Origin of the sequence: Pseudomonas rhizozeae, from assembly GCF_031583775.1 — a bacterium.
Taxonomy (GTDB): Bacteria; Pseudomonadota; Gammaproteobacteria; order Pseudomonadales; family Pseudomonadaceae; genus Aquipseudomonas.
This window is the reverse complement of record NZ_JAVLSB010000001.1, coordinates 1-52,775: the sequence shown is the minus strand read 5'-3', so window position 1 is coordinate 52,775 and position 52,775 is coordinate 1. Positions and strand designations below refer to the sequence as shown.

The window sequence follows — 52,775 nt, the reverse complement described above, 5'->3', positions numbered from 1 at the left end:
GGCGTCACCGTGAGAGGCTCGAAGAGATGGTAGGCCCGGGCTGTAATCGCTGATTCCGCGTAGAACTGAGACGATTGGTTGCCCGCGCCCGGTGCCGTCCTCGCTGCCATCGAATCCATCGGCCTTTAGCGTGTGGGTGATATCGCCAGTTATGCACACGGCGACCTGGCCGCCGGCGTTGGCGTGGCTTCCTGCATGGTTCATGGCGCGCAGCGTCGGCGCGATTGCACCAGCGTCCGCTCCGTGATCCTTGCAGGAGAAGGCGAGAACCGCATTCTCCTGGCCGTTGTTACGGCCAAGTGCGAAAGCAGTGGTGCTGCTGACGCCCGGGTCCTGCGTGCCGTGAACCACCAGCAAGCCTGACTCCGCGTCCTGCTGAGTGGCGCTGCCGGCCGCCTTACCATTCGCGTTGAGCGTACCGGCCACGACGAAGGCTTCCGAGTCGGCGCGATGACTGCTCTGTGATTGAGCGCGAAGCGACGGCGCAACCGCAAGGAAGTGTCCAGCCGCTGCGCCGTCAGGTCGACCGCCAGCGCCACCGCTGTAAGCGTGGCTGGTAAGTGCGCCGATCACGTCCGGCTGAACAAAAAACGTCTCGCTTTCCATATCAAGCCGGCTGTCTTTGGCGGTCAACGTCGCCGAGCGCTCAACCGATCCTTCAAGGCTGTGGCCACCGAAAGCCGGTATGCCGCCGAACATCGACACCGCCGGCCCTTCGTCGCCCTCGCAGTTCATGCAGCCGTACGGTCCGAGTTCTTCCGCGAAGACGTGCCCACATCCACACTGGAGCGCAGGGCCGAAAGGAGCTGTTCCGGTAACGTCTTGCCCCTCGCCTCGGCGCGGCGCAGTATCCCGGCGCACGCCTTCTCGCTCAAAAAGTACCTCGGTGGGATCGAATCCGTCTCGAGCACTTGCGACAACGAACACACGGCGGCGTCGTTGGGCCAGGCCGAAATATTGGGCGTCCAGGACCCGCCACGCGATTGTTCTTTTGGGTCCATACACACAACCAGCGTCTGGCCACCTTTTCCCTGAAGGCTGCAGCTCGCAGTCTTCCCCAGCAAGCGCGCCAAGAAAGCATCCGAAGGCGTTCCCTTTGTCGCTGAGGACACCGGGGACGTTTTCCCAGACGACGACACAGGCAGGCTCTCGGCGGCTGGCGCGAACATAGTCAGTTGCATCTGCGAGCTCCACGTATTTAATGGTGAGGGCGCCACGCGGGTCGAGCAGACCCTGGCGCATGCCGGCAACGCTGAATGCCTGGCACGGGGTTCCGCCGACAAGCACGTCCGGCGCGGCGATCTTTCCGGCAAGGACCAGGGCCCCGAGCTTCGTCATGTCGCCGAGGTTCGGCGTGTTCGGGTAATGATGGGCGAGCACCGCGCTGGGAAAGGTTTCAATCTCGGCGAACCAGGTCGCGCGCATCCCTAGCGGCTTCCATGCAAGCGTTGCCGCCTCGATGCCAGAGCAGACCGAGCCGTAAGTGATTTCCATAGGGGATCCTCGCCGGCTGGCGTGATTCGTAGAAGTGGGTTATTTCTTCGGGTAAGTCTTGGTCAGCGCCGCGTTGACGCTGTTGCCGCGCAGCAGCACCACTCTGGCGAGCGCTGCTCGGTCGGTCTCGCTGTGGCTGGCTTGACTGAGCAGGCCGAAGTAGCTGTTGGCGGTTTCTCGCAGATCCTCGGCGGGCGCCACGGCTGTTCGCTTCAGCGCCTGGGCCAGTGACCGCTTGCGAGTGGTGCGGCGCCAAGGCTTGATGACGTGGCCAACGAAGTCGATGCCGCGATCCACCGGCTGCAGGATGGTCTTCGACGGGTTCAGCTTGGCGCCCAGGCGCGGCAGGAATGCTTCGACCTTGGCCAGCCAGGCGTTCAACTGCTGCGGCGATTCATGCAGGAAGAGGAAGTCATCGACGTAGCGGACGTAGTGCTTGGCGCCGAGCTGGTGTTTGGCGAACTGGTCCAGGGCGTCTAGGTAGACGTTGGCGAAGAACTGCGACGACAGGTTGCCGATCGGCAACCCGAGGTGAGCCGGTTGCGCGGTGAGGCGTTTGTGCTGTGGCACCCGGTTGAACAGATGTGCCGGGCTGCGCACCTCGTAATCTTCGCGCGGGTCGTGCATCAGGATCTGCTCGGCAAGGGCCAACCACCAGGGTTCGGCGATCTTCTTGGCCAACTGCTGGCGCAGCACCTGCTTGTCGATCGCGACGAAGAAATTCGCCAGGTCGCATTTCAGGTAGAACACAGGCTTCGACCAGTTCTGGCTGGCGCTGCGGATCTTCGCTTCGAGGCGGGTTGCGGCGTACAGCGTGCCTCGCCCTGGGATACAGGCGCAACTGTCCGCTATGAAGCTCGCGTAGAAGCGCGGTGCCACACGGTTGTAAAGCAGGTGGTGGACGACGCGATCCCGGAATGCTGCTGCCCACACCTCGCGGGCTTTGGGGCGGGTAACCACGAAACATATGGATCGGCCTGGCCGGTAGGTGCCGGCAAGCAGGTCGTCGTGAAGCGCTACCAGGTTGCGCTCCAGGTCCATTTCGAAGGCCAGCGCGCTGGCGCTGTTGCGCTTCGTGCGACGGCAGTCGTAATAGGCCTGAACAATGTCGCTGAACGGGTAGGGGCCAACAGTCGAATCTGCGGACGGGGCGGACGCGGAGCTCGTTGTTCTTGTCGTTGTTGTTCTGATTGCCATCATCGAAGTTCATGTTGAATGCGTTGTTGGCGGAGCGCTGCGACCTGTCGTGCTATCTACGTCGCCGAGCCGAAGGCAAAGCCGATCAGCAAGGAAACTGCGCGAGACCTGCCCGGACGCTTTAGACCGGCGGTATCTCTGATGCGCATGGCGGTGGCCCAGGGGGCCAGCGGCACGACCAGATTCAATTCGCACAGACCAGAAAGCCTTGGCTCTCAGGTAGCGGGCGCGGTTGGGGTGGAGCGTTTCCAGGCTGACGCCTGTTTTCCGATTGAGGTGGTGACCTCTATCGCGCCGGCGTGCTGCCCGACGCTGATGAACCGGCTTTCCTTGAAAAGACGCATCAGGAACTCAATGACCTGGACCTTCTCGACAAGCTGGGTCAGGTGCGGACGCTTGTCCGTGGTCGAGTTTGCCCGAGCAATCAGCAACAGCACGTCGATGCACTCATCGATGACGCGCTTGCCGAGCGACTGTTTTAAGTCCCGCGGGATGTTCCGGGTCAGGTTCGTGGCGATCTGGAGCAGGCCAAGCGAAGCCTTGTAAATCTGCAAGTCCGTGTGCATTGCCATTCGGCGCGCTCTCCAAGAGCAACCGGCCCGAGAGCCGGATCAAGAACGAATAATTGAAGGATCAAATGAAGAATCTGCGGACGGGGCGGACGCGGAGCTCGCTGTACTTGCCGAGGCTGTTCTGACCGCCATCAACGAAGTCCATGTAGAATGCGTGGTCGGCGGAGCGCTGCGAACTCGACCAGTAAGCTCCCTCGGTAATCAGGTCATGCGCCCATGCCTGGTAGAGTTGCGCGGCCGCTGGCAGGTCGAAGTCTTCATGGCCGTCAGCGGTGTATTCCCGCGCCTTCTCGGCAGCAGGGTGGCCACCTTCGGCAATCAACGCATCCGTGTTCGCTTTGCCATCCCACTTGCTGGTGGCGTTCGACTCTTCTTTGTAGCGGCCCCACTTGTGCTCGCCCAGGTCTTTGTCGGCGAAGATCAGGTAGTGCCCCGGGATATCACCGCGGGCCGGGACGAAGCCACCATTGATGCCGCCTTGCCCCGGCCAGTATTCGCCTATCGCCGGAGTGCTAACCGGGACGATCGAGTGAACGGTTGCAAAGCCTGCAGGCGCCGGGGATGGCTCAGGGCCGAAGAAATTAACTGTCAGGTTGTTGATGGTGACGGGTGATGCCTTCATGGGAAGTCCTCAGGGTTATGCTTCTGTGCCGGTCTTGGCGAACTGCTCAAGCTGTCGCGACTGCTTTTCGGTGATTACGATTTCGGGTCGCGACATGGACGCGAACCGTGCGGAGTCTTCGGCGGGTGCGGCCGCGAGGTTTAGCAGGAAGGTCGATACAGTCTCCTGCCATTCCTCGAAGTCGTGGCGCTCGCCCAGCACCTGAAGCGCATCAGCGAGCGCTTTCGACACAATCAGAGTGCGCTTCTCGGCGCCGATCCGATCCAGCAGGGCTCGCTCCTTGGCGCGCTTGTCCTTCTGAATATCCGCATTGCTCTTGGCCATGACCTGCCTCTTCGATGCCGTGGGCTGGCAGATCCAGCCATGTCTGTCGGCGGCGCTGACGCCCCCGGTTGTTGAGCCGCTTCACGCCGGGCCCGGGAACTTGATGTTGTTCTCGCGAGCAATAAGCCTGGCGCGCTTCGATTCCATGCCCATTTCCTTGGCTGCCTGGATCACCGTCATGCCGTCGGCGGCCAACTCCTTGAGTCTCGGGGCCTGCTTGTTGCGTTCGATTCGCAGCTTATTGCTGTGTGATGTGCCGAACGCGCCGTCCTTCTCACCGCTGACGCCGGCGGCGACTTCCTCAACCTCGCGGCCGGAGCTGAAGTACTGCTCCAGCTTTTGGTTAAGTTCTGAGAGGATCGAGTCCCGCGGGTTGGGCATTGGCACGCCGATCACTGCGCACCTCCAGGGAGGCGGTTGGCCTTGTCTTCGAACTGCATGGCGATGTCCATCGCCGCCTTGTAGTTCCAGCGGAAGGCTTTGGTCTTTCCGCTGGACAGGTCGACGACGTGATACGCCTCGCCTACTGCCTTCACTTGGTAGCGAACCTTCTTCGGTGGCATGACCTGGTCAACGCGACTGAAGAACTCGATCCGCGCGGCGTGGGTTTTTTGAAGCAACACACCGAGTTCGTCGATGCGCTCTTGAAATGATGGATGCATGGCAGATGCCTCGGTGTGGGTTGCGTTTATTCGTCAGCGCTCGTCCGATCTGCTGGTTGCCGTTGGGCGCAGGGGAGAGTGCTGACGAATAAAAACAGGAAAAAAGAAAGGCCCACTGGACAGGAGGGCCTTTCACAGATGCAGCAGTCTGATTTGAGATTTTTGGCGGGACGATCAGCGCCAGAACGCTGTTGCCCCGATGGTCGTTCGCCAAGGCCCGCGGATGTAGCGCAGTGGATCGCCTGACACGCTCGAAAGCCCTGAAGTTTCTGGCCTCTCAAAGCTCAGCGCGGCACCGATCAGAATGATCTGGAGCATGTTGCTCTCCGGTGGATTTATGCAGGCGGCCGGCACTGCCCGGCGCGTGTCTGGTTTGGCCGCTCGTACCTGAGAAGCCCCGGGACTCGCCTAATGAAAAGCAATAAACGAAGGATTAAATAGGCAATCTGCGGACGGGGCGGACGCGGAGCTCGCCGTCCTTGACGCCGTAGCTCTGAGTGCCATCACCGAAGTGCATGTGGAATGCGTAGTTGGCGGAGCGCTGCGAACTCGACCAGACCCACCCATCATTCTTGCCGTTCAGGTTCAGCCAGATTTCGTACAGCTCGGCGACGGCCGGCAGATAAAAGTCGTTGTGACCATCTGCCTCGTGTTCGTAGGCCGCTTTCGCTGCCGGGTACTCATCATCTGATTCGATCAGCACCAAAGTGTTGGTGAAGCCGTCGATAAGGCCGGTGACCGGCGCCTCTTCGGCATACGGCCCCCACTCGAAGCGGCCCAACTCGGCGCCGAGAATCATGCGGTAGGCCGGGGCATCGCCGCGGGCCGGCATCACGCCGGCGTAGATACCACCTTCGCCAGGCCAAACTTCGCCCAGGGCCGGCACTTGAAATTTTTCTGCAGTATTCATGGTGTGTCCTTGTCGGTTGTCATCCCACTGCACCCTGTCTCCAAGGTGCAGCAGTGATGCTGTCCGTCAACGGCGTGGAGGCATGTCGCGTTGAGGGCCGCCAGGTGCAGGACCTGCGACCTCTGCCGGGGTTACCCCTGGACCGAGAATCTTGATTCGCCCTTCGTCGAACCATTCCGATTTCTGGACTTCGTTAAGGTCTTTCCGGATTGGCGGCGAGAGGCAGTACTGATCACAGCCCGTGATGTATTGCGTCCGGCCTACGATCGTCCCGTAGAACCCGGTGATCTTGTCTTCTGCTTTCTGTCCAAGTTCGATCATGATTTTTCCTTTGTAGTTATGCCGCTTCGAGCGTTTCGGAGCGGCGGGTGATCCGGACCTGGGCGATCCGCACCGAAGGTGGTCGGCGGTCGCGGCGAGCGGGTTCGACTGACTGAACGTTGGCCACTGCGTTCATGGTCAGCAGCGCGACCAAGGCGAAGCACAGCGGCGAGATGATCTGCCTGCGCATCGCTTCGGCTACCAGCGCAGCCCGGCGGGTTACGCCGAGTTTGTACATGGCGTTGGTGAGGCGCTTGGCGACGGTCGCCGGCGAGATGCCGGCCTCTCTGGCGATTTCCTTCGCCGTCAGCCCTACGGCAACGAACAAAAGAAATTGAAGTTCTCGCGGTGCCAGGCCACGCCCGAGGTAGCCCTTCCATGTGCCGTTGACGATTTCGGATTGCATCGTGGTGACTCCCGGTAGTTTTCCCAATGCACCCGGCCAACCAGGTGCATCAGTGAAAATTTCCGTCCTATTGCCGCCGGAGGGGCGGGGCGCACTGCTTGCCGGGTCATTCACACGGTTCTGGCGTTTCACCATCGGGCAGCCGTACAAGGTTTTCCCTGTCGTTGGCAGGCTTTCGGGCCTGTCTGCTCGCCGGTCGCCGGTAGAGGCAATGCGGTCTGTTGGTTATTGCGCTGACTGTTAAAGAGCGGAGCCGGTTATGTGTCGGCATGGGCAAAATATAGGCGTACACATATTCTCTGTCAATGGGTAAACCCATAAGTTTTTCTCCAGGCGATAAAAAGCCCGCACAATGCGGGCTCTCTTCACATGTCGATGTACTTTTTCCAGCCAATCCTCACGCTACCTTCCTCAAGTCGCTCAACCGTGATCCCATCGGTTTCATCGAATTCTTGTAATACCCGTTCCCAGGCTTCGGGTGACTCGGTTTCTCGCCTGAGAATGGTGACTGCTTGGAGCTTTTGTACGCTTGGGTCGGAAACCATATGCTGGATCCTACGGCCTACCTGCTCGTAGGAATTTGGGACAAAAGTGATGCTACTGGTGCTGGTGCTCATACTGTTCCTCCTTGTTATTGCTGTATGGATAGACAGTATTTGATACTGGGCAAAACGGCAATGCCGAAGGAGTACATTTGTACTCTTTCGAATGCCAGCCCAAAAAAAACCCGCTAAATGCGGGCTTTCAAAGTGAGCTGACGGTCGCGGTGGGCGCTAGAGTTTCCCTGACATCCGCACGGCCACACCAATGATTCGGCAGTGCTCATCGCACTCGACCATTTTGTAAGCAGGGTTCAACGGCTTCAGATATCGGATGCCACCGTCTTCTACCAACTTCTTGAATGTTGCCTCATTGCTTGCTGGAAGCTTAGCAATTACAAGCTTTCCTGGCTGTACGTCCGCTTCTGTGTCCACCAGGATCATCATTCCTTCCGGCACGCTGGTGCCGTTCGGAGCTGTCATCGAATCGCCTTTCACTTCAAGCCAGAAGGCCGGCCCCTTTGAGTCGTAATCAGAAATTTCGTACTTGTCAGAGAAACCATCCGGATAGGGTTGAACTGCCTCCTCCCACGAGCCTGCGGACACCCAGCTGATAACCGGATAGCGGTAGAGCATCTCTAGCTGGACCACGTCCTTGATGTTCGATTGCTCAGCGTCTGACGTAACCATTGGTCCCGTCCCGCTTTCAATCCAGATAGCCGAAACACCACACGCCTTCGCGATGGAGGCGTTATAGGAAGATCGCTGTGAGCGGCCTCTCTCGAGATCCGAGATCGATGCCTGGTCAATGCCAACAGCCTTCGCCAATTGAGCCTGAGTTAGGCCTGCGTGGCGACGCGCTGCTTTGATTCGTTCTTTATATTCCATCACTCGATTATTACTGGTGCGCCCATACCGTTGCAAAGTGGTATGCCCATGAACTACGATATGGGTATTCACATACGAAGGGGCAGCATGATGACCATCTTTAAAGACCTCGTTGCCTTCTTCGGGACGCAAGAGGTCACCGCCGAGAAGCTCAGGGTCGATCAAAGCACGGTTTCTGGCTGGGTCCGGGGTAAGCACGGGATGTCTCCTGTCATTGCCAAGCGGGCCGAAGATCTGACCGGTGGGGCGTTCAAGAAAGAAGATCTTTGCCCCGCATTTCCATGGGCCGAAATGGTGGCCTGAAGCGATTTCGCTTCTGTTTCGTTGGGCCAATTATCCGGGGCCGAGCGAACAAAGAGCAGAACACCGGATTGGCTGTGAATTTAACCAGTGCTTGAGAGGTGAGCGATGGATCAGCAAAACGAAGGGAAGGTGGTGGTCGGCGGGATCGACGTCCGGGCAGACGGTTACGTGCTCGCCATCTACGAAGCTGAGCGTCTGGAGGCGCAGGCGAAGGCGCTGTATGCGAAGGCTGAAACCTTGCGCGGACAGCGCCGGGTAACCGTTTTGATCTCGTCAGACCTCGGCGGGCCTGGTGGGTATGGTTTTCTCGCGCGCCTCGACGGACGAGTTGTTTCTACGGGCCCGGCTCAATCCGCAGAGGAGGCATGCCAGATCGCTTATCACTTCATTCAGGGTTATCAACCACCACTTCGCCTTCCGCCGTTCGGTGCACGTGTGGATCAAACACTGCCTGGAATCGTGGAGGGTTTTGAAGAGATTGTCGGAAATGAACAAAGCGCAGCCCCGAGAAACTGATTTCTGCGCCTTCCGGTAGATCGCTCAGTTCCTTCAGCAGCTTCTCTCGACTGATCGTTGGAATTCGTTCGTTTGTCATGTCCGGCCTCCAAGGCCTTTTCTTTGGGAAGCAAAAAGCTACCACGGATGCGCCGGACACCTACAACGCCTGAATCGCAGGCACAAAAAAGCCGGTGGCTAGACCGGCTTCTTCAACAACTTGTAAAGCAATGTGGGGCCATTATGAACACCAACACCGCTCCAGGCAATACCCACCATATCGCGACACTTTTTCGCGAATCTCATAACGTGTCGCAACACACCATGTCATCGCGCGAGATTGCCGACCTGACCGGCAGTACGCACGACAACGTGCTGAAAACCATTCGATCCTTGGTTGCCAAGGGTGTCGTTTCTTCAAACGACACCCCCTACGTCCACCCGCAGAACGGTCAGGTCTACCGCGAGTTCCTGCTTTCCCAGCGCGACACCCTGGTGGTGGTCTCCGGCTACAGCGTCGAACTGCGCGCCCGGATCATTGATCGGTGGCAAGAACTGGAGGCGAGGGCGGATCAGTTCCAGATCCCGGCCACCTACGCCGAGGCACTGCAAGCGGCTGCTGATCAGGCGAAGGAAAACCAGTCCCTACGCCTGGTGATCCTGGACCAGGCGCCCAAGGTTGCCGCCATCAAACGTCTCGCATCAGCCGGCGGCGCAATCTGCATCAGCGATGCCGCCAAACAGTTGCAGGTCCCCCCATCCAGGCTTTTCCAGTGGATGGAGAAGAACCGGTGGATATTTCACCGCGGCGGGTCCAAGCGCTGGACCGCCTACCAACCCCGAATCACCTCCGGCTATCTCGTCCACAAGGTCACGGCGCTGAACAGCGATCCGGAGACCGGTGCAGACCGTGCCGCCTTCCAGCCTCTCGTAACGCCGAAAGGCCTTGCCTATCTGGCCGAAAAGAATATCGGAGCCTCGCTGTGAGCGTTCAAGCAATGTCCTGGGCGCTCTCCTTGCCCACCCAATCGCTCAAAGATTCAAGCGCGCGCCATGTGCTGCTGTGCCTTGCCAACTACGCCGGCTCGAACGGTGCTGGCGCATTTCCATCGGCTTCAACCCTTGCCCAAGACACCGGCCTGTCTGAGCGCACCGTTCGTTACAAGCTGGACGACCTGGAGAAGTCCGGACTGATCCAGAAAGGCAATCAGGCGATCGCCGCCGTGCACATCGACCGTCATGACCGCCGCCCAGTGGTTTACGACCTCCAACTATCGCGGGGTGCAAATCCTGCACCCCGTACAAAACGGGGTGCAGATGACGTAACGGGGTGCAACTCACAACAGAACGGGGTGCAGCCTGGAACAGAACGGGGTGCAGAGGCTGCACCCAATCCATCACTTAACCATCAGGGAACCGAAGAGCAGCAGCGCGAGATTGATGACTTGATCGCTCGGCAAGACCAGACCGCCATCGAGGAATTGGATCACCGCCAGCGCTTCGCCATGTTTGCCGAGTGGGAGTTCCCGGAAAGCTACATGAATACCCAGCTGAAGATTGCCGGCCTACCTGCTGAGTCCATCACCGATGAGTTGCTGGCTGGCTTTAAAGGTTTCTTCGTCGCCAAGTCTTCGACTGTCGACACTGCGGCGGGCTGGTGTTTTCGGCTGGCCAACTGGATCAAGCGTGATCGCGTGAAGTCTGCTGGCGCAGCTTCTGCTGACGCCTCAGACGAGTTCGATGATGACTGCACCGCGTGGATGAAGGAGGGCTCCAAATGAAAACGGTATCCATGGTAGCGGCCCAGGCCATGACCAAGGTTCGCCACGGCGATTTCATCGAGTCTGACTCCGAGGTCACCGCTCAGGAACAGAAGGACCTGGCTCACGAGACGGGCAAGGTGATCAACCAGTTGTTCCGTCAACTGCGTTCAATCCGGACGGCCTGGCACCAAGCGTGGCCCGACGCCAAGGCCTACAAGGAGTCGAAAGCCATGTGGCTCAAGGCGTTCATCGAGAACGGCATCTGCACCCAGGAGCAGATCGATATCGGCCTCATGCGTTGCCGCGCCGAGCCATCCGACTTCATTCCGAGCGTCGGCAAATTCATCAAGGGCTGCGTGCCTTCGCCCGAAATGCTCAAGCCACCACTGCCGAGTGTTGAGGCTGCCTACAAGCAGGCGCTGCGCAATTGTCACCCCACCATGCACGGCGTGGCCAAGTGGTTCCACCCGGCTGTCTACCACGCCACCGCTGCGGCGGGTTTCAACAGCCTGCCGCTGCTCAGTCGTGAGCTGGGGTTGATCAGTTTCGAAAAACGCTACTTGGAGCAGGTACGCAAGGTTTGGATGGGTGAGCAGCTTGGCCCTGTGCCTGTTGCCGAGCTCGCCGCGCCTTCGGCGCGCACACCGGAAGTTGGCAATCAGGCGCTGGCCGAGTTACGGGCCATGCGTGCGCGAGGTGGCGCCCGTGGCTAATCCGCACCTTGCCCCGACTGACCCGGCCGCCTATCGCTTCGCGGTGCACTGCTGCGGCTACAAGTGGGAGCTGACCGACAAGCCTGATCGCGCGGTAGCACTGTTCGAGCACTCATCGGCCGCCCTGAAGTTCGGCCAGGCAATGTGGCCGTCGACCTTCGAAGTCATCAACGTCACCACGGGGGAGCGGGTATGCGCGTGACGTCGAAGAAACTCCGGGCCTCGGCCAACGGCCAGGACTGCACCGTGCGCCTGCCGGACGTCTGCAACTTCAACTCGGCCACCACCGTGCTTGCGCATCTGCCGTGCGGCCAGAAAGGCATCGGCATGAAGGGCTTCGACACCGTCGCGGTTTACGCCTGCAGCGCCTGCCACGACGTGATCGACGGCCGCGGCGCCGGCGACGTGGACTGGCAGGACATGCCGCGTGCGATCGCCGAAACACATGAGGCCCTGATCCGGGCCGGAATACTTACCGTAAAGGGGGCTGCATGATCGACCCAATGACTTTGCTAGTCCTGATGATCCTGGCTTGCTGGGTGCTGCGCGAGGTCTGCGGCCTGGTGGACCGCCGCCACCGGCGGGCGCGGGGTGAGCGCCCATGATTCCGGCCGAAATGAAACTGTTCAAGGCAAAGCCCGTCCGCGCCAAGCGCGTCGACCGCGAGGGCCTCGAACAGGCCGCGCTGATCACCGAGATCCGGATCCGACTGCCTGAGGTTGCCGAACTGATCTACCACGTCCCGAACGGTGGGCACCGGCTGAAGAAGGTCGCGGCCGAGCTCAAGGGGCAGGGCGTCTCCGCCGGCGTTCCCGACCTGGTGCTGGCCATGGCCCGCGGCGGGTATTTCGGTCTGTACATCGAGTTCAAGGCGACCCCACCGAATGCCGCCGCGGTCTCGGACAGCCAGCAGAAGTGGATGCGCAAGCTGAATGAGCAGGGCTATCTCGCCGTCGTGTGCCGTGGGCACTTCGATGCGATGGAGCAGATCCGCGCCTACCTGCGCCTCAAGCCTACCTTGGTGGCCGTATGACAACCGCTGCGGTGAAAATCACCGAGGCCGAAATCAAGCGCCAGGCCGCAGGGACCGTCCAGGACGTGCGCGACCTCGAAAACAAGGGCCTATACCTGCGCTTCAATAAGGCCCGCACCGGTGGTTCGTGGTACCTGGTGTTGAAAGGCGAGTGGAACCATATCGGTACCTTCCCCGAGCTGACGCACAAGCAGGTGGTCACGGCGCTTCCGTCGATTCGACTGCGGCTGGCAGCGGGCGAGGGCGCGAGCCTGTCGAAATGGGACGCCGTCGGGGAGCTGTTGGACTGGTTCGCTGATCGCATGTCGCGCGATCGCAATCTGTCATCCAAGCGCAAGAACACCGGCGCCTCGATCATCAAGTGCCACCTGAAGCCACGTCTCGGCGAACTGCCGCTGATCGGCATCGACAAGGCAGCGCTCGACACCATGCTGATGTGGCCGCTGCAGGAGACGGTTTCCATCGACTACGTGCGTTCGGCGTTCCAACTGCTGGCCCTGGCATTCCGGCAAGCGGCCAAGCTGGGGATGATCACGTCCAACCCGATGGCGGCGATCCGGTTCAACGACTTCTCCAAGGCAAAGGTCGGCATCAAGCCGTCCAGGTTGCGGGGCGTTCAGTTGGAAGGCCTGCTCGGGCAACTGGCGCAGGCAATGACCACCGCGCCGCTGGATTCGATGCTCGCGCTGATGATGCTTTGCCACGGCACGCGGATCGGGGAAACCCGCATGGCCCGCTGGTCGCACATCAGCCTGGCCGAACGGGAATGGTTCATCCCGGCCGAGCACACGAAAACCGGTGTCGAGCATCACCTGCCCCTGACCGAGCAGGTGTGCACGCTGCTGACCCAATACCGCGAAGGCCAGTACGCCCGAGGGTATGACGGCCAGTGCCTGTTCCCGGCGCGCAATGGCAAGGCGCTGGGCGAGGCTCAGGGCTGCGCCGTGTTCCGGAGGCTGGGGCAGGGCGAGTGGACCAGTCACGACCTGCGCAAGGTGGCCCGCACTGGCTGGGCAGACCTCGGCATCGATCACCTGATTGGTGAGCTGCTGATCAATCACGCGATGGGCCACAACGTGAAGGTGTACATCCAGTCGGACGTGATGAGCCGCAAGCGCGATGCCCTCGAACAGTGGCACGCGCACCTAGATCAGAAAGGCCTTGCAGTGATTCACGGATTGACCGGCTTTAGATTTGAAGATTCTGGTAATTCGCTGCAAGCCGCACAGAACAAGGCCTGCGAGGCCAATCAATATTCAACCATAGGCGAGGTTTAAAAATGATGAAAAAGCAGCATGGCCCCGCCTTTGTGCGCTGCCTGATCCCGATGGCGGACTGCCCATCCTGCGCCGGCGCCGGTTTGGTCAAGGGCGTTTTCCATCAAATGGATTGCATCGGTTGCCACGGCGCCGGCCTGGTCCATGCCGAGACGCTAGAGGCGATTCCGGTCGATGACCTGGTGGTGCAACTCGGCATGAAGGTGCGCAACCTCGCCGCCCAGCTCAAGACGCTCGACTGCTCGACGCCCAGCGCCGAAGCCAGGCACTACCAGCAAGACAACACGCGCGGCGCCGGCCGCTCTACTTTTCGGGGAGATTGACCAATGGCCAGGGCATTGAAGTTCACGGATCGCACTGTTGAGGACCTGCTCGAGCATTGGGGCCGCTGGGTGGTGTTGGGCTCCGGTGTGTCGTGCTGCGCTTCCAGGGAGAACGATCTTCACACGCCGATGATCACTGATGACGACGCGCTTCTGATCGATGGGCTCATGGGTCGCCTGCTCCAGCGGTATACCGAATGCGGAAACGTGCTGATGAAGTACTACACCTCGCGCGACAAGGCGCTGGTCGATGTGGGGCGGAAATTGGGCTTTGGCGAGGAGAAGACCCGGCAGCTTTGGAAGGCCGGAATCGCGTGGATCGATGGGGCTTTAGATATTCGTCGCGAGGCTGCTTGACAGGACCGGGGCCAATATATAGATTTCAGCTACTTTGCGGTTTTTCCGCGAGCAAAGCCCAACTCTGAAGTTGGGCTTTTTGCTTTCTGTAATGCAGATGACTGCGCAGGCTGATGCGCTACAGGCTGGAAGAGATCGCAGAGCGGTGCCGGCCACTCATTACGCTACGGTTCCCCTCGAAGCCGGAGATCAGCACCGGCCATCTGCACCAATTATTCGAAGCCTCGGCATTTGCCGGGGCTTTTTCGTTTTCGGCTCCACCACACCCATTGCTCCGAGCTGGGAGTGCTGCTGGAGCCGGATCTACTTACTCCCCTAAAGGGAGGACAGTCGGATGTCCAAAATGCCAGAAAAATCTCCTGACTTCTGGGCGCAGGTCTGGCTCGTCCTCAGCAACCCGCTTTGGCAGGGCGCGATCATGGCCTCCACCGTCTCTCTATTGCGCGTCCTGTACGAAGGCAAGGAGGCGAACAAGTGGCGTGTGGTGCTTGAGGCGCTGATCTGCGGCTCACTGAGCCTGTCTGCCAGCAGCGTTATTGAATGGATGGCTTGGCCCTCCAGTCTGTCGGTCGCGGCGGGTGGCACGATTGGGTTTATCGGCGTCACCGCGATCCGAGAGTTGATTATCAAGTTCCTCGGTCGCAAGGCGGACTCAGCATGAAGGCGATCGCTACTGCTTTGATCATTGCCCTGGTCGGCATTCTGCTCGTTGGCATCCAGCAGTACCGCGTGACCATCCTGCGCGCCGAGGTGGCTGTCGAGACCAAGAGTAAGAACGACGCGATCACGGCCAACACCGAAAGTCAGGCCACCATCACCACGCTCCGCGCCGAGGCTCAGCGCAATGCGGACTATTTGAAAGACCTGAACAGCCGGCTCAAGGCCAGCCAGGACAAAGCCAGAAAGGCGGAGAAGAACTTTGAAGATCTCAAGCGCAACAGCAAGCCTGTTCGTGATTGGGCTGCTCAGCCTTTGCCTGACGGCCTGCGCGGGAAAGCAGCCAGTGGTAACAAAGACAACAGCATTAAGGCTCGAACCCCCTGAACTGGTCCCATGCGAGCGCGTCGACGAAGCCCAGGCTGATCTCCGCGACAACGGCGACGTGTGGCAGTTGAAGGACCAGGCAATCAACCTGCTCGACACTTGCGCCGACCAGGTCGACGCCCAGATCAAGCGCAGCCAGAGCAAATAATCCGAGGTGAGTTGTGCTCAGAATCGATGCGCACACGAATGTGGAAGAGCTTTCCAAAGCATTCCGCATCCTGGAGAAGAAGCAGCTCCCGTTTGCTTTCGCTCTTATGGCCACTCGATTGGCAATGCTGGTAAAGAAGGGCGAATTGTCAGTGATGCGTGCACGCCTCGACAGGCCGACCGCCACGACGATGAACAGCCTCTACGTTAAGGCCGCCAAGAAGGGGAACTTAGAGGCGCGCACATTCTTCAAGGATGCTTGGACCTCGGGTGTCCCGGCTGACACTTACTTGCAGCAGCCAGTAAAGGGTGGTCGCCGGCCGCATAAGCGCTTCGAGAAAGCGCTGATCGGCAAAGGCATCATGAAGCCAGGCCAGTACGCAATCCCAGCAGCATCAGCGCTCAATCAATTCGGCAACGTACCGCGAGGCACGATCATGAAGATCCTGTCGGGCCTGGGTGCGGCCGAGACGGTAAGCGGCGTGCAGGCCAACGCCACTGGTAGCAAGAAGAGCAAGCGTAAGGGCAATGCGCAGAAGTATTTCGCCGGTGACGTCGATGGAACACAAGGCATCTGGGAGCGGAAGAAGACTGCCTTCGGCGATGCTGTTCGGCCTGTATTTGTCTTCAGTGATAGTGAGCCTGGCTATAAGGTCATCGTTCCGTTCTACAAGATCGCAGACAACATCGTGAGCGCGAACCGAGCGAAAGAATTCGCGAGCGCGATGGATCAGGCACTTTCTACAGCCCGGGGCTGATGGGCAGGGCAAGAGGGTGCCCCCCCTTTGGGTCCTTCCCGGGCCCCCAACCCCTTGCGGGTAATTCGGGCCCCGCGCGCCAAACATGTATGACCTTTTTTCCACGGTTGGTTGTTGTGTAGTCATGGCCAAAAACGAAACAACCAAACAGCGCGGCTGGTTGAACAAATCCGAGATGGCTTCGAGCCTCGGGATTTCGCCGCAAGCCTTTGACAAATGGGGAGTTACGCCTGTCGCCCGCATAGGCCGAGAGGCGTTCTATACCGTGCAGAACGTGGTCGAAAACCGCGTTGATCACGCACAGCGGAAACAACAACCTGGGGGTGATGGACCGGAAGGTCTTGATCCGTGGGCCGAACAAAAACTCGTGCAAGAGCGCTTGCGGTTGACCATTGCCCAAGCGGACGCGCAGGAGAAGAAAAACCAAGTCGCCGACAAGCTGTTGGTGCCGGTGTCCTTTTCTACATTCGCCTTGGAAAAAATCTCATCCAAGATTGGTTCAAAGCTCGAGACAGTTGGCAAGACGGTGAGTCGCCGTCATCCGGAAATTGATCCTCGGATACTAGAAACCATGGAGCGGGAGATCGCCCTGGCTCGCAATATCGCCGCGCAGTTCGGCGACGAACTACCGGGATTCCTTGATGAGTATCTTGCAACCATGGATTCATGACCTCGGCAAAGCCGTACGGTTAGGGTTGCAAGGTCTATACAAAGAGCCGCCCATGACGGCGGTCCAATGGGCCGACGAACACTTCTACATGTCCTCGGAATCGTCGTATCACGAGGGCAAGTGGACGACAGACGCGTTTCAAATCGCCATCCTAAATGCCATGGGAAACGACTTGATCGCAGTCGTTAACTTCGTGAAATCTGCGCGGATCGGCTACACCAAGCTGCTCATGGCGAATATTGGTTACAAGTTGCAGCACAAGCGCCGCAACATCGTTATGTGGAGCCCGACTGACCCTGATGCTCAGGGCATTAGTAAGCGGCACGTCGACGGCCTGGTTCGTGATGTGCCTGTGATAAAGGAGCTTGCGCCCTGGTTCGACAAGAAGCATCGCGACAACACACTCGACCAGAAAGTTTTTTCCAACCGAAAGAGCCTATGGATACGCGGCGGTAAAGCCTCGCGCAACTATCGGGAGTTGTCCGCCGACGAAGCGATCTATGACGAGCTTTCAAATTTCGACCAGGATATCGATGGTGAAGGTGACGCCGTTACCCTCGGTGACAAGCGTCTGGACGGAGCCACCTATCCAAAGTCAATTCGTGGGTCGACACCCAAAAAGGTCGATAGCTGCCAGGTCAACAAGGCAGCAAATGAATCGCCAGTAAGACTTCGGTTCCACATTGCATGCCCTCACTGTCAACAGGAGCAGACGCTCAAGTTCGGCGGGAAAGACTGCGCGTTCGGCCTGAAATGGGACAAGGACAAACTCGGCCAGGCGATCAAAGCTTGGTATGTATGCGAGCACTGCGCCGCATGCTTCTTTCACCCGGACATGGTTGCCGCCTCGCCACATGGTCGATGGATCTGCGAAGAGACTGGTATCTGGACGAGAGACGCAATGGACTGGTTCGACGCTGATGACCAGCCGGTGCGAACTCCTAAGTCTGTGGCGTTCTTCTGCTGGGCTATCTACAGCACATGGTCTGCATGGCTGAAAATTGCCGAAGAGTTTCTCAAGATCAAAGGCGATCGCGAGAAGCTGATAACTTTCACCAATACAACGCTCGGCGAAATGTGGGATGACGATCAGGGAGAAAAGCTTGATCACGAAGTCCTTTACGGCCGCCGCGAAGTTTATCCGCAGGTCCCGGCGCTTGGTCTAATCCTCGTGGGTGGCATCGATACGCAAGATGACCGTTTCGAGGGGCGCGTCTGGGCCTTCGGTCCAGGTGAGGAAGCTTGGCTGGTTCACCGCTTCATTTTGATGGGCGACCCTGCGAGCGAAGAGCTTCGCCGCAAGGTGGGCCTTGAGCTGCACCGGCAGTTCACCCGCGTGGACGGCACCGTCATGAAGGTTGAGCGCTGGACGTGGGACGCCGGCGGCCACTATGCGGACGAGGTTTATGCCGAGAGCCGCAAGCATGGCGTGCACTGGGTTGTGCCAATCCGCGGAGCAACCATCTACGGAAAGCCGATCGCGAACTTTCCGCGCACGAAGAACAAGGTGCACAAGGTCTTCCTCACCGAGGTCGGTACCGACAACGCCAAGGAATTGCTCTACAGCCGGATGGGCCTGCCGGTCGATACGGCTGCCTCCCAGGCGGGCGTGTCTCAGCCTGGTGTCGTTCACCTTCCGGCCAACGACGTGATCTGCGACGAGTCGGAGGTCAAGCAACTCACCTCTGAAAAGAAAAAAGCAGCCATCTCCAAAGGCAAGCGCGTGATGCGCTGGGACAGCGGCGGCCGTCGAAACGAGGCGCTCGATTGCTTCGTGTACGCGCTCGCCGCTCTACGCATCTGCCAGCAGCGGTTCGGGCTTGATCTCGATCTGCTGGTTGCTGCTGTCACCGGCGGCAACGAACCGGACGCGGAAGAACGACCGCGGAAGAAGTCCTCTCACTGGAATAAAAACTGATGGCCTACACGATCGAGCAATACAGCGCCCTGCAGGCGGCCATCGCCGAAGGGGCGTTGTCGGTCCGCTATGCCGACAAGAGCGTCTCCTATCGATCACTCGACGAGATGATGCGAATCCTCAAGCTGATGGCTACTGAACTTGGGCTGAATGCCTGCAACGACGGCGGTCGCCGTTTCGCTTCGTTCTCCAAGGGGTACTGACATGGGGATGATTGACGATCTGTTCCCCGGGTTCGCGGCCAAACGTTCAGAAATGCGATTGAAGAAAGCGCGCACTGACATGGCGCTGAAAATGATTGAACGCCGGTTTGAAGGTGCAGCAGGCGGCCGCCGCAATGATGGTTGGCGGGCGACGGGGGCCGACGCCAACGTGGAGAATGCTCCGGCCTTGGCCAAGCTTCGCAACCGCGCCCGCGATCAACGTCGTAACAATCCGTTCGGTGAGCGCGGCATCACCGGCATCGCCGACAACGCTGTCGGTGCAGGGATCGTTCCTCTGCCCTTGGCGAAACGCGATCGCGATGGCTTGCGGCTGATGGATTTGTGGAAGGCCTGGGCAGAGACAACCGTTTGCGATGCCGACGGCCTGGATAATTTCTACGGCCTGCAGCACATGATCATGGAGGCGGTCGCTGAAAGCGGTGAGTGTTTGCTGCGCCGCCGCCGGCGCTTCAGCTCCGACGGACTGCCCGTCCCCGTACAGCTTCAGGTGCTTGAGGCCGACTTTCTCGACGAGTCAAAGGCCGACATCGCAGGGCTCAACCGAATCATTCAGGGCGTTGAGTTCGACGCTCTTGGCCGTCGGGTCGCCTATTGGTTGTTCGATGAGCACCCTGGCGCGAACGCCGTTTGGGGTTCTCTGCAATCGCGCAGGGTGCCGGCAGAAGATGTGATTCATGTCTTTCTGCGCAAGCGTCCAGGACAGGCCCGCGGTTACAGCTGGCTGGCACCTGTCATCCAGCGCATGCGCAACTTCGACGAGATGGAAGATGCCGTGATGGAGCAGGCGAAAATCGCCTCTTGCTTCGCGGCCTTTGTCACCAAGGATGAAAACACAGCGGCGCCGGGTGGAAAAAAGCCGGCGCTTATTGATCGTGTTGAGCCTGGAATTGTTCAGGAGCTGGGCTTTGGAGAAAGCGTCAGCTTCGGTACACCGCCAACATTCAACGGCTACACGACCTATTCCTGGCAGCAACTGCATGCCATGGCTGTTGGGTTGGGTGTGCCTTACGAGCTACTCACCGGCGACCTCAAGGGTGTCAATTTTTCGAGCGGGCGAATGGGTTGGCTGAACTTTGCTCGCCGGGTGGACGTTTGGCAGTGGCGGATGTTGATTCCGCAACTGTGTGACCAGGTCTGGCGCTGGTTCATGGAAGCTCAGGTGCTGCTGCCTGGCGGGGTGACCGATGACGTCAAGGCTTATTGGGTGCCGCCGCGCCGAGACATGGTCGACCCCAAGGCAGAAACGGAAAACGTCATCACTCGTGTGCGCAACGGTCTGACCACTTGGCCTGATGCCTTGCGCGAACTCGGGATCACAGACCCCAAACGGCATGCCGAGCAGATCAAGAAAGCCAACGAAATGATCGACGAATACGGCCTGGTCCTGGATTGCGACCCGCGCCGAGTTGCGGCTGCTGGTTCTCCGAGCCTGCCACCAATCACAGAAGAGAAGCCAGACGATGCCGACTCCAAACCAGGCGACGACGAACAAGACCCATGACACTCCAATGTTGAGCCTTCGCGCCGCCGTGCGCGAAGGCTCAGTCGACGTTGAAGCGCGCACCGTAGAGCTGGTCTGGACAACTGGCGCGAAGGGCCACCGCTGGTCGTGGGATGTTGGCAGCTACATGGAAGAGCTGGAAGTGAGCGATGAGGCTATCCGGCTCGATAGGTTGAACAACGGAGCCCCTCTGCTCAATTCCCACAAGTCAGAAGATCTGAATGACGTTATTGGCGTAGTTGAAAGAGCGTGGCTCGAAGGCGATCAAGGTCACGCACTGGTGCGATTCAGCAAGCGAGACGACGCCGAAAAGATCTTCCTTGATGTCCAGGACGGGATCTTGAGGAAGATCAGCGTCAAGTACGTCGTTCACCGCTACCAAATTACCGAAGACAGTGAAGAGAAGCTTCCTACGTATCGGGCCGTTGATTGGGAGCCATTGGAACTATCTGTCGTTCCGATTGCTTTCGATGACGGCGCCAACTTTCGTAGCGCCAAAACCCCGGCCGAATACCAAGGCCAGAAATTCCCCACCATTTTTGAAGTTCGGGAGGCAGATAAGCCCTCCGAAACACCGGCCGCCGTGCCTACGACCCAAGAGGAAGATGCAATGACCGAAGAAGAGAAGCGCGCGGCCGAGGACAAGCTTCGCCGTGAAGCCGCCGATGCCGAGCGCCTGCGCAGCCTCACCATCCGCACCATGGCGCGCAAAGTGCAGATCGACGACGATGTTTTCGTCGAAGACCTGATTGCTCGCGGTGTTCCTGTAGCGGAGGCGAGTTCAGCTCTGATCGACAAGCTGGCCGAGCGTCAAAACAAGGATCAGCCGCAAACCCGCAATAGTCAGCCAACTGTGGTCACCGGCGGTCTGGACGTGTCGGTGCTCAACGCAAAGCGCTCTGCCATGCAGAATGCGCTGCTTCATCGCTGTGACGCCAACATCGCGCTGGAAGAATCCGGTCGTGAATTCCGCGGGATGCGCCTGGTTGACATGGCTCGGGAATTTGTCGAGATGGCCGGTGGTACCGCTCGCGGCATGACGCCGCAGGAGTTGGCCCGTGCAGCTTTGGGTTGTGATCGCCAAGCTGTCCGTGCCGCCGGCATGCACAGCACCAGCGATTTCCCGTTGCTGCTGGGCAGCACCGTCAATCGCACGCTGCGTGATGCGTACACCAACGCGCCGCAAACTTGGCGCCCGCTCGGCCGTCAGACCACTGTGCCAGACTTCCGTGCAGTAACCCGCGCCGCGTTGGGCGACATCGCTGCGCTGGAGCAGGTTAAGGAACATGGCGAGTACAAATACGGCACGCTGTCCGAGGACGGTGCACCGATCAAGGTCGCCAAGTTCGGTAAGATCATCGCCATCACTTGGGAAACCATTGTGAACGATGACCTTGGCGCGCTCACCCGTATCCCTGCAGCGCTGGGCAATGCTGCCGCCGCGACCGAATCCAACGTGGTCTGGGCGCTCTTGCTGGGTAACCCGAACTTCACCGATGGCGTTCCGTTCTACGACGCGAGCCACGGCAACGTTGCGGCGGGCGGTGGCGCGATCAATACCACCACCTTGGCGGCAGCCCGCGCAGCGATGCGCAAGCAGAAGTCGAAAGCTGGTGAGTTCCTCAACCTGGCTCCAGAGTTCCTGGTTGTCGGTCCAGATAAGGAACTGGAGGCATACCAGTTCACCAGCTCCAACTACGTGCCGGCCAAGAATGCCGACATCAATGATGTTCGCAACGCATCGCTGACGGTTATCGTGGACGCCCGAATCACGGGCAACCAGTGGTACTTGTTTGCCGCGCCGGGCGGTGTCGACACGTTTGAATACGCCTACCTCGAAGGAGAGCAAGGTGTATTCACTGAGACCCGCGAAGGTTTCGAAGTCGACGGCATGGAAATCAAAGCGCGGCTGGTGTTCGGTGCTGGCTGGATCGATTACCGCGGCGCGTACAAAAACTCAGGCGCGTAATTCGCCATGTCGATCTGAACCCAAAAGGGCGCCGCGTGGCGCCCGTTTTGATTTCCAGTTTCTATCTCTAAAGGGGACCTTGCATGAAGACTTTCATCCAGCACGGCGACTGCCTGACCGTTATTGCACCGGCCGGCGGCACCAACTCGGGCGAGCTTTACAAAGTCGGCGGGATCATCGGTGTCGCAGCCACCACCGAAGCGGCAGGCGCTCAAGTGGTGCTGAAGCTTGACGGTGTGTTCGGTCTCACCAAAGTCAGCGCCCAAGCGTGGGCCGTCGGCGATCTGATCTACATGAACACCACCAGCCGCTCTTTGACCAACGTCTCCGCGACTGGTCTGGTGCTCGTTGGCGTGGCCACCGAAGTGGCTGCGAACCCATCGGCAACTGGCGCCTGTCGCCTCAACGGCGTATCCGCTCCGGCAGCGGTGTAATGGGCTGGGCCACCATGGCCCAGCGCATGCTCGGCGTTTCGATCCGCACCTTTAGCGAACCTACGGCGGCCCTTGATCCATTGGGGGCCGTGTACTGGCTGACCGATGGAATCGAACCCGGTGTGCCGCTAGCCCAAGCCGTGTTCGATACCGCTCACGTTTCCGTTGATCCAGAGACGGGCGCGCCGGTGTCGAGCCAAAACCCAGTGCTCGGCGTTCGATTGATCGACTTGCCGAACGAGCCCACCAACCGCGATCGCGTCCTAGCTCGCGGGGTCTTGTACAAAATTAGCGATCTGCAGCCCGACGGCGTGGCCGGCGTAACGCTCATCCTCCGCAAGGTCTGAACATGGCTCACCCACGAGAACTGATTCGCAAGCAGGCTGTTGCGGTGCTGAAGGGCGCCACCAATGCAGGGGCCAGCGTCTACGCCAGCCGCGTGGCGCCGCTCATTTCCAATGGATGGCAGAGCGAACTCCCCGCGATCATCGTTTACACCATGGACGAATCAGCCGAGATATTTAACCAGGCGCCGCGCGAATACCGGCGCCGGGTTGAGTTGGTCGTCGAGATCCACGCCGAGGGCAACGAGGCGCTGGACGACACACTCGACACCCTGGCGCGGCAAGTCGAAAGGCTGCTGCTCATGGATGACACGCTCGGCGATACCGCCAACGACTTGCAATACCAGCGCTCGCGGATGGTGCTTCTTGATCAATCTGAGCACCTGACCGGCGCTTGTCGGCTCATCTTCGAGGCCGAGTACTTCGACCGTCACCCCGACGATCTTTTCAATCAGAGCCTGCCGGACCTGAACACGGTCCGGACCGAATACAGCCTGAGCAACAACCAACCCAATCCGGCGGATCGTGCCGAATCGATCATTGAGGACTTGAACCCATGACCACCCGAGTGCTGGTTAAACCCGTCGAGGGGCGCCTGGTGCGCATCCCTGGCACCTATGCGGCGATTGACCCCGCCGGGACACCGGTGGAAATGGACAGTTACTGGGTCCGCAAAGTTGCCGCCGGCGACGTGGAGTTTTCAACTCAAGAGCCTGCTGTCCAGGCCCCAATCAAAGGTGAGAAACAATGAGCATCGGATTCGACACCATCCCTGGGCCCGGTTCGCTTCGCAAGCCAGGCGTTTATAGCGAAATCGACAACAGCCAGGCAGTCCGCGGGCCTCAGTCGGTCACCTATCGCCGGCTGCTTATCGGCCAAAAGCTGGTCGCAGGCGTGGCTGTGGCTAACACCCTGGTCCGCGTGACCAGCGCTGCGCAGGCGGACGCTCTTTTCGGTGCCGGCTCCATGCTGTCCGGGATGGTTCGGGCTGCGCTGGCGATCGATACCTACACCGAACTCCAGGTAATGCCGTTGATTGATAACGTGGCGGGGGTTGCTGCTACCGGTACCCTGGTCTTCACCGGCCCGGCCACTGCTTCGGGAACGATCGAATTAATGATCGCCGGCCGACGTGTTTCGGTAGGCGTGATCAGTGGCGATTCGGCAACGGCCATCGCCACAGCGGCAGTTACGGCGATTACGGCAGCGCCCGATATGCCGGTAACCGCAGCCGCCGCCGTCGGCACAGTGACATTGACCAGCCGCCACAAAGGTGAGGCCGGTAACAGCTTGAATGCCAGGGTCAACTATTACACCGGGCAGGTGCTCCCTACCGGCGTTGGCGTGGCCGTGACGGCCTTCACCAATGGCGCTGGTAATCCGGCGCTGGCGGCCGCGCTTGCTGCACTGGGTGATGAATGGCTTCACACCTGGGCGATTCCGTACACGGACGCCGCCAGCCTTGCCAGCGTTAAAACTGAAATGGACAGTCGCTTCGCGTGGGCCCGTGAGATTGAAGCGCATGCCTTCGCGGCCGCGCGCGGCAGCCAAGGGACGCTCGGCGCGATCGGCGACAGCCACAACAACCAACATCTGACAATCATGATGGCCAACGATGAGCCGATGCCGGCTTATGAGAAGGCCGCTGAAACCATGGCTATTGCTGCTTATTACGCGGCCATCGACCCGGCTCGGCCTATCCAGAACTTGCCTTACGTCTGGTGCCTGGCGCCGGCGGCCGCGAATCGATTCACCAACCAAGAGCGCAACCTGCTCCTGTTCGATGGTATCGCCACCAGCAAAGTTGCTACCGACGGCACCATGCTGGTTGAGCGGCTGATCACCACATATAAAACCAATACCGCCGGCGCGCCGGATATCAGTTACCTGGACAGCGAGACGCTGTTCACCCTGATGAAAATCCGCCACGACTGGCGCGACTACATCCTGCGTAAGTATCCGCGGCACAAGCTCGCCGACAACGGCACGCGCTATGGCATCGGTCAGGCCGTGGTCACACCGAACGTGATGAAAGCGGAAGCGATCGCCAAGTTCCGCGAGTGGGAGGAGTTGGGGCTGGTCGAAAACATCGACGACTTCAAGGCCAACCTCATCGCAGAGCGCAATGTCAGCGACCCGAACCGGCTCGACATGCTGTTGCCGCCGGACCTGGTCAATCAACTGCGCATCGTCGCCAACAAAATTCAGTTCCGCCTGTAAGGCGGACTTCAGGAGAACGATCAAATGGCTGGCAAACGCGTTGGCGGCATCATCAGCTTGAAGATCAACGGCGATATGTACTTCGCCAAGGGCGACTTCACCTACAACATCGGCATGCCCAAGAAGGAAGGCGTGGTCGGCAGCGACCGCGTCCACGGCTACAAAGAAACGCCGCAGATCCCATTCATCGAAGGCGAAATCACCGACCGCCAGGAGATGAGCCTCGAAGACTTGCTCAACACCACCGACGCCACCATCACCCTTGAACTGGCCAACAGCAAGGTGATCGTTCTGCGTGAAGCTTGGTACGCCAGTGAAGGCACGGGCAACACCGGTGAAGGCAACATCGCGGTGCGCTTCGAAGGCATGTCGGCCGAGGAGGTCAAGTAATGGCGACGGAAAAAAAGATCACACTCAAGGCTCCAGTGCAATTCGGCAGTGAGTCGGTCAGCGAACTGGTAATGACTCGGAAGCTCAAGTACCTGCGCGGCTACTCGCTGCGGGTGACCTCGGACGGCAAGGGTAGCGGGGCGATCGATCTGGACTTTTCAACGCTGATTGATCTCAGCGCGAAGATGATCGGTCGCTCGCCGGCATTTATTGATGAGGTCGACGAAGACGATCAGGCCGTGCTGCTCCAGGAAGCCCGAGATTTTTTGCTCAAGCACCTGGGGGGTGGCAGTCAGGAGTGACTGTCGTCGTCAAGGTAATGGGCGTGCAGCCCTCGGAGGTCATGGAGATGGACTTCGAAGAGTTGAACTGGTGGCTTGAACGGGCTGAGGAGTGGACGGGATGGCAGACAAGGGATACGGATTAAGCGTAATCATTGGTGCTGTTGACCGACTGACCGCGCCGCTGCGCGGGATGCTGGGCAAGGTGCAGGCGCTGAGTGCCGGAATCAGCCGTTCGCTGGATCGTGCCGGGTTGCCGGTGTTCACCAACAGCCTCAAGAACGTCGGCAGTGCCTTGGGCGGCGTGGGCACCGCGGTCGGACGAAGCCGTGACAGGCTTCTTGGGCTGGGCGCCACGCTCGGCATCACCTCGGCGGCCATCGGCCTGTTCGTGAACGGGTACGCAGATGCGACTGGGGCAATCGGCGACACCGCCGAGAGAACCGGCATCAGCCGCGAGCGGTTCCAGGAGCTTGGGTTTGCGGCCAAGCTGACCGGGTCGTCGTCGGAGGTGCTCGCTGGCGCTTTGCAAAAAATGAACATCAACGTGGGTGCAGCTACCAAGGGTTCGAAGGAACTGACGCAAATGTTCGCCGGCTTGGGCATCAAGCTCAAGAACACCGACGGTAGCCTGAAGAGCACCGACGAGCAGTTCGCCATGTTCGTCGATCGGATTTCCAAGATCAAAAATCCATCACTGCAGGCGCAGGCAGCGGTGAAAATTTTCGGCAAGAGTGCCACCGAGCTTTTGCCGTTGATAAGGGGAGGCAGTGCAGGGCTAAAAGAAATGTCGGACGAGGCTCGCCGGCTTGGGATTGTTCTATCCGACGACGCTGTGCGTGATGGCGAAGCGTTCGGCGACATCCTGGACACACTGAAAGCCTCCGTCACCGGGGTGGGTAACATCATCGGCACAGCGCTCGTCCCTGAGCTCAGCAAAATGTCCGTGTGGCTCACCGAAACCATCGTCAAGTACCGGCCTCAGATCGAAGCTTTTGCAACGGCCTTCGCGCGCGATCTGCCGGGCAACATCACAAAGATCGTTGGTTTTCTTGGTGATCTTTACGACGGGATTCAGCCAGTGATCAGCGCCGTCGGTTGGCTGTCCGATACCTTCGGTGGAGCCAATGTGATTTTCGCAGCCCTGGGGGCTTACATCGGCGGCGGGCTGGTGTTGAGCATCCTGAACTTGGCGGTGGCCTTCAAAGGCTTGGGCTTCGCCATCTCGGCCACGCCGGTCGGGTGGTTCCTCGCCGCAGTGTTCGCCATCGGCTTTGCTGCGACTGTCATCTATAAAAACTGGGGCTCGATCGTCGAGTTCTTTCAGGAGAAATGGGCAGGGGTCAAAGCCGCGTTCAGCGATGGGATCATCAACGGGATCGTGAAGGTTTGGCAGGAGTACAACCCGGCGACGCTTATCATGGAGGCGCTCAACGGTCTGGTGAAATACATGACTGGCTGGGACCTGAGCGCGATCTTGGGTGAAAAAATTAAAGACGCCGTCAGTGCAATGAAAAGCGCAATCCCTGACTGGGCGGCAAAGCTGCTGGGCATTGAGGTGACCGAAGGTGCGTCTGAAGGTGATCAGAGTTCGGATCCTCCGCAGACATCCATTTCAGAAACTGCGGCGTCAGCGTTTGCCCCGGAATCTGGCGCAGCGACGCCAGGGTCGGAAAAGGATCTTGCTGATATCGGCCGCCGCGCAGCTCAGGTAGGAAGTGATTCCGCTCAGCTTATTGCCCCGGCCCCGCAACCTGCCGAGGTCCGCGTAAAGGTCGACTTCACCAACGTGCCAAGAGGTGTCCAGGTGAAAACCGAAGGCAGCCAAGGCGCCAAGTTCGACACGGACATTGGCTACTCAATGGCAGCGCCGGCCTAAATCATTTCTTCATTGCATCTATAAACGATGTGGAGTTTGAAGCCGCCTTGGTGGCTTCAGCGGATTTCTTCTTCAGGTCAGCCAGTTGGCTGTTGACCTCTGAAAGATCTGCCGGGTTAAGAGTAGTCAGTGACCGATGTATTTTGAAAGTCGCGGGTATTCCCTCTTTGAAGTACTCCCGCGAGTTACCAGCACCGCTTTTTAACCAGCCGTCGGCCAGTAGCGCGTTCTCGAAAACCTCCCGTTCCGTCAAAGGAAATTCGAGACGAACTGATCTATAGCTCAGCTTCTCCGGCGGAACCTCCGCAACTTTTGGGCCGTCACTCGAGTTGACCTTTGTCGAGAAGTTGTCTTTACCGTCGAAGAAAATCGACGCCGAATCAGCTTTTGCGCCATAGACGATGGTTTGCTTGCTGCGCTTGCATTCGTAGTAGCTGTATTTATCTACGCACTCGGTGAACCCCATTGCTCTACCAATATCGGGAGTTCCGGGAACGGAGAGGCCCGCAACCTCGACGGGCTGAAGGCGTCCGCCGGCGGTAATACTCGTTGCTGCCAAAAGCAAAAAAATCGGTCCAATCCTTTTCATTGTTTTATCCATTCGAGCACGTGATTTTCTTGATCATAAATTGCTTATTGCAGTTTGTGTGGGAAACCTTGCACGCACTAAACCCCGCCTGCAGCTTCATGCCGGCGGAATTGCTGGAGCGGGCCCATGACGTGGAGAGACAACTACCGCGCCGCGACTTTTCGCGGCGTTCCTTTTTTTGTGGAATCCGCCGACAGCACTCATGGGCGCCGCCAGGCGGTTCACGAACATGCTCAGCGTGACGTTCCATACACCGAAGACCTTGGCCGCAAAGCCCGTGAATTTTCGGTGTCCGGTTATTTGATCGGTCTGGAGTATCAGACCGCGCGCGACGATTTGATCAAAGCCTGCGAAACCGCAGGGCCCGGTGTCTTAGTTCATCCGTACCGCGGTGAAATGACTGTTGTCTGTCGCGGCCTGGGCTTGAGCGAAAGCACCAGTGACGGCGGCATGTGCGTCGTTAAGCTGACCTTTCTGGAAGCAGGGGAGGCGTCTTATCCATCTGCGAAGGTCGACACCGTTAATGCGATCAGTGCCAAGGGCAACACGGTTACTGATGTGGCGGAGAAGGGATTCGTTTCCGATTTCCTGACCACGGGTTTTCCTGCTCATGTGGCGGAAGCTGCCGCCGGCAACCTTTCGAAACTGGCTGAATTCATGGCCGCACCCGGCCTCGCGTTTTCCGATGACCTACAGGCTGCGTCAGATTTTTATGCCCAAGCCAAGGGGATTTCCTCGGACGCTTTCGACCTGGTGCAGAAGCCATTCGAAATGGCCAACCGCCTGATCGGCGTCTTCGGATCGATCCGTACAGCCTTTGGCAGCAACGCGTTCAGCATGCTCACCAGTCTTTTCGACCGGTCGTCGACCAAATATGAGGGCAGCACCGCCACCCCGAGCCGGCGGCAACAGGCGCTGAACCAGACATCAATGAACTCACTTGTTCGTCAGGTCGCTGTGGCTGAGGCCGCGAAGGCTGCCGTGGTCACGCAGACAACCGCCGTCACACCCGGCGGGATCCGTCAGCCTGAAAGTCAACCTACGGTTTACGACAGCTACCCGGAAGCAATCAAAGTTCGGGATGACCTGGTTGATCGCATCGACACTGAAAGCGAAGCGACCGCCAGTGACGAGATGTATGTCGCATTGACTGATCTTCGAACTGCCGTGGTCCAGGCCGTGCCAAGCCCCGAACAGGACCTCGCAATGATCGTGACTTACATACCGCGCGAGACCCTGCCGTCGCTTCTGGTCGCCTACAAGATTTACGGCGACGCCGCTCGGGCGGTGGATATCTCCAAACGCAACAGTCCTCGGCATCCTGGTTTCTTGATGGGTGGCCAGGAGTTAGAGGTATTGGCGGATGGATGACCTTGAGCTGCTGATCAACGGCATGAAGTACTCCGGCTGGACCTCGCTCGGGGTCACCCGCGCCGTGGACGCTGCCACCACAGCATTCACTGCAACGCTCACGGAGCGCTGGGAGGGCGGGGAAAACCAGTCTTCCCAGATTGAGCCGTGGCCGATTCTCCCGGGCGACACGTGCGAAGTCAGGCTGGCGGGTTTCCGGATGGTCGTCGGGTACGTCGACATCTTCAAGCCATCGTTCAGCGCGAATGACCACTCAATCAACATTCAGGGCCGGGACAAGGTCGCTGATCTGGTTGATTGCAGCGCCGTGCATTCGCCGGACGAATGGAAAAACATCGATCTGTTGCGGTTCGCCAAGGCGTTGGCCGCTCCATTTGGCGTCACGGTCTCGGCAGACGTCGACGTGGGGGCGCCTTTCCCTGTCTGCAAGTTGCAGCAGGGGGAGACGGCCTTCAAGGCGATCGAGCGATATGCCCGGCAGCGCAAGGTTTTGCTGATGCCTGACGGCGCTGGGGGTCTTTTAATCACGCGCGCCGGCGTTCGCCGCGCGGTGACATCGTTGATTCAGGGCGAAAACATCCTGGACGCCAGCGGCACCATCGACCACAGCCAGCGGTTCAGCAGCTACCTGGTAAAAGGCCAGGCCGCATACAGCCCGGACAGCACGGGGGAAACTGAAGCCCACATCGAGGGCGGTGTCAGCGACAGCGGAATCAAGCGCTACAGGCCAATGCTCTTGGTGGCTGAGACCGGCGGCACGGCGTCGAGCCTCAAGGATCGCGCCACATGGGAGGCTAACAGCCGGATCGGCAAGTCGGCGGCCGCGAGCATTACCGTTCAAGGATGGCGGCAAAGCCCGGGCGGTGACCTGTGGGAGCCGGGAATGCTGGTGTACGTCCGGTCTTCCTGGTTGCGGATGGACGGGATGATGCTGATCAGGCAAGTCACTTACGAACGGGGCGAAGACGGAACCACGTCGAAGCTGGAGATCGTAAGTCCTCAGGCGTTCGACCCCGAGCCTCCCGATGGCAAGGATGCCAAAAAAGGCAAGAAGGGCTCCAGGAACATCTGGGCCGAAGCAATTCCGGAAGAGGACAGGATTAAATGAATGACGGATTCCGCGAGCTCCGCGATCGGATGATGATGGTGTTCGGCCGCGGCGTTCTGCGTGGCGTAACGGATACCGGCCCGCGACAGCAGGTCCAAGTCGAGTTGTTGAAGGACGAATTACGCGACGGCCTGGAGCACATGCAGAACTACGGCTTCACCAGCCATCCATTGGGCGGCGATGTCGCCGTAGCGTTCACCGGCGGCAATCGGGAGCAAGGGATTGTGCTGGTCATCGATGATCGCCGGTACCGCATCCCGTTGCTCGCAGGCGAGGTGGCCATCTACGACGACCTCGGCAACAAGATTGAGTTGTTGCGCGAGATGGTGAAGGTGACGGCCGTGCAGCACGCAGAGGTTGTCGCACCAACTATCAAGTTGGTGGGGGAGGTGGAAATCATCGGCAACATCACCACCACCGGCACCATCACCAATAACGGCAAACGAATCGACAGCACTCACACCCATACAAGTGGTGGCGCAGGAGTACCCGTCTGATGGCTGACGCCGCAATGGTAATGACCGAAAACGGGGGAGAGTTGCTTCTGTCGGGACTCGATCTGGAGCGCGACGACGGCCTGCAGACGGCGGTGATCATCAGCCTGTTCACCGACCGCCGTGCCAGCGCCGAACAAATTCCCGCCGAACTCCCTCAGGACGACCTGCGTGGTTATTGGGGCGACATCAGCAACGCCACACCATCCGACCAAACAGGCTCTCTGCTTTGGTTGCTGGCGCGAGAGAAGCAACTTCCGCAGATCCTGGGCCGCGCCCAGCAGTATTGCCGTGAGGCGCTGGCCTGGATGGTCGATGACCTGATCGCCACGCGCGTCGAAGTGAGCGCTGAGTTCGTCGCGCGCGGCTGGATGCTGATCCTGGTAGATATTTTTCGGCCGACTGGCTCCCCGGTGCGTTACCGGTTCAACTATGAATGGGCGGCCCAAGCCGCGAAGAGGTCTGCCTGATGCCATTTGCGAGACCCACACTAACTGAACTGATCAACCGGGTAGTCACTGACATCAGTAGCCGGGTGACCGGCGTCGGGAGCGCAGTGTTGCGCCGGTCCCTGCTCGGTGTGCTCGGGCAATCCGAAGCCGGCGCCGTCCACATGCTTTACGGATATCTCGACTGGATCGCCAAGCAATCAATCATCGATACCGCCGAGAAGGAATATCTCGAACGTTGGGCTGCGATCTGGAAAGTCACTCGGAAAACCGCCGGTTTCGCTAGCGGGCAGGTGGCGCTATCCGGTTCCGCAGGCAACGTGGTGGAGGGCGGAACGGTAGTGCAGAGACAGGACGGCGTTCAGTACAAAACGCTCGGTGATGCTGTTTTCAGTTCCGGCCCTCTCATCATCCCGGTGTTGGCCATCGAGGCGGGAGAAGCTGGCAACTTTGATGCTGGCCTGCCGATTTTCCTGCTTTCACCGATTGCGGGCGTTCAGTCCACTGGCACTACGGCGACCAAGCTTGAAAACGGGGTTGACGTCGAGACCGATGATCGTCTGCTCGCGCGCCTTCTGGCCAGAATCCAACAGCCTCCCCATGGCGGTGCCTCTTTTGACTACGAGCAGTGGGCGCTTGAGGTTGCTGGCGTAACACGGGTTTGGGTCTATCCGATCCAGCTGGGACCGGGCACCGTTACGGTTCTGTTCGTCTGCGACGAAGAGGTAAGCATCATTCCAAGCCCCGCGAAGGTCGCCGAGGTGCAGGCCTACATTGATGTCAGGGCTCCAGTGACCGCTGAAGTGTTCGTCGCCGCACCAGTTGCTGATCCGCTGAACATGAACATAAAGCTCACACCTAACACCGCTGCGGTGCAAAACGCCGTCCGCGCGGAGTTGGCGGACTTGATTGATCGGGATTCCGCACCTGGTGGCACGATCCTTATTAGCCGGCTGCGCGAAGCCGTGTCCCTCGCCGCGGGCGAAAGCAACAACCAGATTGTGTCGCCAACCGCCGACGTCACGCACGCTACTGGGCACATGGCCACGGTTGGGACTCTCACCTTTTCCAGCCTGTAGGAGGCGCAATGCCAACAGCTGCTGAATACAGGGAGCAGCTGAAAGCGCTGCTTCCACCAGGCCAGGCCTTTCCACGCGATCCGGGCACGACGCTACACGATCTTTTGGATGGGATGTCCATCGAGCTCGCGAGAGTCGATGCGCGAGGCAGCGTTCTGCCGCAAGAAGCAAACCCCAGCACATCGGCCGAGATGCTCACGGACTGGGAGCGAGTGGCGGGGCTTCCAGACAAGTGCTCGGGCGTCCTTGAGGAAACGCTACAGGGGCGACGTAACGCATTGCTGACCAAGCTCACCAGCACTGGCGGGCAGTCGGCTGCGTACTTCATCGAACTGGCTGCATCGCTTGGGTACGTGGTGACAATCGAGATATTCCGGCCGTTCAGGGTGGGTCGATCGCGTGTCGGCGATGCACTCACCAACGGCCCCTGGGCTTTCACCTGGTTGGTAAGGGCACCGGAAGTATCAGTAACCACTTTCCGCGTTGGCCGGTCGGCCGTGGGGGAGCGCCTGCGCACATGGGGCAACGACACCCTCGAATGCAAACTAAATCAACTGAAGCCCGCGCACACGCTCGCGATCTTCGCTTACGGAGAATGACGCATGCACAGAATTGATGGGCCAGGCGCCACCGTCGACCACAGATTCACCGATGGAGATCCGGTGGGTGGTGTGGAGGCCACGGTTGTAACGGACGACTGGGCGAACGATGTTCAAGAGGAGTTGATGACTCTCTTGACGGCTGGCGGTGTCACGCCAGTCAAAGGTGTGCAGGATCAAGTTCTCAAAGCGATAGCTGCAATCCTTCGTGCCCAGTTGCTGACGGCAGAAGTCACGGCGGGTACAGCCCCGGCTTTCACGCTCACACCTTCAACCCCTATTACCGCTTACGCGGCAAATCAGCGTTTCCGGGTGAAGTTCAACGCGGCTGCGACGAGTGGGACCCTGAACATTTCGGGATTGGGTGCTAAGAACCTCAAGCGGTACGACTATACCGGCGTCAAAATCGCCGCGGTCATTGCTGCTGGCCAGCTTGCTGACGTCGAATACGACGGGACGGATATGGTCGTGCTTAATGGATTAACGGACCGGGATGGATTTGCGGTTTCCCTAGGCGCAAGCGGTTACATCAGATTCCCGAAATCGCTCGGAGGCTTTTTGGTTCAGTGGGGTTTCGCTACCAGCAACATCGCGGGGATCGACGGTATCGTTCTACCGACATCCCACGCCAATACAAACTACGTGGTTTTTTGCCAGTCCAGGGATTTCACCCAAAACGTGACATTTGGCGCTCAATCAACGAGCAACGGCACGTTCAACGTAACCGCTCGCACATCGTCCGGCCTTACCGGCTCAACCTTTCACTTCATGACGCTGGGGTTCTAGGCCAATGACAATCTTATTTTATGCCGCGGTTACGTCATTCGACGATGTTCCGGACGGTGGTGATATTCCAGTAGGCGCAGTTGAGATTTCATGGGCTTTGCGTCAAGACCTCCTGGATGGTCAGTCTGCTGGAAAAAGCATTAAGGCAGACGAAAACGGTTACCCCATTCTCGTTGATCGACCAATACCACCGCGTGATTACCTATCTGAGGCAGTCACCGAGGCGGCAAAGCTTCGATCAATCGCTGATTATGCGATCACGCCACTGCAGGACGCCGTGGATATCGATGATGCGACCGATGTTGAGGTGGCACTTTTGAAAGCCTGGAAGAAATACAGGATCGCGCTCAACAGGCTACCCGAGCAACCCGGCTATCCAGCGTCGATCCTTTGGCCTGCCACCCCGGTATGACCTGAGCAGTAAAGCAGCCCGCCATTGAGCGGGTATTTTTTTGTCTGGAGAAAAGTTATGGCTGTTACCGAGAAAGACCGCGAGATCCTCGCTCGAACGCTGTGGGGCGAGGCACGCGGTGAGGATCTGATCGGTCTAATCGCTGTGGCGTGGACCATCCGCAACCGCGTGTTCGATGGCAAGGCAAAGTCCTGGTGGGGGGAGGGTTACGCAGGCGTCTGCCAGAAGCCGTATCAGTTCAGCTGCTGGAACAAGAACGATCCGAACTTCGCCTACCTCAGCGGCGCTAAGCCGATCCCGTTCCGCGAACTTGCCCAGGCCCGGATCGCTGCTGACCACGTCATCGCCGGCACCGCGCCAGATCCGACCGGCGGCGCCACTCATTACTACTCGACCACGATGCCCAAAGCCCCCTCCTGGACGAAGGGCGCCACGCAGACGCTGAAGCTCGGGCATCACATATTCTTCAAAGATGTGCCGTAGAAGGTGCGGCTTCCTGCAGCACTTGTCTGCCTGGCCGGCGCGGATCATCATTACCGCTCAACCAGGATGAACGGACGACATGGACAAGCTACAAGCCGCCCTCATGATGCTGATGACAGTCGTCTGGATATCGGCGGTGCTTCTGGTCTTTTACTGGATGGCGAATTGAGAGGTGCGGCAGTGGAAGGTGTAGTGATGGGTGACAAGATGATGCGGGAGGCCGACCGACTGCTGGCTCAGATCGGCCGGGCCGACTCCATGATCGTCGCTGTGAAGGCTGGCGCGCGCGCCGACGGCTTCGTGCTCGGGCTTGAGACGGCCGGCGCGCTGCGGGTAGGCGATGCCGAGCGTTTATACATCATCTTCGAAGCTGCGCTCGATGAACGATTGAAATCCCTGGCTCCGTTGTAATCAGTTCATCACCTAGAAGATTGTCTTGGTCTGCGGGGTGAGGTTATCCAGTATCCCGCGCAACCGCTCGACCTCGCGCTTTGCGCCCCTCGCCGCTACCTCCATGTGGTAAAGCTCTTTCCGAACGGCCGCCAGTTCGCCAGCCCGCTCCCTGAGCAGGCGTTGCGCTTCCTCGCGCTGCGCGACTGCTTCCGCGTGCATCTCAACCAGACCATGGATATTTTCTCGGGCCCTGCGTAGCTGCAGATTCAGTTCGAGCACCTCGTTTTCCAGCAGATCTGCGTAGTGCTTGACGGTTTCCAGATGCGTCGGGCAGCCGAGCCAGTCGCTGGTGTCTTCGATTTCGTAGGGATCCACGGTGACGCCTTATCAAAATACTGTTTGGATATACAGTAATCGATGAAGGGTTGCCGGGCGAGAGCGGGGCGACGAATTGCAGCTTCACTCCGGCGCCATGAGCACGGCCAGGGTCAGCTTGATGAACTCCTCGTTTTTGTCGATGGTGTCCATTGCGCCTCGGATGTTGTCGGCCACGTCGGCGGACCCGCGGGCTTCCACCCAGTTGGAAAGCTCCATGATGGCAGCCTCAAGCGCGAGCTGGTTCTCGTTGATTTTGTAAAGCAGGGACGGGAGCAGGTCAGAATGTGGCATCGCGAATCCTCGGTTATGAGGTCAGCGTAGCACCGTGGCAAATGAAGTTTTATTAACTGTCGGCAGGACGCCGGAAGAGGGGAGTTCGAGGCTTAGTTATGGAACACTTCCATAATAGTTATGGAACGCCTGCCATGTGTGGAGAAATTCCCCGTAGGCCAGAAACGACAAAGCCCTGAATAATCAGGGCTTTGTCGTATAAAGATGGCGGAGGCGATGGGATTCGAACTCATGGACCTGTTACAGTCGACGGTTTTCAAGACCGTTGCCTTAAACCACTCGGCCACACCTCCGTTTTGCGTTGCGGGCGCCATAATACCGGAATGAAACACACTGTCAAACTCTCCACGTAGCTTGTTACAGAGCGTCTGTTATGATCTTTGCATCCGAACGTTTCAAACCAACAGGAGAGTCGCCATGCGCGAACAGGATTACGCAGTTAACAACAGCGTGCAGGCTGGGCAGCTAGAAGTTAGCCGCGTCCTGCGCAACACTTACGGCTTGCTAGCTCTCACCCTCGCGTTCAGCGGCGTGATGGCGTTCGTGGCGCAGCAGATGCGCGTCGGCTACCCGAACATCTTCGTGGTGCTGATCGGTTTCTACGGGCTGTTTTTCCTCACCAACAAACTCCGTGATTCCGCTTGGGGCTTGGTGTCGGCGTTTGCCCTGACCGGTTTCATGGGCTTCCTGCTCGGCCCGATCCTCAACCGCTACTTGGGCATGCAGGGCGGCGCTGAAGTGGTCAGCTCGGCATTCGCCATGACTGCGCTGGTATTCGGTGGTCTGTCGGCCTACGTGCTGATCACCCGCAAAGACATGAGCTTCCTCGGCGGCTTCATCACCGCGGGTTTCTTCGTCTTGATGGGTGCGGTACTGGCCAGCCTGTTCTTCCAGATCAGCGGCCTGCAACTGGCGATCAGCGCAGGTTTCGTGCTGTTCTCCTCGGTCTGCATTCTGTTCCAGACCAGCGCCATCATCCATGGCGGTGAGCGTAACTACATCATGGCGACCATCAGCCTGTATGTATCGATCTACAACCTGTTCATCAGCTTGTTGCAGATCTTCGGCATCATGAGTCGCGACGACTGATCAATCGGCATCAACGAAAAAACCCGCTTCGGCGGGTTTTTTCTTGCCTGCGATTTGTGCCGCGGCTACTCGGTGATGACGATACTGCCGTCGGCATTTTGCCGATAAATCGTGTACGGCAGCAGCAGGGTGTCGAATACTCCGGAGACCACGGCATCAATCAGCACGATGGGCGTGGCGTTGCGAAAGTCATCATCCTTGATGCCTTCGCGCAATGGCGCATGCAGGGCGCAGAAGTCGTACGTAATGCCGCTGTAGATACGCGGCACCGCGCCGCAATACGTCTTCAATTCCCGAAGGCTGTTGGCCGCTGCTTCGTCACTGCGGACCACGGTCTGCACCGTGCCGCAACCACCGAGCAGCAATGCCGCCAGCATCATTACCTTTATTTTCATACCGCCGATCCTTAGCTGGAAAACCGCAGCTTAGCAGCCCTTGGCGACACTAGGCCATGGGCGGCAAGCGGCGTTTGACCGGAGTCTTCTTGACGATAGCGGTATTGGTTTCCGCGACGGTATTAAGGCGGTCGAGCAGGGTGTCGAGTTGTTCCATCGAGCGGACATGCAGGCGCGCGATAAAGCAGTCGTCGCCGGTCACCTTGTCACATTCGGTGAACTCGGGAATGTCCTGGATTTGCCGTTCTACTTCCTGCAACCGCCCCGGCAACGGGCGGATGCGCACGATGGCCTGCAATTGATAGCCAAAGCATTTTGGGTCGACCTCGACGGTGTAACCCTTGAGCACGCCGCGTTCCTCCAGCCGGCGCAAACGCTCGGCAACGCTGGGGGACGACAAACCGCTGATGTTGGCCAGCGCTTTCAACGAGCGACGCGAGTCTTCCATCAGCGCGGCAATCAGCAATTGATCGATGTCATCGGTCATGGCGAATCTCGATTAGGCAAACAGGACGATTGGCCTTCGTAAAAAAGGCACAACGTCAGTTTAGCCTGATTTAGTCGCTGGAGAAGCCCCGCACGGGATCGTGATAATGGCCGCACTTGCAGAGGAGTTAAATGATGGACAACACACTTCGTCGCGGCTCGATCGAGATGACCGCGGCCATGCTGATTTCCGGAACCATTGGCTGGTTTGTGCTGGTGTCCGGGCAACCGGTGCTGGACGTGGTGTTCTGGCGATGCCTGTTCGGTGCCGGCACCTTGTTGCTGATTTGCGCGGCGTTTGGCTTCCTGAAACCAGGCCTGCTGACCCGCGCCACCTTTCTGCTGGCGGTGCTCAGTGGAGTGGCAATTGTCGGCAATTGGCTGCTGTTGTTCGCCTCATACTCCCGCGCGTCGATTGCCGTCGGCACGGCGGTCTACAACGTACAGCCGTTCATGCTGGTTGGGCTGGCGGCGCTGTTTCTCGGCGAAAAAATCACCCTGCAAAAGCTGTTCTGGCTGGGGATTTCCTTTCTCGGCATGCTGGCGATCGTCAGCGCTCATGGCGAGGAGGGCGCCGGCGGCGGTGATTACCTGCTGGGCATCGCCCTGGCCTTGGGGGCGGCGTTGCTGTACGCCATCGCGGCGCTGATCATCAAGCGATTGAGCGGCACACCGCCACATCTGATCGCGCTGATTCAGGTGTGCACCGGGGTGTTGCTGCTGGCGCCGTTCGCCACGTTTTCGACGTTGCCGCAACAACCCGGCGCCTGGGCCAGCCTGCTGACGTTAGGGGTGGTGCATACCGGCGTGATGTACGTTTTGCTGTACGGCGCGATCCAGAAACTGCCGACCGCATTGACCGGCGCCTTGTCCTTCATCTACCCGATTGCGGCGATTTTCGTCGACTGGCTGGCCTTCGGTCATCGTCTGGAGCCTGTGCAATGGCTCGGGGTGAGCGCGATCTTGCTGGCCGCCGCCGGGATGCAGCAGGGCTGGGGCATCAAATGGCGGCGCGCAGCGATGCAGTGAGCGGTGCTCAGATTTTCCAGCGCGGCGCGGTTTTCGCCAGGCGCTGGCGCATGTCGGCGATGTTGGTCGCCATTTGCCGGGTCAACAATCGGTAGCCGTCGAGTCGTGAATGAACCGGCGCCTCCAGGCCCGATTCAGTAGTCACGATGGCCCGCCCCAAACGCCCGGAAGCACCCGATTGCAGGGCCCGGGCCATGCCCACCAGTTGTACGCGAATCTGCCGGTGTTGCGCCTTCAATGCAGTTTGCAGGTGCGCCATCGCCTCGGCGTCGTTGGTATCCGGCCGGGTGTTGCCGAGGATTTCCAGGGTGCTGATGCACATCCGCAAGTTGCGCTGTACGGCATCCAGTTCGGTCATGGAAATTCGCACTTCCTTGGACACCGACGGCATCAGCGAGCGCAATTGCACCATCGCCACGTTCAAGCGGCCCATGAGTTTGAGGTGTTCGTCATCGGTCACCGATTGGCCGCCGACGATCCGCCCATACACCGTGGCGCAGTCGCGCAAAGCGCTGGCCAGGGTGTAGCGCCACGAGTACACCGCGTACAGCGGCAGGGCGAAGGAAAACGCCAGGGCCAGGGCAATGCCGATCAGAATATCCACCGCGCGCCACAGGCCGTCGGTTACCGGGTTGTCGCCATGGCCGGCGACGATGAACACAGTAATCGCCGACAGCAGTGCGGTGTAACCGCCCTTGCCGATGGCGTGGTAGGAGAAGAAGCCACAAATCACCGACATCGCAAAATAGGTCAGCCACGGCAGACCGAGCCAGGCTTGTTGCACCACCAGCAGCAACCCGATACCGGCGCCGATCAAGGTGCCGGTGGCGCGTTCAGCGGCTTTTTTGCCGATGTTGCCGTGGTGCTGCAAGCCGCCGATGACCACCAGCATGGTCACCGAAGCCCACTCGCCGTGGGGGAGGTTGATGCCGGAGGTCAGCAGGATGGTTGCCAGCAAACCCAGCGCCACCCGCACCGCATGGATGACCCGGGCATGGCGGTAGCGCTGGAACGGGTCGAACACCGGCCGCAGCCAGCGGCGGGTCCGGGCAGAGGTGAACAGGCTCAGATCGGGTCCCTCAGAAAATGTAATCGGTGGTCAGGAAGCTCGAATCGCGGCCACGAATGATCTCGCTGATCAGCTCTTTATTGCTGTCCTGGAACTTGGTCGCGACCAGGGTACGGATCGAGAACACCCGCAACGCATCATGCACCGACAGCGTACCTTCGGCGGAATTCTTACGCCCGTTGAACGGGTACGTGTCCGGGCCGCGCTGGCACTGGGCGTTGAGGTTGATCCGGCCGACCTGGTTGGCGAAGGTGTCGACCAGCCGGCCGATCTCCACCGGGTTAGTGCCGAACAGGCTCAGTTGTTGGCCGAAGTCCGACTCCAGCACATAGTCGATCACCGTTTGCAGGTCGCGGTACGGCACGATCGGCACCACCGGGCCGAACTGTTCTTCCTGGTACACACGCATGTCGGTGGTCACCGGGTACAACACCGCCGGGTAGAAAAACGACGCGCGCGCCTCACCGCCATGCGGGTTGACCACTTTCGCGCCTTTGCTTTCCGCGTCGGCCACCAGGCCGTGCAGATAGTCGACCTTGCTCGACTCCGGCAGCGGTGTCAGCGCCACGCCGTTGTCCCACGGCATGCCGGGTTTGAGCTGGGCGAGCTTGGCGTTGAATTTCTCGATGAAGGCCTCGACCACGTCTTCGTGGACGAAGAGGATTTTCAACGCGGTGCAGCGCTGGCCATTGAACGACAGCGAGCCGGTGAGGGATTCGCTGACTGCGTTGTCCAGATCCACCTCGGGCAGGACGATGCCGGGGTTCTTCGCGTCCAGGCCCAATGCCGCGCGTAAGCGATGCGGCTTGGGGTGCAATTTCTTCAGGTCGCTGGCGGCTTTGTTGGTGCCAATGAAGGCGAAAATGTCGATCTTGCCGCTGGCCATCAAGGCGCTGACGGTCTCCCGGCCGCTGCCGTAGATCACATTGATTACCCCGGCCGGGAAGCTGTCGCGGAACGCCTCGATCAATGGCCGGATCAGCAATACGCCGAGCTTGGCCGGTTTGAATACCACGGTGTTGCCCATGATCAGCGCCGGAATCAGCGTGGTGAACGTCTCGTTCAGCGGGTAGTTGTAAGGGCCCATGCACAGGGCGACGCCCATGGGTACGCGGCGGATCTGGCCGAGGGTGTCCTGTTCCAGTTCGAAGCGGCTGGAGCGGCGATCGAGTTCCTTGAGGGCGTTGATGGTGTCGACGATGTAGTCGCAGGTGCGGTCGAATTCTTTCTGCGAGTCCTTGAGGTTCTTGCCGATTTCCCACATCAGCAACTTGACCACGGCCTCGCGCTGTTCACGCATCCGCGCGAGGAAAGCTTCGACGTGCTGGATGCGTTCGGCCACGCGCATCATCGGCCACTGTCCTTGGCCACGGTCATAGGCCCGCACGGCGGCATCGAGGGCGGTGAGCGCGGTGTCGGCATCCAGCAGCGGCGTGCTGCCGAGGATCACTTGCTCGTCGCCATTGCCATCAGCCAGGTACACCGGGCTGCGCACCACGGCGAGCGGGCCGGTCCAGGTCTTCAGTTCACCGTCCACCAAGTAGTCGCGCTGTTCGATTTGCCCGGCGAGGCGGTAGGCCTCGGGGATCTCGGCGCTGCTCGGGAACAGGTCGGCAAGGATGTTGGCTGTGGTCATGTGGCTACCCCCCATCAAAGGTGACCGCGCAGTGGCGGCTATCTATTCGCAATTGGCTTTAAAGGGTTATACGCCTGTCCGGGGTGGTTTTTTAAGAGGGTGGTGCGATAAGCCCACGCGATACGCTGAATTTGATCGTGGGTGAACGTCCACAAGCGTGGGTGCGGCGGGTAAACTGCGCTCCTTTTTTAGGAGTTCTCATGAGTCATTACCAGCCCGGCATCCTCGCCACCCCCGTTCCGGCCCAGGCCCGCCATCTGTTTTTCGCCCTCGAATCCGTCACCGACCTGCCGGCGGCACTCGATCGGCTGACGCAGTGGCTGGCCGGGCACGCGGCGGTGGTGGGACTGGGGGAGTCGCTGGTGAAGGCGATGGGCGCTTCGATCAATGGCTTGCGGCCGTTCCCGGCGCTGGCCGGCGTCGGCGTCGACAACCCCTCGACCCAGCACGCGCTGTGGTGCTGGCTGCACAGCGGCGAAGGCGATGATCGCGGCGATTTGCTCAACCGCAGCCAGGCGCTGCAAGCGCTCCTGGCCCCGGCCTTGCGTCTGGTGATGATGAACGAAACCTTCCGCCACAAGACGGGCCATGACCTGACCGGCTATGAAGACGGCACCGAAAATCCCCACGACGACGCGGCGATCGCCGCCGCCCTGGTAAGTCATGGTGCGGACGGCACAGTGGGCGGCAGCTTCGCCGCGATCCAGCAGTGGCAGCACGACTTGCAGCGCTTTCATGGACTGTCGGCGGGGGCCAAGGACGACATCATGGGGCGGCGCCTGAGCGATAACGTCGAGCTTGAAGACGCGCCGATCTCGGCCCACGTCAAACGCACTGCCCAGGAAAGCTTCGCCCCAGAAGCCTTCGTCGTGCGCCGCTCGATGCCGTGGATCGACGGCGACCGCGCCGGCCTGATGTTCCTCGCTTTTGGCTTCTCCCTTGACGCCTTCGAAGTGCAACTGCGGCGCATGAGCGGCCTGGAAGACGGCATTGTCGATGGCCTCTACCAGATCAGCCAACCGCTTACCGGCGGTTACTACTGGTGCCCGCCCTTGCAGGATGGACATCTGGATTTGCGGGCGTTGCGCAGCGCCTGACCCCAGCGCGCTCTGGCTTTCTGTGGCGAGGGGGCTTGCCCCCGTTGGGCTGCGTAGCGGCCCGAAAATCCCACAGCCACTGCAAATGTTGGGGGAGTGCTTCGCCCTCCAGCGCGAGCAAGCTCGCTCGCCACAGGATCAAAAGCTTCCATCTCAAGCCTGCTCTAAGGTTATGCCCAAACAGTATTTCTCAAGCTTGTTATAACAACTCTAAGATCCGGCCATAACTCGTCATAACAAGTGGCCTTTGATGACCGATCATGTCTTGTCCCTCAGCAGTGTTCCGCTGCACACCCAACTGCGCGACGTGCTGCGTTCGCGGATTCTTGACGGCCAATACCCGCAAGACAGCCAGATGCCGTCCGAAAGCGAACTCGGTGCGCTGTTCAAAGTCAGTCGCATCACCGTGCGCCAAGCCCTGGGCGATCTGCAGAAAGAAGGGCTGATCTTCAAGATCCATGGCAAAGGCACGTTCGTCGCCAAGCCCAAGACCTTCCAGAACGTCAGCACCTTGCAGGGTCTCGCCGAGTCGATGACCGGCCGCGGCTACGAGGTGATCAACCGCCTGCGCAGTTTCAAATTCATCCCCGCCGACAAACTGGTGGCGGAGCGGCTGCAAATCGCTGAAGGCGAGACCGTGGCGCAGATAAAACGGGTGCGGCTGATCAACCGCGAGCCGGTGTCGCTGGAAATCACCTACCTGCCCAAGGCCCTCGGCGAGCGGCTGGAGAAGGCCGATCTGGTGACCCGCGACATTTTCCTGATCCTCGAAAACGACTGCGGCCAAGCCCTTGGCCACGCTGATTTGGCGATCGACGCCGTGCTGGCCGACAGCGACCTGACCCAGGCGCTGAACGTCGAGGCGGGTTCGCCGATCATGCGCATCGAGCGCTTGACCCATAACGCCGACGGTCAGCCGCTGGATTTTGAACACCTTTACTACCGCGGCGATGCGTTCCAGTACCGCCTGCGGATCGACCGTCACAAAGGGGATCGGGCATGACGCGCAATACGCTTGAGCAGGAATACGACATCGTGGTCATCGGCGGCGGCACGGCGGGGCCGATGGCGGCGATCAAGGCCAAGGAGCGCAACCGCGATCTGCGTGTGTTGCTGATCGACAAAGCCAACGTCAAGCGCAGCGGCGCGATCAGCATGGGCATGGATGGCCTGAACAACGCGATCATCCCCGGCCACTCGACGCCGGAGCAATACACCAAGGAAATCACCATTGCTAACGACGGCGTGGTCAACCAGGCTGCGGTCTACGCCTACGCCACCCACAGCTTTGAAACCATCGAGCAACTGGACCGCTGGGGCGTGAAGTTCGAGAAGGACGAAACCGGCGACTACGCGGTGAAGAAAGTCCACCACATGGGCGCCTACGTGCTGCCGATGCCGGAAGGGCACGACATCAAGAAAGTCCTGTACCGCCAGTTGAAACGGGCGCGGGTCAGCATCACCAACCGCGTGGTGTGCACCCGATTGCTGACGGACGAGGAGGGTGCGGTCAACGGCGTGATGGGCTTCGATTGCCGCACTGCGGACTTTCATGTCATCAAGGCCAAAGCGGTGATTCTCTGCTGCGGGGCCGCCGGGCGCCTGGGCCTGCCGGCCTCCGGCTACCTGATGGGCACCTACGAAAACCCGACCAATGCCGGCGACGGCTACGCCATGGCTTACCACGCCGGGGCCGAACTGGCGAACCTCGAGTGCTTCCAGATCAACCCGTTGATCAAGGACTACAACGGCCCGGCCTGCGCCTACGTCACCGGTCCCTTGGGTGGCTATACCGCCAACAACAAGGGCGAACGCTTCATCGAGTGCGACTACTGGAGCGGGCAGATGATGTGGGAGTTTCACCAGGAGCTGGAAAGCGGTAACGGCCCGGTGTTCCTCAAACTCGATCACCTGGCCGAGGAAACCATCCAGAACATCGAAGAGATCCTGCACAGCAACGAACGTCCGAGCCGTGGACAGTTCCACGCCAATCGCGGCACCGACTACCGCACGCAAATGGTCGAGATGCACATCTCGGAAATCGGTTTTTGCAGCGGTCATTCGGCGTCCGGGGTGTGGGTCAACGAGCGCGCCGAGACCTCGGTGAAAGGTCTGTACTCGGCCGGCGACATGGCCGCCGTGCCGCACAACTACATGCTCGGCGCCTTCACTTACGGCTGGTTTGCCGGCAACAACGCGGCGGATTATGTCGCCGAACGTGAGTTCTCCCCGGTGAGTGCGGCGCAAATCGAAACCGAAAAACAACGGGTCTACGCACCGCTCGATCGCGAGCACGGCCTGCCGCCGAACCAGGTGGAATACAAGTTGCGGCGCTTTGTGAACGATTACCTGCAACCGCCGAAAGTGACCAAGAAAATGCAGATCGGTCTGCAGCGTTTCAGCGATATCCAGCACGACCTCGACCAGATCAAGGCCAACAACCCGCACGAGCTGATGCGCGCCATGGAAGTCAGCATGATCCGCGACTGCGCCGAAATGGCCGCCCGCGCTTCGCTGTTTCGCGCGGAAAGCCGTTGGGGCCTGTACCACCACCGGGTCGACCACCCGCTGCGCAACGACCGTGACTGGTTTTGCCATTGCCACCTGAAGAAGGGTGACGACGGCCAGATGACCAATTTCAAGAAAGCCGTGGAGCCTTACATCATCCCGCTCGACGCCGAAGAAATGCAGGCCTACGACCGCCTGCGCGTGGGCGCCGACGCGGCCTGACGGATCAATCAAGAGAGCCCGAACCATGGCCTACCAACCCCAGGAAATTTTCTTCCGCTCCAATGCTCCCGTCACCGTGGACGAGGACCTGTGCATCGCCCACAAAGGCTGCACCGTGTGCGTCGACGTGTGCCCGATGGACCTGCTGGCGATCAACCCGGCCACGCAAAAGGCCTACATGGCGTTCGATGAATGCTGGTACTGCATGCCCTGTGAAAAAGACTGCCCGACCGGGGCGGTGAAAGTGGAAATTCCTTATTTGTTGCGGTGACGGTGAGGACGCCATCGCTGGCAAGCCAGCTCCCACAGGGTATTTCAGTGGGACATGGATTTTGCAAACACCATAGAAATCTGTGGGCGCTGGCTTGCCAGCGATGAGGTCGCCCAGACAACCCAAAGCCATCCGGCAACACCGGACGCCTGCTTCAAAACACCCCTCGTTTCCCACCGCGCCCTGATCGCGGCGGAGACGAACATCCTATAAATGATTCGAGGGGATTCACCCATGTTTTCACCTACATTGCTGCGTGCTGCAGTGGCCGGTCTGGTACTGGCTTCCTTCACCTTGTCGGCCCAGGCCGAGACCATCCGGATTGCCATCGGCACCCAGGACACCACCATCAATTGCGCCGCCGGCGGCCTATTGATTCGTGAGCTGGGCCTGCTCGACAAATACTTACCCCACGACGGCCAGTACAAGGACGCCAAGTACGAGGTGCAGTGGAAGAACTTCACCAGTGGCGCGCCGCTGACCAACGAGATGGTCGCGGGCAAACTCGACTTCGGCGCCATGGCCGATTTCCCCGGCGCCTTCAACGGCGTGGCGTTTGAAACCGCCGGCAAGCACAGCCTGTTTATCAGCGTGTTGTCGGGCAGCATCAAGGGCAGCGGCAACGGCATCGTGGTGCCGAGCGCCTCGGGCGTGCAGTCGCTCAGTGAGCTCAAGGGCAAGACCATTTCCGTGCCGTTCGCCTCCACCGCCCACGGCATGTTGCTGCGCGCGGTCGCCGCCCAGGGCTGGGATCCGCTCAAGGACGTGAACATCATCGCCCAGCCACCGGAAGTCGCCGGATCTGCGTTGCAGGCGGGCAAAATCGACGCCCATGCCGACTTCGTGCCGTTCGCCGAACTGTTCCCCAGCCGTGGATTCGCGCGCAAGATCTACGACGGCTCGCAAGCCAATGCGCCGACTTTCCACGGCGCGCTGGTGGACCAGGCCTACGCGAAGAAGTACCCGGAAATCGTCGTCGCCTACCTGCGCGCCAGCCTCGAAGCTAATCAGTTGCTGACCGCCGAACCGGAGAAATACAGCGAGCTGATCGCCAAGGTCACCGGCGTCGATGCCGAGGTCAATTACTTGTTCTACGGACCGCTCGGCGTGCAGACCCGCGACCTCAGCTGGAAACCGGAATACCGCCAGGCAGTGGGCACCGCGATCGATACCTTGAAGCTACTGAAGAAGGCCGATCGTGGCCTCGATCTGAATAACTTCATCGACGACCAGTACATCCGCGCCGCGTTCAAGGCGTCGAATCTGGACTACAACGCGCAACTGGCCAACTACACGCCGACCCCGCTGACGGTGAAGGATGCGGTGAGCGGTGCGCCGATCACCGACACCAAACGGGTCGCGCAAATCTGGGTGCGCGGCGAGCCGACGGTGCGCAGCTACGCCTCGGCGGAAGGGGCATTCACCGCCCTGGCCGCGCTCAAGCAGGACGGCAAGAACATCCGCGCGGTGTATGCCCAGGCGAGCGACAGCGGCATCAAGTTGCTGGCCGATCAGGCGTGGTTTGCCAGCGATGCCCAAGGCCGGCTCAGCGCTTTCCTGCTCAAGGGCCAGGCCCAACAATTCGCCTCGGCGCAGGGTGGCAAGGTGTTTGACTTTACCGATGCAACGGCGCAGGCCGTGGCCAGTCGCTAACCATGAGAACGACCTGATCCCTGTGGGAGCGGGCTTGCCCGCGATGGCGTCGGGTCAGTCAATGATGTGCTGGCTGAGCGGCCCTCTTCGCGGGCAAGCCCGCTCCCACAGTGTTTTGGGTTGAGAGGAATAATTGTGCATCGATCCTATGCCCGCTGGACCTCAAGGGCCGCCTCACTGCTGCTCTGCCTGCTGTTCTGGCACCTCGCTGCCAGCCATCACTGGAACCTCGGCCTGGTGACGTTCGCCAATGTGCCAACCCCCGCAGCGGTGGTCGAGGCGGCGCTGGGCCTGACCGATTCCGGCAAGCTCATGCAACACCTGAGCAGCAGCCTCAGCCGGGTGTTCGCCGGTTACCTGGCCGCGTTGTTGATTGGCGTCGCCCTCGGCCTGGCGATCGGCCGCTCGAAGTGGGCGGAAGACTTGCTGCTGCCGCCATTGGAAGTGCTGCGCCCGATTCCTGCGGTGGCGTGGATTCCACTGGCGATCCTGATGTTCCCGTCGTCGGAACTGTCTATGGTGTTCATCACTTTCACCGGCGCGCTGTTCCCGATTCTGCTCAACACCGTGCACGGCGTCGAAGGGGTCGACCCGCGCTTGATCGCGTCGGCCAGAAGCCTCGGCGCCGGACGTTCGGCGATCCTGCTGGAAGTGATCCTGCCGGGCGCCGCGCCGAGCATCATCACCGGCCTGGCGATCGGCATGGGCACTTCATGGTTCTGCCTGGTCACCGCGGAAATGATCTCCGGGCAGTTCGGCATCGGCTACTACACCTGGGAGTCGTACACCATCCAGAACTACGCCGACATCGTGGTCGGCATGTTGCTGATTGGCGTGCTCGGCATGGGCAGCAGCCTGTTGATCAAACGCCTGGGCGGGCTGTTCACGCCATGGCACCGACCTCGAGGAAAAGCCTGATGAGCATGATGCAAAGCCCCCAGGGGCAGATCGATATCGAGCAACTGTCCATCGTCCTCGGCGATGGCGCCCAGGCCTTCGAAGCGGTGCAAGGCCTCGACTGCCGCATCGAGCCGGGGCAGTTTGTGTGCATTCTCGGACCGTCCGGGTGCGGCAAATCGACCCTGCTCGGCGCCTTGGCCGGGCACCTCAACCCCAGCGCCGGCAACCTGCGAGTCGACGGTGCGGCGGTGGCCGGGCCCTCGCCGCAACGGGGCATGGTGTTCCAGCAACACACCTTGTTCCCGTGGCGCAGCGTGCGCGACAACGTGGCGTTCGGCCTGAAAATGCAGGGCATCGGCAAGGCCGAGCGGCGCAAGGCGGCCGATGAGATGTTGGCGCTGGTCGGCCTTGAGGATTTCGCCGACCGCTGGCCGAATCAACTGTCGGGCGGCATGCAGCAACGGGTGGAAATCGCTCGTGTGCTGATCAACCGCCCGCGTTTGCTGTTGATGGACGAACCCTTCGGCGCCCTCGACGCGCTGACCCGGCTGAACATGCAGGAATTGCTGTTGGATATCTGGACGCAAATCCGCACCACCGTGGTGTTCGTCACCCACGACATTGACGAGGCGCTGTTCCTCGCCGATCGCTTGCTGGTGATGAGCTCACGGCCGGGGCGGATCATCGAAGACCTGCGCCTGGACTTCCCGCGGCCACGCACCACGGAGCTGGTGACCCGCCACGAATTTTCCCGTTTGAAGCGTCACTGCCTCGAACTGCTGCGTCACGAGGACGGTCGGCAATTGCCACGCCTGAACCCCCTCGGACTTCCCCTCGAAAACACACTGCCGCGATTTGCCCTATGACCTCTCTATTCGATAGCACCGACAACGATGACATCCTCGCCCTGCAACCGCGCCTGACCGACGCCGATGCCGGGGTGCGGCGCATTGCCCTGATCGAACTGGCCGACCTCGAAGAGCCGGAAGGCTTGCTGTGGCTGGTGGATCGCCTGGCACACGACCCCACTGAAGAAGTGCGCGCCGAAGCCGCGCGGCTGCTCGAAGCCTGGGAGGACGAGCCGGTGGTGGCCGCGTTGTGCCAGGCGTTGACCGATCCGTCCAGCGCGGTGCAGGAAGCCGCGGCGCAGAGCCTCAGCCTGCTGAAAAGCGCGGCGGCGGGGCAGGTGATTCTGCCGTGGACCGCGCATGCCGAGACGACGGTGCGCATCGCCGCGTTTCGCGCGTTGCGTGAGCTGCGTTTTCCCGGCGCGGCGGCTGCTGCGGTACAGGCCTTGGCCGACAACGATGCCGGCGTGCGGCGCGAGGCAGTCGGTGTGCTCGGCTGGCTCAAGCAACTGGACGCCTTGCCGGCGCTGGCAACCCTGGCCAGCGGCGACCCGGACACCGATGTTCGCCGCGCCGCCACTGGCGCCCTCGGCCTGGCTTCGGACGCGCAAGTGTTGCCGGCCTTGCGTCAGGCCTTGAATGACCTCGCCTGGCAAGTGCGCGAAGAAGCCGCCACCACCCTCGGCAAGGTCGGCCACCCCGACGCTGGCCCGGCGCTGGTCGAAGCACTGACCGACGACTACTGGCAAGTACGCCTGCGCGCCACCCGTAGCCTCGGTCGCCTGCGCTACACCCCGGCGCTCGACGCCTTGATCGACACCCTCGGCCATCGCATCAGCAACCTGCGCAAGGAAGCGGCCCTGGCCCTCGGCGAACTCAACGACCGCAACGCCATCCCGGCGCTGCAATCGTTCCAGGACGACGGCGACCCGGAAGTGCGCAAAGCAGTACGCATTGCCCTGAGTCAGTTGCAATGAACCCCGTGGCGATTGGCAATTCGCAGGAACATCAGCGTTTGCGCCTGAACTGGCCGGACGGGCGCGAACAACTGCTGGGACATGCCGAGTTGCGTCGGCAGTGTCCGTGTTCGCAATGCCGCGCCTTCCGCTTGCGCGGCTCGACGCCAATGGTGGATGCGCGGGTGCGGGTGGTGGCGGTCAATGGTCAGGGGTATGGGGTGCAACTGGTGTTCAGCGATGGGCACGAGCGGGGGATTTATCCGTGGGAGTATTTGGCGCAGATGGCGGCGAGCGCCTGAGGCTTTTTGGTGGGAGCGAGCCTGCTCGCGAAGGCGTCTTGACAGACGACGTGTCGCTGACGGCTGTACACAGATCAAAAATGTGGGAGCGGGCTTGCTCGCGAAGGCTATGTGGCTGGCTCTGGGGTTTTTGAGGGTGTACATATCCATTTCTGCGGTAACGGCAGCTTATGGTTTCGCTCTTACAGCGAGTCACCTTTTTCAGACGCCAAAAAGGTAACCCAAAAGGCTGCCCCTGACGTACGGCCCCTCGCCGTGGCTCGGGGTTCCTTCGCTCCGGCATTCATCCGGGGGCATCGCCCTCCGGTTGGCTTCGCTGCACCTCCATGCAATGAGCCCGACTGCGTCGTGCGGCGCTGCGCGCCAACCCCGGATGCATACCTCCACTCAGCCTCCCGACGGGGCGGGTGGATCAAAAGCCAGATCAAGATCAAAAGCGCGGCGAGCTGACACTCGACCTGATGGGGGTACGCAATTCTGTGGGTACACGCGGACACTGTGGGAGCTGGCTTGCCAGCGATGACGGACTTCCAGCCAACCAGTCACTACAAGATGTACCAAGGGTTTTGCATGTGCTGGCCTCATCGCTGGCAAGTCGAATCGTCGCACCGCAGCTCCCACAGGTTTCTTCGGTGTTCAATACATCCAAGTTCACAGCAGATCAATGTGGGAGCGAGCCTGCTCGCGAAGGCGTCCTCACATCCAACCCATCACCATCAGACGCACCTCAATCCATTGTGGCAAGGGAGCAAGCTCCCTCGCCACAGGGTCAATCAACTGGCGGATTTAGCCGTCCAAGTGTGTGCGAGCCAGCTCCGGGGCACGCGGCAAGCCGTGCAGGCGTTGACGCTCTCAGCAATCACGCAACCGTTTCTGAAAGAAGAACCGCGCATGTCCCGGTGGGTAGTCGTTGATGTGGCCGATTTCGCTGAAGCCGAGTTTTTTGTAGAACGCGGGGGCCTGGAAGTCGAAGGTGTCGAGGTAGATACCGACGCACTCATTTTCCTCGGCCAGGGCTTCAGCCATGTGCATGAGGCGGGTGCCGACGCCTTGGCCGCGAGCCTGGTCGGGGACGCTGAGGAGGTCGATGAACATCCAGTGGTAGAACATTTTGCCGTAGAGCCCGCCAAGGATGTCGTTGCTCTCGTCGTCGCGCAGCAGCAGGGCGAAGTCGCGGCTGTTGCCTTCGCCTGCCTGGGCAATGTTGTAGGCGCGCAGGGGCGTTAGGATCGCCAGGCGCTCTTCGGGCGTAGGGGCGTGCGACAGTTCGATGCGTATAGCCATGATGACGTCCATGTGTCAGCAAAAAGGGGCGAGCAGATTAACGCGAGTGCGAGCGCGATTCCATCCCGAGGGAACTGCTGATTTCGCCGTGGTGTCTAGGTTTGACAGACCCCGCCGGAGCATTGCCCGTGAATATTTTTGAAGCCTTGCGCGAAAGCCACGAACGCCAGCGCGGTTATGCCGACGCCTTGATCCAGACCCATGGCGACTCGAAAGAGCGAGTCGAAGCCTATCAGCAGTTGAAAGCCGAGTTGCAGGCCCATGAAACCGCCGAAGAGCGTTTCTTCTACATCCCGTTGATGGAGCACGACTTGGGTATCGACCTCAGCCGCCACGCCATTTCCGAGCATCATGAAATGGACGAGATGATGGAAGAGTTGGACGAAACCGAGATGTCGAGCCCGGCCTGGATGGCCACCGCGAAGAAGCTCTCGGAAAAGGTCCACCACCACCTCAAGGAAGAAGAGCAGAAGTTCTTCCAGCAGGCCGGCAAGTTGCTCAGTGAAAAACAGAAGGACCAGTTGGCCGCGCAGTACATCAAGGAGTTCGACACGCAACTGGCTGAAGCCTGATGGCGTGATCGCCGTTTGAAAAAGCCCGGCACACTCGCCGGGTTTTTT

Annotated in this window: 70 protein-coding genes and 1 tRNA gene (1 of these 71 running past the window's edge); 49 read left to right on the top strand and 22 right to left on the bottom strand. The window is 60.0% G+C overall.

Annotation, left to right across the window (positions count from 1 at the left end; genetic code table 11):
- The 13 genes from RG836_RS00360 to RG836_RS00300 all read right to left on the bottom strand — a co-directional run.
- Nucleotides 1-1,494, bottom strand: the 5' portion of a protein-coding gene (locus RG836_RS00360) for a DNA cytosine methyltransferase (RefSeq protein WP_310842250.1). The gene continues 234 nt to the left of window position 1, outside the view; only the first 1,494 of its 1,728 coding nucleotides appear in the window; the start codon lies at nt 1,492-1,494; the stop codon falls past the left edge of the window.
- A 39-nt stretch (nt 1,495-1,533) separates the two neighbouring features.
- Nucleotides 1,534-2,694 (bottom strand): RNA-directed DNA polymerase, encoded by a 1,161-nt coding sequence (locus RG836_RS00355; RefSeq protein WP_310842248.1) that lies wholly within the window; start codon nt 2,692-2,694, stop codon nt 1,534-1,536.
- A 212-nt stretch (nt 2,695-2,906) separates the two neighbouring features.
- Nucleotides 2,907-3,263 carry a four helix bundle protein gene (locus RG836_RS00350; RefSeq protein WP_310842247.1) on the bottom strand — a complete coding sequence of 119 codons (357 nt, stop codon included), beginning with the start codon at nt 3,261-3,263 and terminating at the stop codon, nt 2,907-2,909.
- Between the two features lie 61 nt (nt 3,264-3,324).
- On the bottom strand, nt 3,325-3,885 hold the full coding sequence (locus tag RG836_RS00345) for an Lcl C-terminal domain-containing protein (RefSeq protein WP_310842245.1): 561 nt from the start codon (nt 3,883-3,885) through the stop codon (nt 3,325-3,327).
- A gap of 15 nt (nt 3,886-3,900) precedes the next feature.
- Nucleotides 3,901-4,209 (bottom strand): hypothetical protein, encoded by a 309-nt coding sequence (locus tag RG836_RS00340; protein WP_310842244.1) that lies wholly within the window; start codon nt 4,207-4,209, stop codon nt 3,901-3,903.
- A gap of 81 nt (nt 4,210-4,290) precedes the next feature.
- Nucleotides 4,291-4,605, bottom strand: a complete 315-nt coding sequence (locus tag RG836_RS00335; protein ID WP_310842243.1) for a hypothetical protein — start codon at nt 4,603-4,605, stop codon at nt 4,291-4,293.
- Complete coding sequence (locus RG836_RS00330) at nt 4,602-4,871, bottom strand: hypothetical protein (RefSeq protein ID WP_310842242.1); 270 nt, start codon at nt 4,869-4,871, stop codon at nt 4,602-4,604. Before RG836_RS00330 ends, RG836_RS00335 begins: the two co-directional genes overlap by 4 nt.
- 174 nt (nt 4,872-5,045) lie before the next feature.
- Nucleotides 5,046-5,189 (bottom strand): hypothetical protein, encoded by a 144-nt coding sequence (locus RG836_RS00325; RefSeq protein ID WP_310842240.1) that lies wholly within the window; start codon nt 5,187-5,189, stop codon nt 5,046-5,048.
- 115 nt (nt 5,190-5,304) lie between these two features.
- A complete protein-coding gene (locus tag RG836_RS00320) occupies nt 5,305-5,781 on the bottom strand; it encodes an Lcl C-terminal domain-containing protein (protein ID WP_310842238.1) in 477 nt (158 codons plus the stop codon).
- A 66-nt stretch (nt 5,782-5,847) separates the two neighbouring features.
- Nucleotides 5,848-6,102: a hypothetical protein gene (locus RG836_RS00315; RefSeq protein WP_310842237.1), complete on the bottom strand. Its 255-nt coding sequence runs from the start codon at nt 6,100-6,102 to the stop codon at nt 5,848-5,850.
- Between the two features lie 16 nt (nt 6,103-6,118).
- Nucleotides 6,119-6,508, bottom strand: a complete 390-nt coding sequence (locus RG836_RS00310; protein WP_310842235.1) for a response regulator transcription factor — start codon at nt 6,506-6,508, stop codon at nt 6,119-6,121.
- 365 nt (nt 6,509-6,873) lie between these two features.
- Nucleotides 6,874-7,125, bottom strand: a complete 252-nt coding sequence (locus tag RG836_RS00305) for a DUF1654 domain-containing protein (RefSeq protein WP_310842233.1) — start codon at nt 7,123-7,125, stop codon at nt 6,874-6,876.
- A gap of 156 nt (nt 7,126-7,281) precedes the next feature.
- Nucleotides 7,282-8,133 carry a LexA family protein gene (locus RG836_RS00300; RefSeq protein ID WP_409078047.1) on the bottom strand — a complete coding sequence of 284 codons (852 nt, stop codon included), beginning with the start codon at nt 8,131-8,133 and terminating at the stop codon, nt 7,282-7,284.
- Nucleotides 8,134-8,343: 210 nt separating this feature from the next.
- Between RG836_RS00300 and RG836_RS00290 the strand changes: the two genes are divergently transcribed.
- The 27 genes from RG836_RS00290 (at nt 8,344) to RG836_RS00160 (ending at nt 27,978) form a co-directional block, all read left to right on the top strand.
- Entirely contained in the window at nt 8,344-8,754 is a 411-nt protein-coding gene (locus RG836_RS00290; RefSeq protein ID WP_310842230.1) for a hypothetical protein, read from the top strand.
- A 222-nt stretch (nt 8,755-8,976) separates the two neighbouring features.
- Nucleotides 8,977-9,720, top strand: coding sequence for a phage antirepressor KilAC domain-containing protein (locus RG836_RS00285; RefSeq protein ID WP_409078046.1), 744 nt, complete (start codon nt 8,977-8,979; stop codon nt 9,718-9,720).
- Nucleotides 9,721-9,731: 11 nt separating this feature from the next.
- Nucleotides 9,732-10,514 (top strand): helix-turn-helix domain-containing protein, encoded by a 783-nt coding sequence (locus RG836_RS00280; protein ID WP_310842308.1) that lies wholly within the window; start codon nt 9,732-9,734, stop codon nt 10,512-10,514.
- Entirely contained in the window at nt 10,511-11,209 is a 699-nt protein-coding gene (locus tag RG836_RS00275) for a replication protein P (protein WP_310842228.1), read from the top strand. The genes RG836_RS00280 and RG836_RS00275 overlap by 4 nt, the downstream gene beginning before the upstream one ends.
- Nucleotides 11,202-11,411, top strand: a complete 210-nt coding sequence (locus tag RG836_RS00270) for a hypothetical protein (protein WP_310842226.1) — start codon at nt 11,202-11,204, stop codon at nt 11,409-11,411. The genes RG836_RS00275 and RG836_RS00270 overlap by 8 nt, the downstream gene beginning before the upstream one ends.
- Nucleotides 11,402-11,704 (top strand): nuclease domain-containing protein, encoded by a 303-nt coding sequence (locus RG836_RS00265; RefSeq protein ID WP_310842225.1) that lies wholly within the window; start codon nt 11,402-11,404, stop codon nt 11,702-11,704. The genes RG836_RS00270 and RG836_RS00265 overlap by 10 nt, the downstream gene beginning before the upstream one ends.
- A gap of 106 nt (nt 11,705-11,810) precedes the next feature.
- Nucleotides 11,811-12,242, top strand: a complete 432-nt coding sequence (locus tag RG836_RS00260) for a VRR-NUC domain-containing protein (RefSeq protein WP_310842223.1) — start codon at nt 11,811-11,813, stop codon at nt 12,240-12,242.
- Nucleotides 12,239-13,519: a tyrosine-type recombinase/integrase gene (locus RG836_RS00255; RefSeq protein WP_310842222.1), complete on the top strand. Its 1,281-nt coding sequence runs from the start codon at nt 12,239-12,241 to the stop codon at nt 13,517-13,519. The genes RG836_RS00260 and RG836_RS00255 overlap by 4 nt, the downstream gene beginning before the upstream one ends.
- A gap of 5 nt (nt 13,520-13,524) precedes the next feature.
- The gene (locus RG836_RS00250) at nt 13,525-13,842 is read left to right on the top strand and encodes a hypothetical protein (RefSeq protein ID WP_310842220.1); all 318 of its coding nucleotides are present in this window, start codon (nt 13,525-13,527) and stop codon (nt 13,840-13,842) included.
- A 3-nt stretch (nt 13,843-13,845) separates the two neighbouring features.
- Entirely contained in the window at nt 13,846-14,199 is a 354-nt protein-coding gene (locus RG836_RS00245) for an antiterminator Q family protein (protein WP_310842219.1), read from the top strand.
- A 334-nt stretch (nt 14,200-14,533) separates the two neighbouring features.
- Nucleotides 14,534-14,860, top strand: coding sequence for a phage holin, lambda family (locus tag RG836_RS00240; protein WP_310842218.1), 327 nt, complete (start codon nt 14,534-14,536; stop codon nt 14,858-14,860).
- Nucleotides 14,857-15,243, top strand: coding sequence for a hypothetical protein (locus RG836_RS00235; protein ID WP_310842217.1), 387 nt, complete (start codon nt 14,857-14,859; stop codon nt 15,241-15,243). The genes RG836_RS00240 and RG836_RS00235 overlap by 4 nt, the downstream gene beginning before the upstream one ends.
- Nucleotides 15,203-15,391, top strand: a complete 189-nt coding sequence (locus tag RG836_RS00230) for a hypothetical protein (RefSeq protein ID WP_310842215.1) — start codon at nt 15,203-15,205, stop codon at nt 15,389-15,391. Before RG836_RS00235 ends, RG836_RS00230 begins: the two co-directional genes overlap by 41 nt.
- A 13-nt stretch (nt 15,392-15,404) precedes the next feature.
- Nucleotides 15,405-16,148 carry a hypothetical protein gene (locus tag RG836_RS00225; protein WP_310842213.1) on the top strand — a complete coding sequence of 248 codons (744 nt, stop codon included), beginning with the start codon at nt 15,405-15,407 and terminating at the stop codon, nt 16,146-16,148.
- Between the two features lie 124 nt (nt 16,149-16,272).
- The gene (locus tag RG836_RS00220; RefSeq protein ID WP_310842211.1) at nt 16,273-16,818 is read left to right on the top strand and encodes a terminase small subunit; all 546 of its coding nucleotides are present in this window, start codon (nt 16,273-16,275) and stop codon (nt 16,816-16,818) included.
- Nucleotides 16,790-18,736: a phage terminase large subunit family protein gene (locus RG836_RS00215; RefSeq protein WP_310842209.1), complete on the top strand. Its 1,947-nt coding sequence runs from the start codon at nt 16,790-16,792 to the stop codon at nt 18,734-18,736. Before RG836_RS00220 ends, RG836_RS00215 begins: the two co-directional genes overlap by 29 nt.
- Entirely contained in the window at nt 18,736-18,939 is a 204-nt protein-coding gene (locus RG836_RS00210; RefSeq protein WP_310842207.1) for a phage head-tail joining protein, read from the top strand. The genes RG836_RS00215 and RG836_RS00210 overlap by 1 nt, the downstream gene beginning before the upstream one ends.
- A 7-nt stretch (nt 18,940-18,946) precedes the next feature.
- Nucleotides 18,947-20,461, top strand: a complete 1,515-nt coding sequence (locus tag RG836_RS00205; RefSeq protein ID WP_310842205.1) for a phage portal protein — start codon at nt 18,947-18,949, stop codon at nt 20,459-20,461.
- Complete coding sequence (locus tag RG836_RS00200; RefSeq protein WP_310842203.1) at nt 20,421-22,430, top strand: prohead protease/major capsid protein fusion protein; 2,010 nt, start codon at nt 20,421-20,423, stop codon at nt 22,428-22,430. The genes RG836_RS00205 and RG836_RS00200 overlap by 41 nt, the downstream gene beginning before the upstream one ends.
- Before the next feature lie 83 nt (nt 22,431-22,513).
- A complete protein-coding gene (locus RG836_RS00195) occupies nt 22,514-22,864 on the top strand; it encodes a DUF2190 family protein (protein WP_310842201.1) in 351 nt (116 codons plus the stop codon).
- Between the two features lie 14 nt (nt 22,865-22,878).
- Nucleotides 22,879-23,211 carry a head-tail joining protein gene (locus RG836_RS00190; protein WP_310842199.1) on the top strand — a complete coding sequence of 111 codons (333 nt, stop codon included), beginning with the start codon at nt 22,879-22,881 and terminating at the stop codon, nt 23,209-23,211.
- Nucleotides 23,212-23,213: 2 nt separating this feature from the next.
- Entirely contained in the window at nt 23,214-23,768 is a 555-nt protein-coding gene (locus RG836_RS00185; RefSeq protein ID WP_310842197.1) for a hypothetical protein, read from the top strand.
- On the top strand, nt 23,765-23,959 hold the full coding sequence (locus RG836_RS00180; protein ID WP_310842196.1) for a DUF2635 domain-containing protein: 195 nt from the start codon (nt 23,765-23,767) through the stop codon (nt 23,957-23,959). The genes RG836_RS00185 and RG836_RS00180 overlap by 4 nt, the downstream gene beginning before the upstream one ends.
- Nucleotides 23,956-25,428 carry a phage tail sheath subtilisin-like domain-containing protein gene (locus RG836_RS00175; RefSeq protein ID WP_310842195.1) on the top strand — a complete coding sequence of 491 codons (1,473 nt, stop codon included), beginning with the start codon at nt 23,956-23,958 and terminating at the stop codon, nt 25,426-25,428. The genes RG836_RS00180 and RG836_RS00175 overlap by 4 nt, the downstream gene beginning before the upstream one ends.
- Before the next feature lie 24 nt (nt 25,429-25,452).
- Nucleotides 25,453-25,818, top strand: coding sequence for a phage tail tube protein (locus tag RG836_RS00170; protein ID WP_310842193.1), 366 nt, complete (start codon nt 25,453-25,455; stop codon nt 25,816-25,818).
- Nucleotides 25,818-26,120 (top strand): phage tail assembly protein, encoded by a 303-nt coding sequence (locus tag RG836_RS00165; protein WP_310842191.1) that lies wholly within the window; start codon nt 25,818-25,820, stop codon nt 26,118-26,120. The genes RG836_RS00170 and RG836_RS00165 overlap by 1 nt, the downstream gene beginning before the upstream one ends.
- Nucleotides 26,121-26,220: 100 nt before the next feature.
- Complete coding sequence (locus RG836_RS00160; protein WP_310842190.1) at nt 26,221-27,978, top strand: phage tail tape measure protein; 1,758 nt, start codon at nt 26,221-26,223, stop codon at nt 27,976-27,978.
- Between the two features lies 1 nt (nt 27,979).
- On the opposite strand, the gene RG836_RS00155 is transcribed toward RG836_RS00160, so the two are convergent.
- Nucleotides 27,980-28,579: a hypothetical protein gene (locus RG836_RS00155; RefSeq protein ID WP_310842187.1), complete on the bottom strand. Its 600-nt coding sequence runs from the start codon at nt 28,577-28,579 to the stop codon at nt 27,980-27,982.
- 114 nt (nt 28,580-28,693) lie between these two features.
- Between RG836_RS00155 and RG836_RS00150 the strand changes: the two genes are divergently transcribed.
- From RG836_RS00150 to RG836_RS00105, 10 genes are all read left to right on the top strand, one after another.
- On the top strand, nt 28,694-29,938 hold the full coding sequence (locus RG836_RS00150) for a DNA circularization protein (protein ID WP_310842185.1): 1,245 nt from the start codon (nt 28,694-28,696) through the stop codon (nt 29,936-29,938).
- Nucleotides 29,931-31,046: a phage baseplate assembly protein gene (locus RG836_RS00145; protein ID WP_310842183.1), complete on the top strand. Its 1,116-nt coding sequence runs from the start codon at nt 29,931-29,933 to the stop codon at nt 31,044-31,046. Before RG836_RS00150 ends, RG836_RS00145 begins: the two co-directional genes overlap by 8 nt.
- Nucleotides 31,043-31,543 carry a phage baseplate assembly protein V gene (locus tag RG836_RS00140; protein ID WP_310842181.1) on the top strand — a complete coding sequence of 167 codons (501 nt, stop codon included), beginning with the start codon at nt 31,043-31,045 and terminating at the stop codon, nt 31,541-31,543. The genes RG836_RS00145 and RG836_RS00140 overlap by 4 nt, the downstream gene beginning before the upstream one ends.
- Nucleotides 31,543-32,010, top strand: a complete 468-nt coding sequence (locus tag RG836_RS00135) for a phage GP46 family protein (protein ID WP_310842179.1) — start codon at nt 31,543-31,545, stop codon at nt 32,008-32,010. Before RG836_RS00140 ends, RG836_RS00135 begins: the two co-directional genes overlap by 1 nt.
- The gene (locus RG836_RS00130; RefSeq protein ID WP_310842177.1) at nt 32,010-33,068 is read left to right on the top strand and encodes a baseplate J/gp47 family protein; all 1,059 of its coding nucleotides are present in this window, start codon (nt 32,010-32,012) and stop codon (nt 33,066-33,068) included. Before RG836_RS00135 ends, RG836_RS00130 begins: the two co-directional genes overlap by 1 nt.
- An 8-nt stretch (nt 33,069-33,076) precedes the next feature.
- Nucleotides 33,077-33,667, top strand: coding sequence for a YmfQ family protein (locus tag RG836_RS00125; protein ID WP_310842174.1), 591 nt, complete (start codon nt 33,077-33,079; stop codon nt 33,665-33,667).
- Nucleotides 33,668-33,670: 3 nt separating this feature from the next.
- Nucleotides 33,671-34,453 (top strand): hypothetical protein, encoded by a 783-nt coding sequence (locus tag RG836_RS00120; protein WP_310842173.1) that lies wholly within the window; start codon nt 33,671-33,673, stop codon nt 34,451-34,453.
- A gap of 4 nt (nt 34,454-34,457) precedes the next feature.
- Nucleotides 34,458-34,865 carry a tail fiber assembly protein gene (locus RG836_RS00115; protein ID WP_310842172.1) on the top strand — a complete coding sequence of 136 codons (408 nt, stop codon included), beginning with the start codon at nt 34,458-34,460 and terminating at the stop codon, nt 34,863-34,865.
- Between the two features lie 57 nt (nt 34,866-34,922).
- Entirely contained in the window at nt 34,923-35,348 is a 426-nt protein-coding gene (locus RG836_RS00110; protein ID WP_310842171.1) for a cell wall hydrolase, read from the top strand.
- A gap of 180 nt (nt 35,349-35,528) precedes the next feature.
- The gene (locus tag RG836_RS00105) at nt 35,529-35,759 is read left to right on the top strand and encodes a hypothetical protein (protein WP_310842307.1); all 231 of its coding nucleotides are present in this window, start codon (nt 35,529-35,531) and stop codon (nt 35,757-35,759) included.
- A gap of 12 nt (nt 35,760-35,771) precedes the next feature.
- Here the strand turns inward: RG836_RS00105 and RG836_RS00100 are convergent, their stop codons facing one another.
- From RG836_RS00100 to RG836_RS00090, 3 genes are all read right to left on the bottom strand, one after another.
- Nucleotides 35,772-36,116 carry a hypothetical protein gene (locus tag RG836_RS00100; protein ID WP_310842169.1) on the bottom strand — a complete coding sequence of 115 codons (345 nt, stop codon included), beginning with the start codon at nt 36,114-36,116 and terminating at the stop codon, nt 35,772-35,774.
- 84 nt (nt 36,117-36,200) lie between these two features.
- A complete protein-coding gene (locus tag RG836_RS00095; protein ID WP_310842167.1) occupies nt 36,201-36,410 on the bottom strand; it encodes a hypothetical protein in 210 nt (69 codons plus the stop codon).
- 205 nt (nt 36,411-36,615) lie between these two features.
- A tRNA-Ser gene (locus RG836_RS00090) sits at nt 36,616-36,703 on the bottom strand.
- A gap of 124 nt (nt 36,704-36,827) precedes the next feature.
- On the opposite strand from RG836_RS00090, the gene RG836_RS00085 reads away from it, so the two are divergent.
- The gene (locus RG836_RS00085; protein WP_310842166.1) at nt 36,828-37,499 is read left to right on the top strand and encodes a Bax inhibitor-1/YccA family protein; all 672 of its coding nucleotides are present in this window, start codon (nt 36,828-36,830) and stop codon (nt 37,497-37,499) included.
- Between the two features lie 65 nt (nt 37,500-37,564).
- Here the strand turns inward: RG836_RS00085 and RG836_RS00080 are convergent, their stop codons facing one another.
- Together RG836_RS00080 and RG836_RS00075 are read right to left on the bottom strand one after the other, a co-directional pair.
- A complete protein-coding gene (locus tag RG836_RS00080) occupies nt 37,565-37,894 on the bottom strand; it encodes a YceK/YidQ family lipoprotein (RefSeq protein WP_310842165.1) in 330 nt (109 codons plus the stop codon).
- 49 nt (nt 37,895-37,943) lie between these two features.
- Complete coding sequence (locus tag RG836_RS00075) at nt 37,944-38,381, bottom strand: Lrp/AsnC family transcriptional regulator (protein WP_310842164.1); 438 nt, start codon at nt 38,379-38,381, stop codon at nt 37,944-37,946.
- Nucleotides 38,382-38,515: 134 nt separating this feature from the next.
- Between RG836_RS00075 and RG836_RS00070 the strand changes: the two genes are divergently transcribed.
- Nucleotides 38,516-39,409 carry a DMT family transporter gene (locus tag RG836_RS00070; protein ID WP_310842161.1) on the top strand — a complete coding sequence of 298 codons (894 nt, stop codon included), beginning with the start codon at nt 38,516-38,518 and terminating at the stop codon, nt 39,407-39,409.
- Between the two features lie 7 nt (nt 39,410-39,416).
- On the opposite strand, the gene RG836_RS00065 is transcribed toward RG836_RS00070, so the two are convergent.
- Entirely contained in the window at nt 39,417-40,442 is a 1,026-nt protein-coding gene (locus tag RG836_RS00065) for an FUSC family protein (protein ID WP_310842305.1), read from the bottom strand.
- A gap of 46 nt (nt 40,443-40,488) precedes the next feature.
- The gene (locus RG836_RS00060; RefSeq protein ID WP_310842156.1) at nt 40,489-42,114 is read right to left on the bottom strand and encodes an NADP-dependent glyceraldehyde-3-phosphate dehydrogenase; all 1,626 of its coding nucleotides are present in this window, start codon (nt 42,112-42,114) and stop codon (nt 40,489-40,491) included.
- Nucleotides 42,115-42,314: 200 nt separating this feature from the next.
- Between RG836_RS00060 and RG836_RS00055 the strand changes: the two genes are divergently transcribed.
- The 9 genes from RG836_RS00055 (at nt 42,315) to RG836_RS00015 (ending at nt 50,871) form a co-directional block, all read left to right on the top strand.
- A complete protein-coding gene (locus tag RG836_RS00055) occupies nt 42,315-43,211 on the top strand; it encodes a Dyp-type peroxidase (RefSeq protein WP_310842154.1) in 897 nt (298 codons plus the stop codon).
- A gap of 250 nt (nt 43,212-43,461) precedes the next feature.
- Nucleotides 43,462-44,214, top strand: a complete 753-nt coding sequence (locus RG836_RS00050; RefSeq protein WP_310842152.1) for a GntR family transcriptional regulator — start codon at nt 43,462-43,464, stop codon at nt 44,212-44,214.
- Entirely contained in the window at nt 44,211-45,941 is a 1,731-nt protein-coding gene (locus RG836_RS00045) for a fumarate reductase/succinate dehydrogenase flavoprotein subunit (RefSeq protein ID WP_310842149.1), read from the top strand. Before RG836_RS00050 ends, RG836_RS00045 begins: the two co-directional genes overlap by 4 nt.
- Nucleotides 45,942-45,966: 25 nt before the next feature.
- Nucleotides 45,967-46,212, top strand: a complete 246-nt coding sequence (locus RG836_RS00040; RefSeq protein WP_007946457.1) for a 4Fe-4S dicluster domain-containing protein — start codon at nt 45,967-45,969, stop codon at nt 46,210-46,212.
- A gap of 234 nt (nt 46,213-46,446) precedes the next feature.
- A complete protein-coding gene (locus RG836_RS00035; protein ID WP_310842136.1) occupies nt 46,447-47,865 on the top strand; it encodes an ABC transporter substrate-binding protein in 1,419 nt (472 codons plus the stop codon).
- Nucleotides 47,866-48,000: 135 nt separating this feature from the next.
- Nucleotides 48,001-48,783 carry an ABC transporter permease gene (locus RG836_RS00030; RefSeq protein WP_310842134.1) on the top strand — a complete coding sequence of 261 codons (783 nt, stop codon included), beginning with the start codon at nt 48,001-48,003 and terminating at the stop codon, nt 48,781-48,783.
- Nucleotides 48,783-49,631 carry an ABC transporter ATP-binding protein gene (locus tag RG836_RS00025; protein ID WP_310842133.1) on the top strand — a complete coding sequence of 283 codons (849 nt, stop codon included), beginning with the start codon at nt 48,783-48,785 and terminating at the stop codon, nt 49,629-49,631. Before RG836_RS00030 ends, RG836_RS00025 begins: the two co-directional genes overlap by 1 nt.
- Nucleotides 49,628-50,590, top strand: a complete 963-nt coding sequence (locus tag RG836_RS00020; RefSeq protein WP_310842132.1) for a HEAT repeat domain-containing protein — start codon at nt 49,628-49,630, stop codon at nt 50,588-50,590. Before RG836_RS00025 ends, RG836_RS00020 begins: the two co-directional genes overlap by 4 nt.
- Nucleotides 50,587-50,871 (top strand): DUF971 domain-containing protein, encoded by a 285-nt coding sequence (locus RG836_RS00015; protein ID WP_310842130.1) that lies wholly within the window; start codon nt 50,587-50,589, stop codon nt 50,869-50,871. The genes RG836_RS00020 and RG836_RS00015 overlap by 4 nt, the downstream gene beginning before the upstream one ends.
- Before the next feature lie 852 nt (nt 50,872-51,723).
- Here RG836_RS00015 and RG836_RS00010 read toward each other — a convergent pair.
- The gene (locus RG836_RS00010; protein ID WP_310842129.1) at nt 51,724-52,155 is read right to left on the bottom strand and encodes a GNAT family N-acetyltransferase; all 432 of its coding nucleotides are present in this window, start codon (nt 52,153-52,155) and stop codon (nt 51,724-51,726) included.
- Nucleotides 52,156-52,283: 128 nt separating this feature from the next.
- Between RG836_RS00010 and RG836_RS00005 the strand changes: the two genes are divergently transcribed.
- Nucleotides 52,284-52,727 carry a hemerythrin domain-containing protein gene (locus tag RG836_RS00005; protein ID WP_310842128.1) on the top strand — a complete coding sequence of 148 codons (444 nt, stop codon included), beginning with the start codon at nt 52,284-52,286 and terminating at the stop codon, nt 52,725-52,727.
- Nucleotides 52,728-52,775: the final 48 nt, after the last annotated feature.

Coding starts and splice junctions, on each gene's coding strand:
- RG836_RS00355 (WP_310842248.1), bottom strand. CDS start 2,694: ATGATGGCAATCAGAACAACAACGACAAGAACAACGAGCTCCGCGTCC.
- RG836_RS00350 (WP_310842247.1), bottom strand. CDS start 3,263: ATGGCAATGCACACGGACTTGCAGATTTACAAGGCTTCGCTTGGCCTG.
- RG836_RS00345 (WP_310842245.1), bottom strand. CDS start 3,885: ATGAAGGCATCACCCGTCACCATCAACAACCTGACAGTTAATTTCTTC.
- RG836_RS00340 (WP_310842244.1), bottom strand. CDS start 4,209: ATGGCCAAGAGCAATGCGGATATTCAGAAGGACAAGCGCGCCAAGGAG.
- RG836_RS00330 (WP_310842242.1), bottom strand. CDS start 4,871: ATGCATCCATCATTTCAAGAGCGCATCGACGAACTCGGTGTGTTGCTT.
- RG836_RS00325 (WP_310842240.1), bottom strand. CDS start 5,189: ATGCTCCAGATCATTCTGATCGGTGCCGCGCTGAGCTTTGAGAGGCCA.
- RG836_RS00320 (WP_310842238.1), bottom strand. CDS start 5,781: ATGAATACTGCAGAAAAATTTCAAGTGCCGGCCCTGGGCGAAGTTTGG.
- RG836_RS00315 (WP_310842237.1), bottom strand. CDS start 6,102: ATGATCGAACTTGGACAGAAAGCAGAAGACAAGATCACCGGGTTCTAC.
- RG836_RS00310 (WP_310842235.1), bottom strand. CDS start 6,508: ATGCAATCCGAAATCGTCAACGGCACATGGAAGGGCTACCTCGGGCGT.
- RG836_RS00305 (WP_310842233.1), bottom strand. CDS start 7,125: ATGAGCACCAGCACCAGTAGCATCACTTTTGTCCCAAATTCCTACGAG.
- RG836_RS00290 (WP_310842230.1), top strand. CDS start 8,344: ATGGATCAGCAAAACGAAGGGAAGGTGGTGGTCGGCGGGATCGACGTC.
- RG836_RS00285 (WP_409078046.1), top strand. CDS start 8,977: ATGAACACCAACACCGCTCCAGGCAATACCCACCATATCGCGACACTT.
- RG836_RS00280 (WP_310842308.1), top strand. CDS start 9,732: ATGTCCTGGGCGCTCTCCTTGCCCACCCAATCGCTCAAAGATTCAAGC.
- RG836_RS00275 (WP_310842228.1), top strand. CDS start 10,511: ATGAAAACGGTATCCATGGTAGCGGCCCAGGCCATGACCAAGGTTCGC.
- RG836_RS00265 (WP_310842225.1), top strand. CDS start 11,402: ATGCGCGTGACGTCGAAGAAACTCCGGGCCTCGGCCAACGGCCAGGAC.
- RG836_RS00260 (WP_310842223.1), top strand. CDS start 11,811: ATGATTCCGGCCGAAATGAAACTGTTCAAGGCAAAGCCCGTCCGCGCC.
- RG836_RS00255 (WP_310842222.1), top strand. CDS start 12,239: ATGACAACCGCTGCGGTGAAAATCACCGAGGCCGAAATCAAGCGCCAG.
- RG836_RS00250 (WP_310842220.1), top strand. CDS start 13,525: ATGAAAAAGCAGCATGGCCCCGCCTTTGTGCGCTGCCTGATCCCGATG.
- RG836_RS00245 (WP_310842219.1), top strand. CDS start 13,846: ATGGCCAGGGCATTGAAGTTCACGGATCGCACTGTTGAGGACCTGCTC.
- RG836_RS00240 (WP_310842218.1), top strand. CDS start 14,534: ATGTCCAAAATGCCAGAAAAATCTCCTGACTTCTGGGCGCAGGTCTGG.
- RG836_RS00235 (WP_310842217.1), top strand. CDS start 14,857: ATGAAGGCGATCGCTACTGCTTTGATCATTGCCCTGGTCGGCATTCTG.
- RG836_RS00220 (WP_310842211.1), top strand. CDS start 16,273: ATGGCCAAAAACGAAACAACCAAACAGCGCGGCTGGTTGAACAAATCC.
- RG836_RS00215 (WP_310842209.1), top strand. CDS start 16,790: ATGAGTATCTTGCAACCATGGATTCATGACCTCGGCAAAGCCGTACGG.
- RG836_RS00210 (WP_310842207.1), top strand. CDS start 18,736: ATGGCCTACACGATCGAGCAATACAGCGCCCTGCAGGCGGCCATCGCC.
- RG836_RS00205 (WP_310842205.1), top strand. CDS start 18,947: ATGATTGACGATCTGTTCCCCGGGTTCGCGGCCAAACGTTCAGAAATG.
- RG836_RS00200 (WP_310842203.1), top strand. CDS start 20,421: ATGCCGACTCCAAACCAGGCGACGACGAACAAGACCCATGACACTCCA.
- RG836_RS00195 (WP_310842201.1), top strand. CDS start 22,514: ATGAAGACTTTCATCCAGCACGGCGACTGCCTGACCGTTATTGCACCG.
- RG836_RS00190 (WP_310842199.1), top strand. CDS start 22,879: ATGGCCCAGCGCATGCTCGGCGTTTCGATCCGCACCTTTAGCGAACCT.
- RG836_RS00185 (WP_310842197.1), top strand. CDS start 23,214: ATGGCTCACCCACGAGAACTGATTCGCAAGCAGGCTGTTGCGGTGCTG.
- RG836_RS00180 (WP_310842196.1), top strand. CDS start 23,765: ATGACCACCCGAGTGCTGGTTAAACCCGTCGAGGGGCGCCTGGTGCGC.
- RG836_RS00175 (WP_310842195.1), top strand. CDS start 23,956: ATGAGCATCGGATTCGACACCATCCCTGGGCCCGGTTCGCTTCGCAAG.
- RG836_RS00170 (WP_310842193.1), top strand. CDS start 25,453: ATGGCTGGCAAACGCGTTGGCGGCATCATCAGCTTGAAGATCAACGGC.
- RG836_RS00165 (WP_310842191.1), top strand. CDS start 25,818: ATGGCGACGGAAAAAAAGATCACACTCAAGGCTCCAGTGCAATTCGGC.
- RG836_RS00160 (WP_310842190.1), top strand. CDS start 26,221: ATGGCAGACAAGGGATACGGATTAAGCGTAATCATTGGTGCTGTTGAC.
- RG836_RS00155 (WP_310842187.1), bottom strand. CDS start 28,579: ATGGATAAAACAATGAAAAGGATTGGACCGATTTTTTTGCTTTTGGCA.
- RG836_RS00150 (WP_310842185.1), top strand. CDS start 28,694: ATGACGTGGAGAGACAACTACCGCGCCGCGACTTTTCGCGGCGTTCCT.
- RG836_RS00145 (WP_310842183.1), top strand. CDS start 29,931: ATGGATGACCTTGAGCTGCTGATCAACGGCATGAAGTACTCCGGCTGG.
- RG836_RS00140 (WP_310842181.1), top strand. CDS start 31,043: ATGAATGACGGATTCCGCGAGCTCCGCGATCGGATGATGATGGTGTTC.
- RG836_RS00135 (WP_310842179.1), top strand. CDS start 31,543: ATGGCTGACGCCGCAATGGTAATGACCGAAAACGGGGGAGAGTTGCTT.
- RG836_RS00130 (WP_310842177.1), top strand. CDS start 32,010: ATGCCATTTGCGAGACCCACACTAACTGAACTGATCAACCGGGTAGTC.
- RG836_RS00125 (WP_310842174.1), top strand. CDS start 33,077: ATGCCAACAGCTGCTGAATACAGGGAGCAGCTGAAAGCGCTGCTTCCA.
- RG836_RS00120 (WP_310842173.1), top strand. CDS start 33,671: ATGCACAGAATTGATGGGCCAGGCGCCACCGTCGACCACAGATTCACC.
- RG836_RS00115 (WP_310842172.1), top strand. CDS start 34,458: ATGACAATCTTATTTTATGCCGCGGTTACGTCATTCGACGATGTTCCG.
- RG836_RS00110 (WP_310842171.1), top strand. CDS start 34,923: ATGGCTGTTACCGAGAAAGACCGCGAGATCCTCGCTCGAACGCTGTGG.
- RG836_RS00095 (WP_310842167.1), bottom strand. CDS start 36,410: ATGCCACATTCTGACCTGCTCCCGTCCCTGCTTTACAAAATCAACGAG.
- RG836_RS00085 (WP_310842166.1), top strand. CDS start 36,828: ATGCGCGAACAGGATTACGCAGTTAACAACAGCGTGCAGGCTGGGCAG.
- RG836_RS00080 (WP_310842165.1), bottom strand. CDS start 37,894: ATGAAAATAAAGGTAATGATGCTGGCGGCATTGCTGCTCGGTGGTTGC.
- RG836_RS00075 (WP_310842164.1), bottom strand. CDS start 38,381: ATGACCGATGACATCGATCAATTGCTGATTGCCGCGCTGATGGAAGAC.
- RG836_RS00070 (WP_310842161.1), top strand. CDS start 38,516: ATGGACAACACACTTCGTCGCGGCTCGATCGAGATGACCGCGGCCATG.
- RG836_RS00060 (WP_310842156.1), bottom strand. CDS start 42,114: ATGACCACAGCCAACATCCTTGCCGACCTGTTCCCGAGCAGCGCCGAG.
- RG836_RS00055 (WP_310842154.1), top strand. CDS start 42,315: ATGAGTCATTACCAGCCCGGCATCCTCGCCACCCCCGTTCCGGCCCAG.
- RG836_RS00050 (WP_310842152.1), top strand. CDS start 43,462: ATGACCGATCATGTCTTGTCCCTCAGCAGTGTTCCGCTGCACACCCAA.
- RG836_RS00045 (WP_310842149.1), top strand. CDS start 44,211: ATGACGCGCAATACGCTTGAGCAGGAATACGACATCGTGGTCATCGGC.
- RG836_RS00040 (WP_007946457.1), top strand. CDS start 45,967: ATGGCCTACCAACCCCAGGAAATTTTCTTCCGCTCCAATGCTCCCGTC.
- RG836_RS00035 (WP_310842136.1), top strand. CDS start 46,447: ATGTTTTCACCTACATTGCTGCGTGCTGCAGTGGCCGGTCTGGTACTG.
- RG836_RS00025 (WP_310842133.1), top strand. CDS start 48,783: ATGAGCATGATGCAAAGCCCCCAGGGGCAGATCGATATCGAGCAACTG.
- RG836_RS00020 (WP_310842132.1), top strand. CDS start 49,628: ATGACCTCTCTATTCGATAGCACCGACAACGATGACATCCTCGCCCTG.
- RG836_RS00015 (WP_310842130.1), top strand. CDS start 50,587: ATGAACCCCGTGGCGATTGGCAATTCGCAGGAACATCAGCGTTTGCGC.
- RG836_RS00010 (WP_310842129.1), bottom strand. CDS start 52,155: ATGGCTATACGCATCGAACTGTCGCACGCCCCTACGCCCGAAGAGCGC.